Below are 57,671 nucleotides of genomic sequence, written 5' to 3' on the forward strand. Positions count from 1 at the left end.
GATATCTCATAAATTAACCATTGGCACTAGAAATGATCAGTCGCGATTTCCGATTTATCATTTCTAGTGCCCAACCAAACAAAGTGCGGTAGGAGTTTGCTCAACATAGATATCAAAAAAAGTGTACACTTTCTTGACAGAAGTCCATTCTCTCTCTCATCCATGCTCCTCTCTCTCATCCGGGAGCTCTCACGCACATTCAAGTTAATCCACGAAAAGAAAGCCTTTGATCACGAGTACATCAGATACGAGCACGCGAGGAGATTTAATGCTGCTGCCACCTCTTCTCCCTGTTCTTGTTCTGGAAATTTGCGTGCAATTTCTGACGTTAACACCTTCTAGATCAGTGCTACTCCAAAACCCAATTCCTCAAAGTAATGCGTCACAGATTCCCACTCTATGGCTAGCCGCCTCTTCCTCCCCGTCCCCGAAAAACCTAAAAAGAGCTAGCCCTAACTAAGGCTAGCCCCAATGCCATCACTATGAATTAAACCTTCCCAAAAATGACTGCAGTCGCTCTGTTTTTGGATTCTCAATGACTTCTTCTGGCGTCCCGTACTCAGCGATCTTCCCGTTATCCAGGAAAAACACTCGGTCCGCAACGTCACGTGCAAAGTCCATTTCATGCGTGATCAGCATCATCGTTGTTTCCCCTTCAGCCGCAATGTCTTTAATGACTTCAAGTACTTCTCCGACTAGCTCAGGGTCGAGCGCTGCGGTGACTTCATCAAAAAGCATCACCTTCGGCTGCATCACAAGCGATCGCGCAATCGCCACACGCTGTTGCTGTCCCCCTGATAATTGGGACGGGTAGGCATTGGCTTTGTCAGCGAGCCCTACCTTCTCAAGCATTTCTGTCGCGCGTTGCTTCGCTTCTTGCTTGCTAATCCCAAGCACATGAATCGGTGCCTCAATACAGTTTTTCATGATCGTCATATGCGGGAAGAGATTGTACTGCTGAAAGACCATGCCGATATTTCCGCGCACTTTGCGCAAATGCTTCTCATCTGCTAGCACCAATTTTCCATTCACTTCTTTGTGCCAGAGCATTTCACCATCCACTTCAATTGTCCCTTCCGTTGGCTGCTCTAATGTCATAAGCATACGGATAATCGTGGTTTTCCCTGAACCGGAAGGACCGATGAGGGCGATTTTTTCCCCTTTGGCTACATCGATGTTTAAATCGTTAAGCACAGTCGTCTCGCCAAACGTTTTGTTCACGTTGCGGTAGCGAACAATTGGGTTATCGATCTTTGGCTGATTTTCAGAGGAACGTTCTGTCGTTTGTTCACTCATGTCTTCACTCCCCTTTGCTGAACATTGTTGTTTCCGTTTAACGAGCCGACTTTCCACTCAAGGTAGCGAATAAAAAGAGCGGATGGATAGCTAAGAACAAGGAATAAGAAACCAACAATCGTGATTGGTTCTACATACCTGAACGTATTGCCCCCGATCCCTTGCGCCACATTCATCATTTCTACAACGAATATCGCTGAAAGCAATGGCGTTTCCTTGAATAAAACAATCAAATAGTTTCCGAGCATTGGAATGACCGGCGGTATCGCCTGCGGAAGAATCACCTTTCTCCACGTTTGGCCCGTAGAGAAATTTAATGCTCTACTTGCTTCCCATTGACTTCTCGCCACGGATTCAATCCCTGATCGGTAAATTTCTGACATATACGTACTGTAATGCAACCCAAGAACAATCGCCCCTGTCTCAAAACCACCCAGTGGGGTAGCATAGAAAACAAAGAACAGCTGTACAAGCGGAGGCGTAGCTCGGACAAATTCAATGATGCCTGCCGTCAGTAACGACAAAGGCTTAAAGCTCGAACGCCGGAGCAGTGTTAGAATGAGCCCAACGATGAGTGCAATCAAAAAGGCAATCACGGTTACGCTAATGGTTGTACCGATCGCACCGATAATATCAGGAAAAATCTCAAACGCAAATTCCCAGTCCCACGCCGTGTTCATGATGTACTCACCCCTTTAGACGAGCGCTTCTCCAACCATCTCGCAAGCAGAATTAGCGGCAATGCAAGCAGGAAGTATGCAAAGAGTAGGTATGTGTAGATCTCAACCTGACTGCTAAGTGCGGTATTCCCTCCGCGAAGGACGTTGGCTTGAAACGTCATATCTGCCAGTGAAATAAAGTAGACGAGCGATGTGCCTTTTAGAAGTTCAATCGAATTATTCCCAAAACCTGGTAACATCACCCGAACCGCCTGCGGCAATATCACGAGTCGCATTCGCTGCCATTTTGACATATTTAAAGAAATCGCTGCCTCTGTTTGCCCGTAAGAAATCGAATGAATCGCTCCTCTCACCACTTCGGATGCATACGCACCATAATTTAACCCAAGCGCAAGTGCACCTGCCATAAAGGTGGACATCGATAATTCAGGAACAATTAGCGGCAACGCATACGCAAAAAAGAACATTTGCACAAGCAAGGATGTGCCTCGGAACAGTTCAACAAAGATCGTCGCTATGGTTCGGATCCAGGCGTTTTGAGAGGTCCTTCCGATCCCGGCGATAAAAGCAATCGAATAGGCGATGAGTGCTCCTACTACAAATACTTGCACGGTTATGGATAAGCCTTGATATAGATAAGGCACAAACTCAGAGAAATTTGTAAACATTTCATCACTCCTTGGCCTAACATCTCCTTGATTAGGAATAAAAAGAAGCATGGGAAGCCGTACGCAACACCATGCTTCATTCCACCCAAAAGGTGTTTATTTAGCTTTCTTCAACGTTACAACGATCTTCTGTTGTAATATCCTCCGGCGGCAGGTTTTCTTCCGTAAAGCCAAACTCTTCAAGAATTTCTAGAAGTTCTCCAGAATCCTTTAACTCTTGCAAGGCTTCATTGTACTGCTCCTTTAATTCTTCACCTTCTTCATCATAGTTGAAAACAACTGCACCGTAGGCGGTTTGATCTTCGCCATCAATGACTGGTTGCGTAAAATCTTCGACAAACTCAACCGCATCTGAGCCAGAGTTTTGTACAGCACTATTCACGGTTGCATCTGTCGCCACCATGACATCCGCTTCTCCGGATTCAACCGCAGCCAAGTTACTTGGGATGTCATTGGCCGTTACAAACTGCTCTTGCTCTGCACCAAGAGCTTCGAGCATTGGAATTTGATTGGCCCCTGTCATAACGGCTACGCGGATGTCAGGGTTATCAGCAATGTCTTCATAACTATGAAGATCATGCGGGTTGCCAGCCGCTACAGCGATTCCTTCCCCGTACTGCATTTCAATATCGGCAAAATTCCCATTCTCGCAACGCTCAGCCCGAATGTCCATGCCCGCCGTAACAACATCAAAGTTTCCGCTATTTAATCCTGGGATGAGTGCGCCGAAATCAGCCACTTGGCCCTCGATATCATCGTAACCCATCTTTTGGAATACCGCTCTAGCAATCTCAGGACTCGCACCTGTCACGGTATCCCCATCTAAGTACCCATAAGGCTCCTCATTCGCAACCCCCACTTGAATGGTCCCGCCGGACTCGCCGTTCTCTTCGTCTCCAGCAGCTTCTTCTCCCCCACATGCCGCTAAAAGCGCTGTTGACCCTGCAAGCGCAAAGATAAGTCCTAACTTTTTCATAAGTATCGTTCCCCCTATTTTTGTCATCACGAAAACCCGCTATTTATTTTCCCAACATGCCCTTTTCGTGATCCCATTTCTCTAGCTTTCACCTAGCATATCAATAGTAGAAAAATAGATCAAACTGCCTGAATAGCCAAAAATTCCCCCTTTCGGACTGGTTTTGGTGTATAGAATCGTAATCTTCTGTGACATCACCGTATCGCCAAATTGGGCTTTTATACTCCGTTTAGCAGCCGTTTTTGATTATTATGTATCTTTAGCCGATGAGTATTCCCCATTCTTTACCGTTAAGGTATGAACGTAGCACCTCAAGATATTCATGAAATTTCCCCTTTCTTCCCCACCCCGCTCTCTGAATTATATAATTAATTTCAATTTAATCAATTATAGCAGACATCCTCATTTGATGCGCAACTTTTTCTTGCAAAACGTTGGATTTTTTCTTTAACTTTTGTTGAATTATGCCTATACGTTGGCCTTTTCCTTTCCGTGCAATGTTTGTTTCAACGGCTGTGATATAATAGGTACGTTCGCCACGCAAAAAAAGACCAAGAAAGGTCGTTTCGCCTCATGATTCTAGATATTGTCATCATCTTTTTCATTTTATTTATGGGCAGTGCCCTTCAAGGCGTAAGTGGATTTGGCTTCGGTTTATTTTCAATGAGCTTCCTGCCGTTTCTATTTACGTTAAAGCAAAGCTCACTCTTAGTGATCGCCCTTTCTCTTATTGTAGCAGCCATCGTTCTATTAAAATCGTGGCGCTCTCTTGACAAGAATGTCTTGCTTTATATTTTAGCCGCCGCCCTCCTTGGTCGGTTGAGTGCTTTCTTCATCCTAACGAATTACGGAGATGAGTCCTTTCTTAGACAATTTCTGGGCTTTATTTTAATCGGTATGGTCGCTTATCTTCTTCTTAACAAACGACCAACTAACCCTAAGTTAGCGAATTCAAAATGGCTTCCCTTGCTTCTTGGCTATAGTGGAGGCGTTGTTGGCGGTGTCTTTGCGGTTGGTGGTCCTTTTTTCGTTTTTTATCTGCTGCTCGTCTGCAAGGATAAATACGCCTATACCGCCAATTTGCAAGCAACGTTTGTTATCACGGCACTGGTTACCGTGACGCTTCATGCTGTCAATGGAGATCTCGGTGGAAACTTCTGGCTTTACTTTCTTTTCGGAGCGATGGCCGTTAGCCTTGGCACTCGTGTCGGTATGTACTGGTTTGACCGTGTCTCTCAGGAACGAGTGAAGCAGATTGCTGGGTGTATTGTGGCACTTAGCGGGATCAACATGATCTTTTTTTCTTGAAGCAAACACCGAATAGCGGGGGCGGGGCGGTCAGAAGCGAGAATGTTGGAGACCTGACATTAGAACTCTTGTACTTGGATTTCGTTGTCAGGGCAAAAAATCTTGAGCTTTTACCCACTGGAGCTAGACAAAAAAAGCCCTTCAGGCCGCATAGCTTGAAGGGCTTCCCTGCGTATTATTCTTCTTCCTCAGCTTCAGGATTTTCCTCTTCTTCAGATTCAGGTGCTTGGTCTTCCTCGGTCTCAGGGGATTGTTCGTCTTCCCCAGATTCAGGCGCCTGTTCCTCCTGCATTTGTTGCTGCATTTCTTCCATCGTTATAGCGTTATCTAGCGCTTCTTCGGGAACTTCTATTTCCTCAACCTCGTCGAATTGAGAATAGGTGGTCTGGAGGGATTGCGTCGTTGCCATCGTTTGCTCTCCCTGTACAAGGTCGACATCCATGTTCATATCCATCTCTTCTTGCTGGTACGTCTCTTTATCAATATAGAGAACGAGATCCAGCTGATTGAGAGCCAATTCAGGTTGTGGAGGCTGCTGCTGTTGCTCTTCCTCGCCCTCTCCGTTCTCGGCCTCCTCATCCTCTTGTGGTGGTTGCATGCCTGCAAGGATGTACGCAAGAGCTTGAAGGTCTTCACCAGATCCTTCTGCTGTTAGCGCATAACGGTCGCCATCATCCTCCACGGAAAAGCTTTCGATATGATCAAGCAACATATCCGCCTGCCCTTCTGCCGGGCGTGGCAGATCCTCTTCACTTTCCAATCCCACTTCTGCTCCATCCGCTTTGATCCATTCACCGTTTAGTTGCGAATAGACGGTCCCGTCCTTGAAAAATTCTTGGGTTTCACCCTGTTCTCCGGTCATTGGGTCTGGACCTGTTCCGGATTGTGCAAAGGAAAGTGGATCTTGCATAAGGTCCATGGACATGCTCTCTTCCATTTGTTGTTCTTCCCCTTCGACGTCCATGGTTTGTGTGGCATTCGTTTCTACAGAGTAGCTATTGAGCCCCTCCATTGTTTCGATCGACTGCGTTAGAATCTCCTCTGCGGATTCCTCGCCGCCTTCGTTCGCTCCTTCAGATTCCTCATTCGTATCATCGCCGCTGCAAGCTGCCAAGGCTACTGCACTCGCTGATGTTGCAACAAGCCATTTCCATTTTTTCATCTGTAAGAGCCTCCTATAATTGATCCCTCCAGTTCATGAACGGAGGGCGTAATCCTTATTTCTTTCTATAAATTCGAGTGGAATCAGAACCCGCCATTGCTGACGATCCCTTGTACACCCTACCACACTCGCCCGCGCTAAATAAAGGGCTTGTAGCAAAATGCCTTGTTTCTGGAAAAGTTTTTACATTGCTGTCGGATTTCCTCTACCCTTTTTCAAAGTTTGCGGCATTCCTGTACTGAAAAGCGCAGGCGGGTTGGTCAGGAGCGAGAATTTTGGAGCCCTAACAACGAAATCCCGCTCTTGGATTTCGTTGTTAGGGCGAAAAATCTCGAAGCTTCTACCCGCCGGAGCTAGACAAGACCGAAATGCGCAGGCGGGTCGAAAAGAAGCGAGGATTTTGGAAGGCCTGGACTAGAAATCCCGGGTTTGGATTTCGGGCCAGGACTGAAAAATCCCGAGCTTCTACTCGCCGGAGCTAGACAATCCGAAAAGCGCAGGCGGGTTGGTCAGGAGCTCAACAAAAAACGACCCAAGACTGAATCCGTCAAGGTCGCTTTTTGCCAAACGAATGGGATGCTACAATCGCAAGGATCTAAGAACCCTCTCTTGTCACTCAAACAACGTACTCACAGACTCCCTGTTATGCACCCGATGGATCGCTTCTGCGAGTAAAGGTGCTATCGAAAGAATCGTCATGTTTGCTAGCTGTTTCTCCGCAGGGAGTTCGATTGTATTCGTAACCACAATCTCTGTGATCGGCGCCTCTCCCAACAGCTCAAGAGCTTTCGCTGTCAATACAGGGTGCGTACAGCTCGCATAAATGGATCTTGCTCCGTAATCCTTCAGCGTCAAAGCTGCTTGAGTAACTGTAAATCCTGTGTCAATAAGATCATCAATAATGATTGCGTTTTTGCCTTCCACCTCACCGACAATATTGAGAAACTCGGCTTCATCTGGACCCGGGCGCCGCTTATCAATGAAAGCAATAGGTGCATGGACGTATTCCGCCAACTGCCGAGCTCTTGCTAAACCTGAGTGATTGGGAGCAACAACAACGATCTCATCGAGCTGTTTTTCTTCAAAGTAACGAGCGAGAATGGGGATTCCTTCTAGTGGATCAACTGGGATCGTAAAGAACCCTTGAATCTGCGGTGCATGCAGATCGGCCGTGATCACTCTCGTTGCCCCAGCCTCCTCCAAGAGATTGGCGATGAGCTTTGCTGTGATCGGCTCTCTCCCACGTGCTTTTCGATCTTGTCTCGCATACCCGTAGTAAGGAATGACGACATTGATGGTTCCTGTATGCGCTCGTTTCAGAGCATCCACCAATATGAGCAACTCCATTACATGTTCGTTAACCGGTTGAGAGGTGGACTGGACGATGAAAACCTCACAGCCTCGAACACTTTCCTCAATATTAATTTGAATCTCCCCGTCACTGAAACGATTGACCGAACTTCTCCCGACTTCGCAGCCAAGGATTTCAGCGATCTCCTCGGTGACAGCCGGGTTTGAATTAACGGTAAATAATTTAAACTTCTCGTTGAGTTGATACGGCATTCTTTTCCTCCCTGACCTGCGTGTACGCTTCATATCAATCATCTAGTAAAGGATGTTCAAAAAGACCAGCGAAAAATAGCTGCCGACCCTCTTCGTTGGCTCACTTCTGTGCTGGTTGATCGAAGCTTCACCACGTCGACCTCCTTCGCTTTTTGACCACGTTATTAGTAAGATTGTATAACAAATACAGTCCTAAATCACTCGTTCCATTCTCTTTTTCTATGAAATTCGTTCATCAATACTTAAATAGAGCCGATATACGTAGTAGACGATTTGTGAAGGAGCATGATTGATGATTACATGGCCTATAAGAAAAAAACAACCAAAAACGAAGAACACGAGTAGCCTAGACGTGCTATTCCAACCTCCGGAGCGTGCGCGAACTCAACTGCAAATGATTGAGCTCACTGCCCATGACCTCTTGGTCCTCGCGCAGGCAAAGCCTTTCATCACTGAACACCTTGAGGCCATAACGACTCGTTTTTATGACACGATTACCCATCAGCCTCATCTGCTCGCCATTATAGAAGCTCATTCAAGCGTCGAACGATTAAAACAAACATTTAACGTCCATATTCTTGAGCTATTCTCCGGGCAATTGAATGAAGCATTCGTGAACAAACGAGAGAAAATCGCTCTTGCACATGAACGCATTGGTTTGGAAACGACCTGGTATCTGGCTGCGTTTCAAAACCTCCAGCATAGCTTGCTTTGTTTCATACAGCAAGACGACCATTTCTCCTTGGAGGAAAAGTTTGCCCTCGTCCAAGCGACCGCTAAGATCATTAATTTTGAAACACAGCTTGTGCTTGAGGTCTACGATAAGGCCCATCGAGCAAAGCTAGAAGAGCAATTAGCGAGACGTACAAAAGTGTTAACACAGATGAACGACGCATCCGAGAACTTAGCTGCCATTTCCGAGGAAACAACCGCTAGCTTAAATGAGGTAAAGCACCAATTTCGAGCCATCCATGCTGTTGTACAAGAGGGCCTAGATCAGGCGAAGAAGGCGACTAGCCGTTGCGAACGAGGTCAATCCCATGTTAACGAGCAGCAGCATTCTCGCAAACTTCATGAACATATCCTTGGCATTACCAAAAAAGCACGTACCTTACAGGAGCGCACAACAGAAGTCGCAAAAATCGTCGAGATCATTGGCGCTGTAGCCAAGCAGACGAATTTGCTCGCACTTAACGCTTCGATTGAAGCCTCTCGAGCAGGAGAAGCGGGAAGAGGATTTTCTGTTGTCGCCAGGGAAGTTCGTAAGCTCGCTGAAGAAACACAGCAAGCCACCAAACAAATCGAGGCCCTCACCTCAGAGACCACCTCGCAGATGGCGGAAGTCACGGAAGCGATCAAAAGCGTCGGGGTCACAATTCAGGAAGGTGAACAGCTCGCCACCGCTACAAATGAGCAGTTCGACGCCATTCAAAGCTCAATTAACCAAACGAAGGAACTTAACGAAACGGTTACGCTTGAAGTTAAGAACCTCCTGATTGGGGTTGAAGAAATCAATGCCGCTTCTGAACAAGTATCGAGTGCTGCTACTTCCTTAAGAGTAGATATGGAGTGACCTTTCCTTGCGGGAGGGAGGTCACTAAGAGAAAAGAAGAACTGGGGGAGTCTTCTTCTTCGTTTACTAGGGGAAATTAAGGCTCCTATAAAGGAGGACAAACGGTTAGCGAACATAGCGTTGAAACCGACCATGCATTCAACGTTCCCTTTGGGTTTTTGCATGCCTCATGATTTCGACACCATTCCTCTATTTCCCGGGAAAAGTTCTTTATTCCCCCAAAAATCCACACAGCTATAACCGACAAGAAACTTAGAACCGAACTAATCGTCTAGAATCCCTGCTGTAATAGCGGTAGCGACTTGCTCTCTGTATTCATCGCTTTTTAGTAGTGTCGCATCGCTCTCGTTGGAAACGAAGCCCGTTTCCACCAGCACAGCAGGCATGAGGGTGTTACGTAAAACGACAAAGTCCGCTTCAAACACCCCTCGATTGACATTCGCGGTTTCAGAGATTAATTGATTCTGTATTCGGCTGGCCAGACGTTCTCCTTCCCTACTGCCAACGCTGTAAAACGTCTCAATTCCTTTGGCGGATGCATCTGAGAAGCCATTCGCATGGATGCTCACGAACAAATCGCCCTCCCAACGATTCGCACGCTCCGCTCGTTCTTCAAGACTCATGAAAACATCGTCACTTCGCGTCAGCAACACTTCATATCCTTTGTCTGTAAGCATCGTTTCCACTCGTTTAGAGATATCTAAGGCAACATCCTTCTCTTTCAGGGAATGGCCGATTGCGCCAGAATCTTTGCCCCCGTGACCCGGGTCTAAAACAATCTGGTTCACTTTTTCTGAGCGTTCTTCAGACTCCTCTTTTTCCTGTTCAGTTTCTGAATGATCGCTGGTTTCTTCCTTCTGCGGTTTCCGCTCATTCGCCCCCGCACTCAGATATGCGGTGCTAACAAAACCTAACTGCTCACGGTAAGTCACCTGGCCCCAGCCATTTCCGAGATCAATATATTCAATCCTCTCCCCAGGCAAAAGACTTCCAATGATCTCTGCCTCTTCACTCGGTCCTGAGCGGACATTTAAAGAGGTTTGTGTGTCGACCTCTCCCATCTCGGCCGCCTCAGCAGCTGTGGGAAAAAGCAAAAGCCCTCCGACAAATAGGATCACTGTCATCAATACTAACGATCGTAATCGATTCTTCATCCTCATCTAACTCCTTCCGACTATTAACAATCCAAGCCTATGAATCTATGGATTGAAAAGGTATTACGACAAGTATGGCCACTTTCTAGCAATCTCATACGGCCATCAAAACCTAGTTTTAAAAAGAGCCTATCAGCGACTAGCTTTTTTCACTCATTAATTAAACGTTTGATTAACGCCCCTTTTCGTTTTGATCTCTACGTTTGCGGGTATGAGAAAGGCACTTACTTTAACAAAGGAGTGTTTTTTGATGCCGGCCACGCATTCACTTGCCCCTCAGCAAAAACTGTTAGAAGACTATGTCCATACGCGCAAGATGACAATGAAGATGATTGAACCGCTAGAAATTGAAGACTTCGGAGTCCAGGCGATGGAGGATGTCAGCCCACCGAAATGGCATTTGGCTCACACGACGTGGTTTTTTGAGGAGTTCATTCTGACGAAATACCGTTCAGGGTATAACTACTATTTAGAAGAGGCGAAAAAGCTTTTTAATTCTTATTACGAGACCTTAGGGAAGCCCTTCCCTCGTTCAAAACGCGGCTTAATCGGGCGACCGACCGTGAACACCATTCTCGCGTACCGAAAAGCGGTGGATGAAGAAATCACGAGCCTTCTTAGGCGAAATGAGGTGATTAGCGAAGAGATTCTTTCGCTGATTCGCCTTGGTCTTCAGCACGAACAGCAGCACCAAGAACTTCTCATCACAGACATTAAATATAACTTTTCAATCAATCCGCTCTACCCTGCTTTTCAAAAAGAAGTGCATTCACTCAACACCGTCGAAGACGTCTCTGAAATGAAGTGGACCAGTATTGCGGAAGGTTTGGCTACGATTGGAACCAATGAGGAGAATTTCTCCTTTGATAACGAACGTCCCGCTCATAAAGAGTACCTGTATCCATTTTCCATCGCTTTGCGTCCGGTTACGAACAAGGAATTTCAAGAGTTTATAGGCGATGGCGGCTACACAACTCCCGAACACTGGCTTTCAGACGGATGGAGCACCGTGAAGGAAGAAGGCTGGAAGGCGCCTCTCTACTGGGAAGAAATTGACGGTGTCTGGCACTACTTTACACTTAGCGGCTTACAGCCCGTTAGAGACCATGACCCTGTCACGCATGTAAGTTATTATGAAGCGGATGCGTTTGCTAGATGGGCAGGCTGTCGTCTTCCGAGCGAACAAGAATGGGAGTGCGCCTTCAAAAACGATCCTTCCAGCGGCCAGTTTCTAGATTCCTTTGAACTTCAGCCGACCATGAGCGAAGGGACTTCTGCCTTTGGCACGGTGTGGGAGTGGACAAAGAGCCCTTATATGCCTTACCCAGAAAGCGCTCGACCAGCCGGTGCCCTTGGCGAGTACAACGCCAAATTCATGAGCAACCAACTCGTGTTACGTGGAGGGTCTTGCGCGACGCCAGAGAACCATATTCGTCTAACCTACCGTAATTTCTTCCACCCAGATAAACGCTGGCAATTTAGCGGCATTCGCCTGGCGAAGGACAGGAGATAACGCAATACCGAAATGCGCAGGCGGGTCGCCAAGAAGTGCGGATTTTGGAAGGCCTGGACTAGAAATCCGGGTTTGGATTTCGGGTCAGGACTGAAAAATCTCGACGCTTCTACCTGCCGGAGCTAGACAAAAATCGCTTGCTAAGGCGAATCCTTAGCAAGTGATTTTCTTTAGATGTACCACTTCTTAAATTCGTCTAGATCTTTCACCGTGCACCAAACCTGCGGATAATGCTTTTTCATTGTTAACATTCGCTTTTTCCCATCAATCGGCCAAACAATTAACTGAATGCCTTCCTGTTCACACTTTCTGGCAAAACGCCTCGTCAGATATGGATAGTTCATAGCGAGAAAGGTTGCGCCGACTTTCCTCATATATGGAAGAAGCCTTGAACCAGCGTTTTTTTTAATCAATCCTAGCTGAACATCGTTTGAAAGTTCCCTCACTCTGCCAATCGATTCATGGTCAAATGATTGGATATACACATCGTTTGCCATCCCCGTCTCTTCAATGACGTGAAGAACGTTCTTTTCTAGCCCCGGGTAGAGAGCACCTTCCTGCTTAAGTTCAATCGCCAAAGACGCTCGCCCCCGCGCGAGTTCGAGCGTTTCCAGCAAGGTCGGGATGCGCTCCTTCTGCTTTACCCTAAGTGTCTTTAATTCCGCCAGCGTGTAAGCGTTAATCAACCCTTTGCCGTCTGTTGTTCGGTTGATCGTTTTATCATGCATGACCACAGGAACGCTGTCCTTGCTAAGATGCACATCAATTTCAATATGGGAAAAGCCCAGCTCTATCGCAGCCTCAAACGCGGACAGGGTATTTTCCGGATACTTTGCCGAATAGCCTCTATGCGCAATCGCTGTTATGGCCACGAAATCCCTCCCTCCGTCAAAGACAAAGACTCGTCATCCATTTCACCTCAAAGCGAGTGCTTTTCAAGTGAGTCTTCTTTGGGAAAATGCTAGAAAGAGTTTACCATCTATAATCTTCTTCTAAAAAATCAGCTCCGTAGTGAAATCACACTTCTATTCTCTCACAATACCAAAATGAGTCGATTCACGAGCTCTTCTTCTAGGATGCTAATAAAACCTGGATCCAGCTTGCTCTCAATGGCTTCTTCATAAGCTTCCTTCAGCACATCATCCTGCATTAAACTAAGCATGCTCTTCTCTCCTTTAGCAATTTAAAACAAAACCAACTTTTTATTTATACATCAATTCAGACAAGCAGTCAAAAGCTTTGCACTCTTCTTTTGCATTAAACTTAAAAAACCCTCTGCAAACGGAGAGGGTTTACACCCGCTAAAAAAAGCTGAATCGCTTTTTTAGCAAATGTTGCGGCTGTTCTATATGAATGGCGTTTCCTCTTACAACGTTTTCGGTGTTTTGCTCTAATATCTGAAACCTGGCGCTAGCGGCAGGTTTTTCTATCCTTGCGTAGAGCCGAGTTCTATCCTCTACTCTCTCAGAAAAGGTGGACACGCAATGTACGAGATGATTCTCAGCTAACCGCTCGGCAAACTTCCTAACAGCTTTGCCGTTTCCCCCTGCCAGACTACCGGCATCTACGAGAGCGAGCGCTCCTCGTTTGATCAAGCGATAGAGCAAATCGGGATCCTTCAAGAACACCGGATGCTGCTCTGGCCTGAGAATGATCGGAATGTAGCCTTCTATGGAAAAAGCATAAACGGCCTTTTCCGCCTTACGAAACGAAGTCTCATGATCGAACTCCGTTAAAACGTAAGACGATTGATTCAAAGACAAGGCTTGTCCCTTATTTAAATCTTCGAGCAAGTCCTCCCTAAGAGAAAGTGTATGCCCTGCAAGGATTTCCATTTGAATCGCTTGTTGTTGTAAAGTCGCTTGAAATTCCTCCACCTGGTTTAGGAGAGCGTCTCCATATGTGCTTGAATTATCTCGGGCAAAATGAGGCACATAAACCATTGCTTGGACCCCCGCCTCCTGCGCCGACCGGACTTGTTCCAGTGCTTTCGTTGTCGACCTGGACAACCCCTCGCTTGTCGGAAACAGCTCTGTGACCAATTCAATCATTCTATTCCCCCCTCAAAGTTTAACCGTATGTTGAACACATCCAGAAAGAAATAGCCTTGCGTTTTATGCTTATCCTTACCATACCCTAAAAACGTTCAAACCAAAAGTTTCTCCCACCTGCATTTACACAACTTCCCACTAAAAGTTCTACTACTGAAACAAATAAAAACCCCGGATCTTATGAGCCTCATAAGATCCGGGGTTATAAGCTGGTTGAATTTAGTTGACTGCGCCTGCACCTACATAGTGCTGGCTCCAATATACGTTATCAAGATTGGAAACTTCTACGCCATTAGATGCTGCGTGAACAAAGTCTCCGCCGCCAAGGTAGATTCCAGCGTGCGTAATATGCGCACTTGTGCTATACGTACCTTCGAAGAACACGATATCTCCTGGGCTTGGGTTTGAAACGGTAGACGCAGAGTTGTAAATGCCTTGCGCTGTACGTGGAAGGCTTACACCGTCTGCTGCGAACGCGTAGTTGATGAACCCACTGCAGTCAAAGCCAGCTGGAGTTGTCCCACCCCATACATAAGGCGCGCCTACTTGACTTCTAGCTGTAGAAAGTACGTCTCCAGAAGCTCCACTTGATACCTGCGCACCAGCAACTTGAGTGCTAACTTCTTGCGTTTGCTCCACAGAAGCTGTGCTTGCAGAAGAGCTTTCAGATGATGAACCTTCTGATACAGAAGCGGTATCTTCCGAAGCAGAAACAGTATCCTCTGTTGTAGACGTTGCATTATTGGAAGCCGGAGCCGAAGCTTGTCCATCGAATGCGGCATGTGTTAGCTCAGCAGCAACTCCTGTGACAGGAAGCCCATTCTCCGCTTGGAAAGCACGAACTTTGCTTTCAGTTTCTGGACCAAAGACCCCGTCTGGAGCTGCGCCAACGTTCGCTTGTACATTTTGAACGGCCGAACCGCTGTCGCCTCTGCGAACAACTGGTGAAGAAGTATTTTCATTAGAAGAATTGCTAGATTGAGCCGTTTCCGTAGAATCTGATTCTGTAGAAGCGGATTGATTGGAATTGTCATTGACTTTGCTCATATCCACACTTGCATCTGCTTCAGCGTTTGTTGCGAGTGTTGCAGAAGCTGCGAGACCTACGAGTACAGAAGTACGAACAACTAGTTTCTTAACATTTGCCTTAAACATTATATTATTCCCCCATAAATTTAAAATTAAACATAACGTATGTATGCTTTAGCTTTTCCCACGTCCTAATCTAAAGCATGAACATCACAGTTTCTTTTTAATAAGATTACAATTAGATTACAATTTAGTAGAACATCCGACAAATCTCGTAATAAATTGACGGCAAATTGACTCTTCGTTTGACAACGGTCTCGCTCAAAGGTGCTTTTGACGGGCTTTTCACAGCTATCACCTTTCATAAATAAGGATCTGAAATTCTATCAAGCGCGGCCGTCAGCTCTCACAGCTTCCATTATTCTCTTTTTGTACTATTATTCTTCTATTGCAATTTGCATGGTTTCTACTGCAATGCAAATTCAGACAGTCTCTTACTTTGAGTGACATCGCTTCATTTTGGCGCTTCTGTCACTGACAACACCGAGAGAGCCAGCTCAACTCTTCACTCACTCCCTCTTTAAAAGACTGAAGTTGCATCTACCTGTTCCTCGTCCCGTCTTTCACACATTGCTTCTCGCTAAGGCCTGTCTGTTTCAGGAACACAAGCAAGTTTTGCCGTATCCCACTAGGTTGTCATACCGACCTTCTACATCAATGTCTGCCAGCGCAACAACACGAAAGACTTTCTGCTTATAATTTTATAAACCAGCTCCAGGGTTAGGTGAAGCCTTACAGTGCATCTAAAGGGTGAGCATCCGATGCTGACCCTTTATTCATCATGTGCCATCAACACCGCTGGCTAGGGTAGGCTTCTCTTTGGTAGGTCCTTCTTGGTTTTCCCTTCTTGTGTACGCACACTTTCTCCTTTTCCCTTGAACAAGAAACTTTTTAGCCAGCCACCAATGATTGCAGCCAGTCCAGCCTTTAAAATGCCTGTAACAAGGAACGGATAGACCCCGGACTGAAGCGCCGAAATCACCTCCAACTGAAGTACAACCATAAGCTGAACAAAACCGAAACAAAGTGTGATCCCCATGCCAAGGAGATTAGCCACAAACGCCGGGCCAACGCGTGGCGACCATTTTTCAACGATCAGTCCCATCACAAGTGCTGCAGGTAAGAAGCCCCATATATACCCACCAGAGGGCCCCAGCAACACATACATTCCGCTCCCCCCATCTGAAAAAACGGGGACACCCGCTACCCCTAGACCGATGTAGCTCAAGACTGTCAGTACGCCCCTTCGACTCCCAAGCGCAACGGCAACGATTCCAACAGCAAGCGTCTGTCCGGTAATCGGGACGAGAGGCAAAGGGATGGTTAGTTGCGAAAACAGCGCAAGCATACTCACACCCGCCCCAAGCAGGAACGCTTCGAACACATATCGTTTCATCAAACCCCTCCCTTCGTTAACCTTAATATAATTAAAGTTAACAATCATTTTTCCAATTCGTCAACTTGGGGGGCAGACGCGAGATCGTAGAATTCATTAAGCCTCAACCACGTTGAATCCTCATCCAGCACTGGACTTTCTTACTTAACCGGGTAGGGAAATCATGTCATAATAGGGTTTGTCGTTGCCCTAATCCTTTTATTTGTATTGATTATTAAATTCAAATGGGATGCTCTGATCGCCTTACTAGTAGTTGCGCTTGGCATCGGCTTACTATCAGACATCCCTGTCCGAGAAGTACCGACTGTTATTGCGGATGGCTTCGGAAGCACATTGGCCGGCGTTGGAATCCTCATTGGACTCGGCATCATTTTCGGTCAGTTTCTTGCCGCTTCAGGGGCGATTGAAAAAATTGCTTCAGCGATGATCCGGGCGTTTGGCGTGAAGAACTCGCCTTATGCCATGGCGGCAACATCGACCACCGTTGCGATTCCAGTAGCCCAATGGCCGCAGAACTCGGCACATCGCCGATCCTACTTGGACTTGCGATCTGCGCAGGAGGGATTGGTCTCTCCCTCCCAAACGATTCTGGTTTCTGGGTCGTCAACAAGTTTGGGCGCCTGTCCATGGTGGAAACTCTAAAAGTTTGGAGCTTGGGCGGGTTTATCGCCGGGCTAACCGCACTCGGCGCTGTCTATCTGCTCAGCCTAATGCAAGGATTTTTACCAGGATTATAATGTACTAGATAAAGGACGTGGAACAACATGAACAAACGAATTGGGTTTATTGGACTTGGCATTATGGGCATGCCTATGGCACGCAATCTTATCAAAAAAGGAAACGCCGTTACGGTGTTTGACCTGAACCAAGGAGCGGTTGACACGCTTGCCGCGGAAGGCGCGGCCCCCGCTGCTTCCGGAAAAGAGGTAGCGGCCGCCAGTGATGTCGTCATTACGATGCTTCCTAAAGGGGAGCATGTACGCGCAGCCGTCTTTGGCATCAACGGCGTGATGGAAGCGGCTCATGAAGGAATGATCATCATCGACATGAGCTCCGTATCTCCGGTTGACTCGAAGCAAATGGCCACCCATGCCGCAGAAAAAGGCGTCCATTTTCTCGACGCTCCCGTTAGCGGCGGAGAACCAAAAGCCATCGACGGAACGCTTGCGATCATGGTCGGCGGAGAGGCCGCTGTTTTTGAAAAGGTGAAAGGCATCCTTCATGACCTTGGAACCGACATTGTTCTTGTCGGCGAGTCCGGCTGCGGAACAACGGCCAAGCTCGCCAATCAGATTATCGTCAATTTGAATATCGCTGCTGTATCCGAAGCGCTGACGCTCGCTTCTAAAGCCGGCATCAACATTGAGAAAATGTACGAAGCGATTCGTGGCGGGCTTGCGGGCAGCACGGTGATGGACGCAAAAGTCCCAATGATCCTCGACCGCAATTTCAAAGCCGGCGGGCGCGTAGACATTAACAGGAAGGATTTGACCAATGTGATGGACACGGCCCACGAACTAGCGGTTCCACTCCCGCTTTCAAGCCAGCTACTCGAAATTTTCCACGCCCTCAAAGCAGACGGAAAAGATGATCTTGACCACGCAAGCATTGTTCACCACTATGAAAAACTTGCCAATGTCGAAGTGACACGAGGAGAAATAGGAATGAAATCAACACAAGTAGCTGAACGGTTAGCCAACTTAAAGGCATTGAACCGTTCCGATGTCCAAGCCAAGCTCGAAAACGAACGCCAACGCTTTCCCCACAAGATTGTCGTTCTTGATGATGACCCGACCGGCGTCCAGACGGTTCACGGGGTCTCCGTCTATACAGATTGGACCAAGGAAAGCATTGCTCAAGGCTTTCGCGAGGACAACCGCATCTTCTTTTTGCTTACGAACTCGCGCGGCTTCACTGTCAAAGAGACGACTCGTGTTCACCAAGACATCGCCAGCCGCGTCCAGGAAGTCTCCGAGAAACAAGGTATGCCTTACGTGCTAATCAGTCGCGGCGACTCCACCTTACGCGGGCATTATCCACTAGAGACCGAGACGTTGCGAGCCACGATTGAAGAACAGTCCAACACCACGTTTGACGGAGAAATTCTCATGCCCTTCTTTAAAGAAGGAGGCCGTCTCACGATCGATAACGTCCACTTCGTTCAAACCGGAGAAGAACTGGTACCTGCAGGAGAAACAGAGTTTGCCAACGACCGTACCTTTGGATTTGCGTCCTCTCACTTGGGCGAATGGATTGAAGAGAAAACCAACGGGGCGTATTCAAAAGAGGAAACGATCTACATTAGCCTTGAGGATCTCCGTTCAGCGAACACAACCTGGGTTAAAGACGAACTAATGAAAGCGCGCAACTTCCAGAAAGTCGTTGTGAACGCCGTTGACTATGTCGATGTCGAGGTCTTCGTCACCGCTTTCCTGCAAGCATTGAAAGAAGGAAAAACCTTTCTCTGCCGCAGTGCCTCAGCGTTAACGAAAGTGATGGGAGGCATCCAAGATAAGCTACTGCTTTCAAGAGAAGAGCTAATCACCGAAGACAGCGAACACGGCGGACTTGTTGTTGTCGGTTCACATGTGCAAAAGACCACCGACCAGCTGTGTGCGCTGCTTGATAGTGGGCTCGTGACCGGGATTGAATTCGATGTCCACCTCGTGCTCGACCCGGCAAAATTCGAACAAGAGATTGAGCGCGTTCGTACATCCTGCGAAAAGCAGATCCAAGCAGGTCAATCCGTTGTCTTCTATACACGTAGAGAGCGCCTAGACTTAGGCGATCACCGTGAAGAAGAAGAGCTGCAGCTCTCAGTCAAAATCTCGGACGCGGTCACAAGCATTGTGCACGATTTACGCGTGCGTCCGAATTACATTGTAGCCAAGGGCGGCATCACCTCCTCCAGCATTGGAACGACCGGGCTTTCGGTCAAGCGCGCAGAAGTCGCCGGACAAATCAAACCCGGCATTCCCGTTTGGAAAACAGGTGCAGAAAGCAAGTTCCCTGCAGTGGCTTATGTAGTCTTTCCCGGAAACGTGGGAACAAGCGACACGCTGAAAGACGTGGTTGACGTGCTGGAAGGGAAATAAGTTAATGAAAAAGGCGACGGGGCCCCGTGGCCTTTTTCTCTCCCTCCTCTAATTTAGCACCCTCGATTTCATATGGATGAGATGCATGAATACTGTTTTTTCACTCACTCCCTTAAATTCTGCTTTACTTTTCGACAAAAGGACACGATCCTTTGAAAGTTTTTATCTACTTCATAGAAAAAGCAGGAAATATGTTTCATTCCGTCGAAAACGGGGATATAGATTCATAGAGTTGATAGAGGACGACATGTTACAGCAATGATCCTTACATAAACGAACGTACCTCTTTTCATCTCAATTCCATTTTCAAGGAGTGTTTTGATGTTAAAGAAAGCCGCACCTCTTTCGTTTATTACTTTATTCGCCGTTGCCGCACCTGCTCACGTTTCAGCCGAAGAAATGAGCGCTTCGGAAATTTTGCAACAGTCCAATGAAGCGATGCTCGGCCTTCAAAGTTATTCCAGTCAAACGCAGATGGAGATGACAATGCCGGACTTGATGGACGGAGAACCGATGACAATGTCGATGCACTCAGAGGAAGACATCACACTCGATCCTTTTGCCATGCACCAAGTGGTCACAACATCAATGCCTGAAGGGGAAGACATGGCGCTTGAATCCTACTGGACGGAGGAAGGATTTTTCCAGGAGGACCCGGTGGAAGGCTGGATGAAGTTGCCGGGTGAGCTGTCCCAAGGATTAGATGAGCTCATGGGAATGGCTATGGCCGGGGACCAAGTCGCTCAAGCGGAAGCTCTTGGAGAAGAGATGAGTGTTGAAGACACGGGCGATGCCTATCTGTTGACGTATGAAGGGGACGGGGAAACGTTAATGGAGGCTGCCCAAGAAATGCTCAACATGGCGATGTCCGGAGACGAAGCGTCTATGATGATGGAAGAGTTACTGGCAGGCATCACCTTTAATGATGTTCGTTATGAAATGACGATTGAGAAAGACACCTATTACATGACGGAACTAATGATGGATATGGACATGGATATTGAAATGGAAGGCGAGAGCATGAACATGGCTCAATCCCTCCACATGACCGTTTCGAACTTTAATGGCGTGGATGCGATCACGGTTCCAGAGGAAGTCCTTAACAACGCCACCCCAATGGATGATGATATGATGATGGAAGAAGGCGGAGAGCTGCCCGATACAGCATCAAATAACCCGTTGCTCGCGTTCTCCGGGGCGGCTCTAGCTTTGACAGCTGGTGGACTGCTTTGGTTCAGAAGACGCACTGCTCAGCAATCATAAGGAAGCTACCCGAAAAAAGCCGCATGCGTCTGTGCGGTTTTTTCCCTATTTTAAATGAGGTGAACGTATGAATAAAGTATACATCGCTATCATGTGTATGGGTCTGTTGATGTCAGGTTACTATGGGTTTCAGTGGTGGCAAAGCTCCCAAGCCGTAGAAACAGTATCGCTTGCGGAAAGCGAAACATGGAGTGAGCCGGAAGCAACCATGGATGAAGACCCTGTTAGCCAACCTCCATCAGCCGAAGAAAAAGGCGAGGAACCAGCGACCATGAGCAACGAGGTCGACACGTATCAAACGGGCAACGATGTCGGACGCCTCGTGATCCCAGGCATTGAAAAAGGCTACACGACGTACTGGGGAGCCGACGATGCCACGCTTGAGCAGGGCGTTGGCATGTACGTGAGCGAATGGACGACCACCCCCGACCAAAAGCGCCACACCGTATTGAGCGGCCATCGCGACACGGTTTTTACTGAGCTTGGTGAAGTGGAAGCGGGAGATTCTCTATTCATGGAGTTCGAAGGGAACCGTTACGAGTACGTGGTCCAAGATCTGTGGGTCACCGAAGCCGACGATCGAACGGTGATTGTCGATAAAGACGAGGCCACCTTGACGTTAACGACGTGTTATCCTCTTGACTATATTGGGAATGCTCCGGACCGCTATATTATTCAGTCTGAACTCGTGAATGTGAGGGAAATGTGAGGCCTTCTAGCCCGATTCATTTCCCTTGGCGGCGGTGACGGAGCTAATCCCGCGGCTCCTCTCTCCTTCCCCTCCCTACCTTGTTCTCCCAAAATGACATGAGTGTTCTTATATTGACAAACACAGCAATGATCGCAAACCAAAAACGCGAACCAACATTTGACGTGCAGAGGTACACGCGCTGCGAACAGTGCGTCCGCCCACATTTCCGTCCTGCGTAAATTTAAACGTTGCCGTATTTGTTTTAGGGAGTTTGCCTACAAAGGCCAAATTCCAGGCGTTAAAAAAGCAAGCTGGTAAGGCTGCTGGCCTTGCCTGTACATACTCTCCCCACCTTCCTTTCTGACTCTCCTCCACCCTATTTGCTCTTGGCGTTACCATCATTCGCAACTCACTCAAGAATCAGACAGCACGCTTCCTCCTCCCCATGCTATTTTAAAAGCCATAATTCGACACATTCCGCGCAATATGCTACTCTGCTATCATGCCTTTTACAAAATTGGCTGTATAGATCAAAGAGAGAGGCCGAACAAAGGCAAAGGTTCGAGCCGACTAGAAAGGTTTTTTAGTTGTGAGCACAGCGAAGTTATCGACAAAAGACATTGTTTTTATTGGCTTGATGCTTTTTTCCCTCTTTTTCGGGGCGGGAAATCTGATTTTTCCTCCCCTTTTGGGACAGGAGGCTGGGACGAATTTTTGGCCTGCGATTATTGGGTTCTTGATTTCTGGGGTCGGTCTGCCGTTGCTCGGAGTCTTGGCCATTACATATGCGAACAGCGATGACGCTGAGGGGCTAAGCAGGCGCGTTCACCCGCATTTTGCGATAGGCCTCACCAGTCTCACTTATTTAGCGGTTGGCCCGTTGTTTGCCGTTCCGCGTACGGGGACGGTTTCATTTGAAATTGCGATAATGCCTCTAGTTGAAGCGACCTCCCTTTCAACGAATCTGGCCTTGTTTGTGTTTACGATTGCCTTTTTTGCGATGGTGTACTGGCTTGCGTTACATCCAGGCAAGTTTGTCGATCGTATTGGGAAGATCCTTACCCCGGCTTTGCTAACGATTCTTTTGTTTTTATTCATTCGTGTTCTCACTGGCCCTCTGGGGAGCTATCAAGCGCCCCGTCCAGATTATGAAAACTTCGCTTTGTTTCGAGGAGTGACCGAGGGCTATTTGACGATGGACACGATTGTCTCCTTTGTCTTTGCGATCATTATTGTAAAAGTCATCAAAGACCGAGGCGTCACAGAACCGCGGCAAATCCGCAACGTTACGCTTAAAGCAAGCCTAGTGGCAGCCCTTTGTCTTGGCGGGGTTTACCTCGGGCTTGGTTACTTAGGAGCGACAAGTGCAACTCACATTGGAAATCAAGAAAATGGCGGTGCGATTCTTTCCCTCGTGTCGGGTGAATACTTTGGGGTCTATGGCAACATTATCCTTGGGCTTAGCATTTTATTCGCCTGTATCCCCACAGCCGCTGGATTGATTTCATCGTGTGCGACGTACTTTCATAAACGTTTGCCCAAGCTATCGTACAAGGCACTCGTCATCAGTTTCACACTGTTCAGTGCCGCCATCGCCAACATCGGCCTAAATCAGCTAATTGCTTTCTCTTTACCTGTGCTTGTCTTTATTTATCCGATCATTACGGTACTGATCTTTCTTGCCTTTCTCGACCGGATTACTCAAGGTCGTCGGGAAGTGTATCAGCTAAGCGTCCCCCCCACGGGAATTGTCAGTTTCAATGACGGGTTGCAAGAAGCGGGGCTGGGCTTTGACCTTTTTCAGTCACTCCCTTTTGCCTCACTTGGCTTTGGATGGGTAATCCCTGCAATCGTTGGCGGGTTGATTGGATTCGTGGTTTCGCTTATACGGCAAAGATGAGAAAAGCTTGTCTGGTGTTTCTGCACCAACAAGCTTTTTTATGTGAGGTAAAACGAATAATCGACCACAAACTGCGGAATGGTAAAAAAACAGAAAGGAGAATCCACTATGACCAGAGGACAATCAAGGAATAACAAGCACAAAAACAAAGCCAATTTGTCACAAACCCCTAAAAATGAAATAGAAAGTGATGGCCTGGACATCGAGTTTTCCGAGGAGCTAGCGGATGCCGATGATATCGAAGCAGAGCAACGTTCACAGGCGGCAGATGCACGTGCTCATAACCGCACAAACAAGAACTAGGTTTTGGCCAAAGGCTAGGTCCTTAAACTATGGGCCTGGCTTTCTCTTGCTCCCCCCTCCGTTCTTCCACTTACTTGTAACATTTTCTATATGCTCCTGAGAATCGAAACATACACAAGATCTCAACGAAACTCCCCGTCACCCTGACCAGCCGCAAAAACTTTCAGCTGATTAAGATGCGACTCCTTCAAGCAAAACCATGTTTGCCCGGCCCAAGAACCGGTTATAGTACATTATCCGTTATAAGATGATGGTTTTTTTTTGAGGATTTGTTTCGGCCGTGTATAAAAAAGGGGTGATGAGATGAGTTTAAAGAAGGAACCAGAAAACCGAAAACTCCCGCCCAAACACCGGGGAGATGAAAAGCGGCATGAGGAGAACGAACGCTTCGAGAAGCTGCTAGATAAACTGGAAGACATGACAACAAAGGGACGGTTGAAGGACATCGCTTTTCATTTTACGGATAAAAGAGAAGTCATCAGGTCCAACTTAATCGCTGGAATTGCAAGAGGGGTTGGTCTAACCATTGGCGCCGGGATCTTTATTGCTTTGCTCGTCCTGATTTTGAGCCAGTTGGTCTCGCTTCCTTTAGTTGGAGAATGGATTGCTGATTTGCTCGACGTGATTGATGCGAATCGATAAACTGTACTACATAAATACAAGGAGGAAACCGTATGGATTGGTTAGGCATAGGGGTCTTTATTCTTTCGCTTGGCTTTATTGCTGGGGTGATTTTCCTCATTCCTGTGTTTAAAAAATTAACAGAGACGCTAAACAATACAGCGCGCACCGTCTCCCAGGTCGAAAAGAGTTTGGATGACCTTACAGGGGAGACGAAAGTGGTTTTGCATAACGCAAATGAAACGCTTATGGATGTGAATCAAAAAGTTGCTAAACTGGATCCGATCTTTGCCATAATTGAAGATTCAGGGCAAGCCGCTCATAATGCGACGGCAACGGTAGCCAAGTATACAGCTACACGACGCGATCTCGCGAAAAAAGAAGCTGCTGTCGTGACCCCTCAAAATGTTCAAGGAGTTTTTAAAGGCGCGGCCTTTCTTTATTATTTGCGAAAAGCGAAAAAGGCACAGAAAAAGAACAATGTCAAAAAAGAATAAGGAAAAGCACAAAGGCCGCACTTTCAGTGCGGCCTTTGTGCTTTTCTGCTCTTCTCGACGCTCTGTAAACAGAACTGTCGAACTTTATCATATTATGTAGATATATCGCGACATATGTCCTATACTATTGAAAGCGAAATCAATTTCATATCTTAATAATTTCGCAAATTGAAAACGCCACCAACGGTGAGGAGGGATTCACGTTGTATACATTTTTAATCGGTATTGTGCTACTAATTATTGGTTATTTCACCTACGGAAGGTTTGTTGAGCGTATCTTCGGCGTGAGAGACGAGCGGCCCACCCCCGCTCACGTCAACAAGGATAATGTGGATTACTTGCCCATGAGTACGCCCCGAAATTCACTGATTCAACTATTAAACATCGCAGGGACGGGCCCAATTTTCGGTCCGATTATGGGAGCGCTTTACGGGCCGGTCGCCTTTATCTGGATTGTGGTCGGTTGTATTTTTGCCGGAGCCGTCCATGATTATTTAACAGGGATGATTTCCATTCGCAATAAAGGGGCTCATCTTCCTGAGCTTGCGAGCAAATTCTTAGGCAAGGCGATGAGGCATGTGGTCAATGCGTTTGCCATCCTGCTTCTTCTTTTAGTCGGGACCGTATTTGTCGCCACCCCGGCCGATTTGCTGTATGTGTTGATCGACGGCAGGATCGCTGTAGGAGTTATTATTGCGCTAATTTTTATTTACTACACGCTGGCGACGCTTTTGCCCGTCGATAAAATCATCGGTCGCCTTTACCCATATTTTGGCGCCTTGCTAATTGTGAGCACCTTAGGCGTGGGAATTGGTTTAGTCGTTACAGGTTCTCCCATTCCCGAACTATCGCTAACGAATTTCCATCCCGATCACGCGCCGATCCTGCCTTTGATTTTCTTTACCATCACATGTGGGGCGCTGTCTGGGTTCCACGCAACACAAACGCCCATCATCTCACGAACCACTCAGCGCGAGAAGCAAGGGCGAAAGATTTTTTACGGGATGATGATTGCAGAGGGCATTATTGCGATGATCTGGGCAGCGGCGGCAATGAGCCTGTTGGATGGGTATAGTGGATTGAATGAGTTGCTTGCTGCTGGGGGCCCTGGTGCAGTTGTATCAGAAGTATCGATATTGATGCTTGGTGCTATTGGCGGTACAATCGCCGTTCTAGGCGTTGTTGTCTTGCCCATTACGTCTGGAGATACAGCGTTTCGAAGTGCACGAATGATTATTGCTGAGTACTTTCAAATCGCGCAAAAGAAGTTGTCCAGTCGCCTGTGGATCGCTTTGCCTTTATTCGCAGTTTCGGTTGTCTTAACGCAAATTGATTTTAATCTTCTATGGCGCTATTTCAGCTGGGCCAACCAAGCGACGGCCGTCATTGCCTTATTTGTCGGCGCCATGTACTTGTACATCGCTAGGAAGAACTACTGGATTTCGCTTATCCCGGGTACGTTCATGCTCGTCATGGTCCTTACGTATATTTTGAATGCAGAAATTGGCTTTAGAATGCCAATGTCCGCTTCGTGGTGGGGAGGCGTTATCGGTACCATCATTCTCGTGGCCTTGTTCTTCCACGCTGCTAAAAAGGCCCGTGCCAACAACCTTCCCCTTGAAGAAGACGTTTCGAACTGGAAAGAGTCCGCTTAAATGTTTATTGCCGTGTCCAGCCCTCTTGATTGTTAAGAGTGGCTGGCATGGTTTTTAGTTTTAAAAAACTCTCCTCTCTCCTCCTTACCAGACTTTCTTCCTACCAAAACCTTAAGAATGATCCAATTCTGACCGATAAAGAACGTAGGACAGTCTCTTCGACTGAGCACGACATCACCTCGTTTCCGAACGTTACACTACTTAATGAAAAGGAGCCGCCATGAAGCATAACCTTACCGCTTACCAACTGCTTGCTGAAATTCATGCTCTACTAAAAGCTCGTTTCCCTAAATACGCAGGCGATCCTTATCGCTTACTGGTGGAAAATGTGATGGAGCAAAACCCTAAGCCGCTGCCCATTGAAGTCTTAGATCGGCTTTGGCACACGGTCTATATGAAACACGACCTCACCAACTTTGTGCCTCTATCGCCTCAAAACATTGACTTTCTGAAAAAATTGGTCGAAGATTTAAAAACTCACCAAACCGTCGGGGGCAAGTAACCTCCGACGGTTTGGTGAGGTGGGTATCAGCGATCAACAACTTTTGGGAGCCCTCGTTTGCCCTCTTTGCTCATTGATCTCCCGAAATTCCTGACTCCCCTGCTCCACCTTTTTTCATTTCTAGGTTTTCATCACACCATAACCAGGGTATAGTCAGAAACAGACGCACTCGGAGGTGAAAGAAATGAGCAAGGTAAAGGAAGAAGCGAAACAGCTTTCTGATTGGACGCTGGATGGAGAAACGCTATCGAAAACCTTTTCGTTTCAGGAGTTTCTTGAGGGAATTCAATTCGTTCAGAACGTAGCAATTTATGCGGAAGGGGCGCAGCATCACCCCCATGTGACGATTGACCATACGAACATCACCGTACAATGGACAACTGTCGACCAGGGCGCGTTAACAGAGAAAGATATCGACGCTGCCAAAGCGTGTGAGAATTTGCTGAATGGGTAGAAGTCAGCGGGGAAAGTCACGGAAAAAATCCTTTGCCCTTCATAAACGAAATGAGGACGCCTGATCATGATATCAGGCGTCCTCGTTTCTAGCTCTGGCTCAGGACCAAACTTCCAAAAGCAATCTCATTGATTGATTGTTCCGCAATCGTTCCCGATTAAGGGAGATCTAAAAAATGTAGAGGAGACTGAAATGCAAAAGCCCTCATCTAAGCAGAAGCTCGACCTCGTCGGTAAATCACCTTGCCCGTTTTCATGATTTCTTCCAAAAATCCGCCTCTGTAATCGTCTTCTCCCATTAAAACGGGTTCGATCAAGACATGGACATCCTCGCCAATTCGAAAAAGTCGGGTTAGGGACTGAAGATAATTCCCTTCAATATGATTAACCACAACCGCAATATCAATATCACTATGTGTATGAGCTGTACCTTTGGCATAGGAGCCAAATAAAACAACCAATTCTGCTGGATATTCTTGAACAACTAACTCTGCGTATTGTTCAACTAATTTCTCAACTTCATTTGTATCCATTCAGACAACTCCTTGGTCTCTGAATAAATCTGCAAGCATTTTTCGTTATCGAGAGCTTGCATAACCCTATCTTTATCCTTCGGGTAGCAACTTTCAATATTCAACGGACGTAACTCTCTAATGAATGCCCGTTGTTCATCCGAAAGTTCCTCATTCAACCCTGTAAGTTCAGTCAAATATGCCAGATTATGCGTATAAGGTGGGCCCTCATTTTTTTGAGAAACAAATAATCCTTTTAAAATCTTTTCAATCACCTGGTGACACATAAATCTTTTTGTATCAAGCATAGCCTTTGCCGTTTTCAGATCATAATCAGCAATATCTATCCAATAACTGACCTTATCGTACTCCATCTTAATCACCTTAATCCTCCTATATTGTATAATATTTCTGACACAAAAACAAAAATCAAAAGTATCCTGTGGCGTGCCCTAACTCTGAAAAAATAAAAGCAGCGCGCTGTTCCTTCCCACAGCACGCTGCTTCTTCACCCGTTTAAAGAATACCAATCGATGCAAACAAAATCGCGACAGCCACTGAGATTACAGGAATTAATACAGCAACGACGAAGATATCTTTATAACTGTCTTTATGAGACATTCCTGTGATGGTAAGCAATGTTAGCACGGCGCCGTTATGAGGAAGCGCATCTAGCCCACCGGAGGAGAGGGAGGCCACTCGGTGAAAGGCTTCTGGAGAGATGCCCGTGTCCATTGCAATTTCGTAATATTTTGACCCAAGTGCTTCTAGAGCGATTCCCATTCCACCAGACGCTGATCCTGTGGCCCCTGCTAACACATTCACGGCTATCGCTTCTGAAATTAAGGGGTTCCCCTTTACCCCCATTAGCATTTCAGTCAGTCGATCAAAACCCGGGACCACCTTGACAACGGTCCCAAATCCTACCGCGGCACTTGTATTAATAATGGCCGTCACTGAACCAACGGCTCCTTTATTAATTGCCTGGACAAACCCTTTCATCTTGGAAACGTTTAATAGCATGGTTAAGAGAATGCCAGAGATTAAGGCCACAATAATGTCCCAGCCCAATACGTTTAATGTGATGAGTACAGTTAACAACGGAAGCAAAGATAATAGAAAGTTGGGTGTATCTCCTTCTGTATTCATTAGGTTCTTATCGTTCGGCTCTGTGAAAACTTCTCCCTTGCTCGTCAGCTTCTTTTCTCGATAGCGTAGATAGAAGTACCCGCCAACCGCCATGACGAGCGCCGCCACAAGCCCCATAATAGGCGCTGCGGTGGCCGTTGTTTGAAAGTAATCCATGGGAATCAGATTTTGGATTTGTGGCGTTCCAGGGATCGCTGTCATGGTGAACGTAAACGCCCCCAGAGCTACGGTCGCTGGGATCAACCTTCTCGTGATGTTTGCCTCCCGGAATAAGGTTAACGCGAGTGGGTACACGGCAAAAACAACTACAAACAAACTGACGCCGCCGTAGGTCAGCACGGCTGCAGAAACGAGCACTCCAAGGATGGCACGCTTTGTCCCAATCACTTTGGTTAAGGCCACGGCCACAGATCTTGCCATCCCCGTATCTTCCATTAATTTTCCAAATATGGCCCCAAGCATAAAGACTGGAAACCAAGACTGGGCAAAGGAGACAAAACCGCCCATATACGTATTTGTATAGGCATCCAGTAAATCCAGTCCCCCTGTTAGCGCGACCACGCCTGCAGCAATCGGTGCCACCCAAATAATGGACCATCCAAGGTAGGCTAGCCCCATTAAAACAATGAGGCCAAGAAAAATCCCTAACATGACAACCCCTCCTTATCTTTTCGTCACTTACAGTACTTCGACGATCATCGCGATCCCTTGCCCCCCGCCAACACACAAAGAAGCGATTCCGTATGGTTGATTCCTTCGTTTCAACTCTTTAATAAGGGTATATAAAACTCTTGTTCCACTAGCTCCTATCGGATGCCCTAAAGCAATGGCGCCCCCGTTGACGTTGACGTTGTCTCGGTTTAGCCCCAATTCCTTTTCCACCGCTACATACTGGGAAGCAAAGGCCTCATTCACTTCAATAAGATCAATATCCGCTAACGTTAGCGATGAGGTTTCCAGTGCTTTTTTTATGGCTGGGACAGGACCAATGCCCATATAGGATGGGTCGACACCAGCAACTCCCCAGGAAACAATTTTGGCCAGCGGCTGTACGTGATTTTCTTGGACAAAGGTCTCCCCTGCCAAAACAACGGCACCGGCCCCGTCATTAATCCCGCTCGCATTCCCGCCTGTCACCGTGCCGTCTTTTTGGAAGGCTGGTTTTAACGTCGCTAGTTTCTCGACTGTGGTCTCTTCGTTTATATGTTCATCTGTATCTATAAGGGTGGTTCCTTTTCTGGATGGCACTGCAACGGGAGCGATTTCTTCCGCAAATTTTCCCTCTCGTCGGGCTTCTGCGGCCCGGCGATGGCTCTCGTAAGCGTATTCATCTTGCTCCTCACGAGAGATTGAATATTTTGTTGCCAGATTTTCCGCTGTGATCCCCATGCCGGAGCCGATGTATTCATCCGTTAACGCCGCCCACAGCATGTCATCCACTTGAGGTGTTCCTAATTTTGTTCCAAACCGGCTCCCTCGCAGGGCGTAGGGGGACAAGCTCATACTGTCTACGCCGCCTGCTAAAGCGACACTCCCTTCGCCAAGCATGATCGACTGGGCGGCAGAGACGACCGATTGCAACCCAGATCCGCATAATCGATTCACCGCAAGTGCTGGGCTTTCCATCGGCACCCCAGCTTTTAGGGCAATGTGCCGGGCCAAGTAGGGAGCATTTTTCGATGAATGAATCACATTTCCGAGTACCATGAAATCAATTGCCCCGGGGTCGATGCCACTTCGTTGAATCGCTTCCCTACTTGCGGTTACGCCAAGTTCAGTGGGGTCCACATCTTTTAAACGGCCACCAAATGTGCCAAACGGCGTTCGTGCACCTTCGACAATATACACATTTTCCATCGTTCATTCCTCCTATTGCGCTGTATAGCCTCCATCGATAACAACGGCCTGCCCGGTGACTCCCTTCGCCTGGTCACTGGCAAGGAACATCGTATAATCAGCAATTTCTTTCACAGCCAACAAACGTTTTTGTGGCACTAATGGATAAATCACTTCCTCAAGCGCTTTCTCTAAGGATACATTTCGATTACGTGCCAAATCCTCAAGCTGATTGCGAACAAGCGGTGTATCCACATATCCCGGACACATGGCGTTGACGGTAATGCCATGGTCTGCCCCTTCCAAAGCGGTCACTTTTGTTAAGCCGATGACCCCGTGCTTTGAGCTATTATAGGCCGCTTTCCCGGCAAACCCGATGAGTCCATTAATGGACGCCATATTGATGATTCGCCCCGTGCCTTGCTTTTTCATGATTGGGAAGACGTGCTTCGTGGCCATGAAAGGGGCGACCAGCATGACTTTGGTAATCAGTTCAAATCTCTCTGTCGAAAAATCCTCCACGGAGGCCACATGTTGCAATCCCGCATTGTTAATGAGCACATCAATCCTGCCGAAGTGTTCCACCGTCTGATCAATGGCTTGCTGCAGCTCCTTTTCCTTCGTTACATCACATTTGATCGCGATGCAGTCACGACCTTCCTGTTTCCAAGGGGCCACCGCTTCGTTCACTTTCGCCTCATCCATATCCGAAAAAGCGACCTTCGCTCCATGTTTCGCAAATTCAGTCCCTATTTCATACCCAATCCCACTTGCTGCCCCTGTAATAAAAACCACTTTGTTGTTTACCATTGCTTCTCCCCCTAAAAAGAATCGACTTGAAGATGTTCGCTTACCCTTAGATCCGCCTCCGTTGATTGGATCACTTCCTCTACGCTCCAGCCTTCTGCCACTTCCGCAAGCACAAGGCCATCTTCCTCGACATCAATCACAGCACGGTCCGTAATCATCCGGTGGACCACCTTTTTTCCTGTTAACGGCAATTCACACGTCTTTAAAATTTTCGACTCCCCATGTTTATTGACATGATCCATAATAATGACGATTTTCTTCGCTCCATGGACAATATCCATCGCCCCGCCCATTCCTTTGATCATTTTTCCTGGGATCATCCAATTGGCGAGGTCCCCCGTTTCCGATACTTCCATGCCGCCAAGAATCGCCAGGTCGAGATGCTCGCCGCGAATCATCGCAAACGATTCAGCACTGCTAAAATAGGAAGCACCTGTGGAAGCGGTCACCGTTTCTTTTCCCGCGTTAATCAAGTCAGGGTCCACTTCTTCTTTAAAAGGAGAACGGCCAATCCCGAGCAATCCATTTTCTGATTGAAGAACCACTTGTTTCCCCTCTTGTATATAATTCGCGACCATGGTCGGCATGCCAATGCCCAAATTCACATAGGAACCGCTTTCAATTTCTCGTTCCGCTCGTCTGGCGATTCTTTCTCTCACGACTGCCTTATCCATTTGTTTGATCATCGATCGTTCCCTCCTAAGCCTCTTGTCTTAGCGTTAAGCGCTCCACTTTTTTCTGTTGCTGGCCCTCCATCAACCCTTGGACATAAATGCCCGGTGTGTGAATATGCGCGGGATCAAGGGTCCCTGCCTCTACCAACTCTTCGACCTCAGCGATGGTGACTTTCCCGGCTGCGGCCATCATCGGGTTAAAATTTTGCGCGGTTTTGTTATAGATAAGATTTCCATTCGTATCTCCGACTGCGGCTCTGACCAAACTGTAATCGGCCTTCAGTGCGGTTTGCAGCAAGTATTCCTTCTGATCAAACACACGGACTTCCCCGCCTTCCGCTATAGGTGTACCGACCCCAGCCGGTGTGTAAAAGGCCGGTATTCCTGCTCCCCCTGCGCGAATCCTTTCCGCCAACGTTCCTTGAGGCACAAGTTCCACTTCCAGTTCACCAGATAACACCTGCCGTTCAAATTCCTTGTTCTCGCCCACATAAGAGCCAATCATTTTATCAATCTGTTTATTTTTTAACAGCAGCCCCAATCCCCAGTCGTCGACGCCACAGTTGTTTGAAATCACCGTTAACTGTTTGACGTCGGCTTCCACTAAAGCCAAAATCAGATTCTCTGGAATCCCTACAAGGCCAAACCCACCAACCATAACGGTCGACCCGTCCTGGATCTCCTTGACGGCTTCAGCAAATGATGAATACATCGTTTTCATTTGGTTCACTCCCTTCTCCATAATAGTAAGCAAGAAGCGTGCCAAGAATTGTTCATCTTTTTCTTCTAGCAGTAATCCTGCGTTTTTCAGATCTCTTCCCCCTCAGGAAGCTATACGCAAAAAATCCCTTTTTCCAGTTTTGCGGAAAAAGGGATTCAGAAAAATTATAAACCCTTACTTAAAAGGCTGTTCCAGATTAACGGAAAGATTTCCGGAAAACCGGAATGCTTCACAGCCCATATTTCTTTATTTTTTCATACAAGCTAGACTTCCCGATCCCGAGCATTTCCGTCACCTTTGCTTTATCGCCATTCGCTTTTTTCAATGCACGTTCGATCGCTTGTTTTTCTGTGGTTTCGAGAAGCTCTTTCAAGCTGCCTTTCTGATCCATTACATACGCTTTTGATTGCAAACGCTCAGGCAAATCTTCCATTTGAATCATTTCTGTATTGGTTAAGTGCACGGCTGATTCAATCACATTCTCCAATTCCCTGGCGTTGCCGGGCCAGTTATAACGCGAAAAACAAGCGGACACCTCTGGATCAACATCAATGACCCTTTTGCCCGTCCGTGTGGTCACTTTATGGAGAATGAATTTCGCTAACACACGGATATCTTCGGGCCTCTCTCGAAGGGCAGGAATTTTTAGTTGGACAACATTGATCCGATAAAACAAGTCCTCTCTAAACCGATGTTCCTCAATTAGCTTTTCTAATGGCTGGTTGGTAGCCGCGATCACTCTTACATCGACCTTCTGCGGCCGCTCAGCCCCAACGGCTTCCACTTCTCCCTCTTGCAACACCCTGAGAATCTTGACTTGGGCACTCAATGGCATATCCCCAATTTCATCTAGAAAAAGGGTGCCCCCATCTGCAAGCTGGAACTTCCCCGGTTTCCCTCCCTTTTTGGCCCCGGTGAACGCTCCCTCTTTATAGCCAAACAATTCCGATTCAAACAAATGGTCCGGGATCGCGGCACAGTTTACTTTAATAAAGGGCTTGGCATTTCGCTCACTCAAGTGGTGAATGCTATGAGCAAACAACTCTTTCCCTGTACCACTTTCTCCCCTTAATAACACGGAAACATTCCCTGGGGACACTTTTTTAATGGATTCTTTTACTTTATTCAACTGCGGAGAGCTGCCTGCAATATCATGAAGAGAGTAAGTCGCTCCATGCTGACCTTTCAACTGGTTCCGATAATGCTCAATCTCCAGCAAAAGATCTTTGATATGACTATTCATCTTCATCCATTCTTTTGTATCGCGAAACAGCACCGTCCCCACCGCCCCTACCACTTTTCCCCTTGAGCGGACAGGGATCCGATTCGCGATCATATGATTCCCGCGAATGTATTGGAGGTCAGCGATTTCTTCGATTCCCGTGCGAGCGACAATATGCATGCGCGAGTTTTCAATGACCTCTGTCACATGCTTTCCGATTGCTTCTTCTTTGTCCACCTCGAGAAACTGGCAATAGCTATTGTTCAAGTCAGTGATCCTTCCTTGTTCATCGACCACAACCAAGCAATGGTACGCATTCTCAAAAACGGTTTCAAAAATTTCATCTTTATAGTCCTCGGTAAAAGGCAACACCTACATCCCTCCCTATTTACAAAAAGCTGGCTTTCTTCATTATATACAACGTTCAGGCTTTAACAACGAACAAAAAAGTACATACTCCGACTTTCTCGGTTACATACTAAGCGTCACATCAAAGGAGGAATCAATCAAATGAACGCACTGCGAGCACAGGAAATTTCAGAGTCCGCCGTGATGGCTGATGTCACCTATGACGGAACGCCCGTTTACATTCAACACGTGGATGAACAAAGCAACACCGCAAGAATCTACGCCCTCGATGCACCCGATGAAGAGCTGGACGTAGCTTTAGACAGTTTGGTAGAGAATCGCTAACGGTGCTAGAAGCTCCAACCCATGAGCTAAAACACTCCCTAAACACCAAAGGCTCGGAGACCTAACGTCTCCTGAGCCTTTTCGAATTTAAGACTTGGCCCTAGCTCCTGCACCCTCCCTCCATATTGATTGATAAGTAAGACCACAAGTGTTGCCAATGATTTTTTCTGGAACGTACTGACCTTCTATCCCTCCTTCGACGCCCAAAGCTCGAAGATGTGACGAAACCTTAGGAACGGCCATCTACCACACCGCAAGACCAAAACATCCCTGAGTGAGTTCTTACTCCTCAAATGAAAAAGACTTCATGAGTCTACACTTAGACTCACAAAGTCGTTCAATCACTGCAACTACCGTGCAATTCCTATGTTATTACCCTTTCTCTCTCTCTAATCTGAACGTCCTCTGGTCGATAAACAGTTGTGACCTCCCCTTTTGTATTGGTAGCGAACAACACAGAACGTTCACAGGCTAACACAAAAGCATAGCTCACTCCTGTGTCTGGATCAGTGACATCAATTTCGGCATCCATGCTGTATTCTGAGACAAAGATAAAGAGATTCCCTGACCTAAATGCAAGCTTCCGCCCGTAAATTCCTGGTAACGCCCCGCCCTTGCTCCACACCAATTCTTCCTTTACTCGGGAGGATTGTAAGCATTTTTCATAAACAGCCCGCAGTACTTCAAGACGGTCGTTTAGTTCCAGCGGTAGCGGCGACCAGATCAACGTCCCTTTGCCCAACGACCACTCTTGAAGGTTGTTGGTATGCGCAGTCCCCTCACCGAGGATAACTTCTTTGGACACTTGCGCCATTTTTCTCGATCCGAAGCTAGCAGAGTAGAAAGCCCCATCAATGATGAGCCCCTCTTCGCGACGCACATTGCTAAGTGTTGTCTCTGCCAAAAGATCAGGAAGGCGTTTGCTTGGCGCCCACGATTCATTCAGTCGTATCGGCCCGGAGTAAAGAACAGTCCCTCCTTGCTCTGCATACGCGATAAGCTGATCGAAAGCGGCATCGCTGAAATTGTGTGCACTCGGGACGATGATCAATTTTGGCGGTTCTAAAGAAAGATCCTCGAGATGATACTCACTCAGTCCGCGGACATGCGTGTTCATCTCGTGTGCCAAAGTGCGTACAGCTCGTGTCGTGGCTTCATAGGCCAGTTTCCGGGATGAAAAGTCATTGGAATATGGAAAGACAATCGCCACTTCCTCTAGCTTGCGATGTGAAAACAGGTCGCGTGTTTCTTCAATGAAACGTCCGAAGTCATAGGAAACATTCGCTTCTGGCTTCTCTGTGCCATCCGCTCGAAGCGCGCCAATATTGGACTCGTTCACATTATCCATGTAGAAATTCGTGTTCCAGAGCCACTGAGCCGCACCCGCGCCGCCTGTGGAAAAAGCATAAGCATATTTCCGCTCAAGGATGTTGCGCAGCTCTTCCTCGCTTCGTTTGGCTGAGCCATCAGCTTGTTCTAAGTACATGATGCCCGTTTCTTGAATTAAATTCGGTTTCGCCAACGTTTTTGTAAAGACCCCGTCCCAAACAAGATGATCCATCTGCCACCACGTATGGTTCGTCGTGTAGTCAACCTTCTCTCCGTAGAAAAATGGGGTTGGGCGCTGGGAAGCCAATGCTTCATCCTGCCCTACCGTGACTAATTGCTCGCCATTAAAGGAACGAATCGTCGCAGACAGCTCTTCGACCCACTGATTGTGTATCTCCATTGTGAACAGCGTGTAGTCCATCCACGGCAGGCTCTTTTTTGGGCTGCGCATGTCCTGAATATCGAAGCCAATCTCTTCTGGTTCAGGCGGGACGATCGAAGCAAAGTCAGGCAGCTCGTCAGGTGTATAATTCCACGCTTCCTGCACATCACGGATGGATGAATATTTCTTCTTCACCCATTCTTGAAAAGCCGCGCGTTCAAACGGGTCCTGGGCGGAACGCGGACCTTTGAAGATTCGCTCTGGATCAAACATCGATGGCTCGTTAATCAGATCCCAGTGAATATGGGTCGCACCCTTATACCGAGAGACAATCGCAGCAATAAAACGTTTCTGAGCCTCCAAGCTACGTGGATCAAGATACGGATTGTTTCCTTCCCAAGTTTCAGGCGTAAACCCGAAGAAGTTGAAGCAAAGGTCAATGTCATACTGCTTAGCTGTCAGCAAAAAAGCATCAATGGAGCGAAGCACTTCCTCATAGGGATGCCCGTCAATAAACATCATCTGTCGCCAGGCTGTCCAGATGCCCGTGCGAATATGGTTGATTCCGGCGCTACTCATCTGACCCATGTCTCGGTTCCATACCGCTACATTGGGCATAAAGAGAAATTTGCGAGCGACATCGGAGGTCATATAAGTCATGCCGACAATCGGGTACGGCCGACCCTCCTTCTCAAAATAATCACGGCCAGCCACAAGCGGAGCGCCCTCTTCAAGCAGCTCCTGCGAAAACCCCCAAAAGCCTTGGCGATAGGTCAACGTCTCGCCATCGCTGGAAGTGATCGAACACTCGATGTCGTAAAGACCCGGTTCCACGTGTACTGGCAGAGTTCGCCTCTCATAGTGAATCTCTCGAGATTCATCCACTTTAAACGCATCCTCAAACACCTTCTCCCCTTCTTTTCGTACCACAAGCGAGAACATCCATGTCTGATGCCTAGAGGGAATCTGTTTGTTCGCCAAATAAAGACTTTGCAATTGAATCGATAGCGTTAGCGCCTCTCCTGGATAGTAGCTGGCATAGCCTGGTTTGATCCAAATCTCTGTTACGCCTTTAGCCACATAAGAAGCCATAGCATCTAACACACTCGCTCCATTGGTCCAAAACGCAGAATCAAGAGCTTGATTGATGAGAACCCAGCGGCCGCCGGAAAAGCGTCCCTTTGTGTTCTCAATCGCTACTACAGGTGCAGCCACTTCTCGATTGTCTCTAGAAACTCCCTTTAATAAAGGATAGATATAAGCGTCCATCGGCCCGCTGGAACCATTTTCATGGGGGAGGTCATCGTGCTTGGTTCCATGAAGAATCAACCCATACGTATCCATAACAGAAAATAGCGACTCAAATTCCTTTAGAACAGGCAGGTCTTCATTAGGCTGAAGTGTCTCAATCGGCTCCTTTTTCACCGGCAGCGCCTCGTGGATATTCAACTGCTGATGGTATGCCGTTTGCTCTTTTTCTATCATCCATTCTTCGCCTTTTTGATATACCGGACGCTTGAACGGCGGCCCTCCTGCATGAACCAATCCACCGCCTTTTTGCAGATAAGCAAGAATCTCGTTCCAGGCCTGCTTCGGAAAATAAGGGCCATGAAGGTGAACAAAGGAAGTCACTCCTTCCGCTTGAAGTGCTGCCACTAGCTCCTCCACGCCGACGATCGAAAAGTCATCACAGCGGCGCAGAGCTTCCTTCGAAGGTCTAGTTCCGTTAAACGGAAAGGTTTCATCGTAAAATAGAATTGTTTTTGTCATAAGCGCTCTCTCATTTCTGTGTTAGTTTTTCACAGCCCCCTCAGTAAGGCCTGCGATGAACTGTCGGCTGAAAAAGATGAAAACGATGAGAATCGGAAGAGTGGCCATGAATGTCCCCGCCAAAATCATTGAGTAATCGGTGTGGTACACTTCATTCAGCGTCCGCAAAGCTATTTGAATCGTATGAACACTTCGGTCCTTTAACACGACAAGCGGCCAGAGGAAGTCATTCCAAGCATTCATGAACGTGACAATTCCAAGCGTCGCAAGACCAGGCTTTATTGTGGGCAAAACAATGTTCCAATAGATTCTGAACGTGCCACAGCCGTCAATGCGAGCCGCTTCCATCAGTTCATCCGGGATGGTTGAAGAAATAAACTGCCTCATCCAGAAAACGCCGAAGGCACTGACCATTGCAGGGACAATGACTGCCTGCAACGTGTCGATCCAGCCAAGTTGACTGATAATCATAAAGGACGGAATCAGCCCGAGCTGAGGCGGAATCATCATAGTCGCAAGCAGGAAGATGAAGAGAATGTTCTTTCCTTCAAACTGGAGCTTCGCAAAGGCAAACCCGGCCAAAGAACAAAAGAAGAGCACCGAGACCGTAATTGCGCTAGAAATAACCAATGAATTCATCAGCGCACCAAAGAAATCAATACGTTCGAAGACCTTCTGAGCGTTTTCCAAGAAATTCCCTCCCGGCAGAAGCGCTGGCGGAAATTGGTTGACTGCAGACGTCGTATTCGAACCAATCACAAACATCCAATAAAATGGAAATAGGGATACCAGTGAACTGACAATTAGAAAAAGATACAGGACAATTTTGGGCCCTTTCTTCTCTCCCACTTGTTTCATGGAACGATCTCCTTTCTACGCAGATTTAATTCGCTTTGTGACAATCATATTAATGATTGAAACGACGATGATAATCAGAAACAGTAGCCACGCGATCGCTGCGGCATAGCCGAAAGAGAAGCGCTCAAATGCTTCCTGGTAAAGATACAGCGTCATTGTCAGGCCCTGTGAATTCGATCCCACTCCAAACATTAATGGTTCAGCGAAGATCTGCATGCCTCCAATGGATGAAAGTAGCACCGTAAAAATGATAATTGGGCGCAGCATCGGGATTGTAATATAAAAGAATTGTTGGACTTTGTTTGCTCCATCTATGGTCGCGGCCTCGTAAAGATCTTTAGGAATGCTTTGTAGACCTGCAAGATAAATGATCGTGTTATAACCCACCCAACGCCACATTACCATCGCTGAGATGGCAACGTGCGTACCAAAGTATGAGCCCCTCCAATTTACAGGATCAACCCCGATCAAGCTAAGCACATAGTTAATGACACCATACTGGGTACCGAAAGCAGCAGAAAACACAATGGCCACTGCCACAACAGATGTTACGTTTGGCATGAAAATGCTTAAGCGGAAGAGCCCTTTCCCTCTTAAGAAGGCTTGATTTAACAGAAAAGCGAGAACGAGAGCGACAAAAAGCTGCGGAATCGTCGAAAGCGCCCAGATACTAAACGTATTTCCTACGGACTTCCAAAAAAGCGGGTCGTTCGTAATTAACGAGATGTAATTTTGAAAACCAATGAACTCCCTCTCCCCAAGTATATTCCACTGATGAAAGGATAAAAACGCAGTGAAAATCAATGGAAAAAGGCCAAACACGCCAAATAAAATAAAGAATGGAGAGATGTACAAATACCCCGACAGACGGTCTCGGTTTCGTTGATTATAGGCGCGCTTCTTTCGTTGCTTAACAGGCGCCTCTTGTTCATACGACGTACGCATGGGCGATCCCCCTCTAGTTAAGGTGAAGACAATGAACGAACAACATAAAAGGCAAACACTCGCCTTTTATGTTGTAGGGACTACCTGGAAATCTGCCGGTCTACTTCATTCATGGCTTCATCCCACGCTTGGTCTGGTTCAGCCACTCCATCGGCAATCGTTCCGAGGGCATCCTGCATCACCGTATTGATCGGAGCTGTCATCGGAGCTCGATAAACATACTCTACAAGTTGGGCTGCTTCCGCATAGATAGCTCCTAAATCGTCACGATTAAAGAACTCATCGGATAGCTCTTGAACTGCTGGATCATCATAGACTTCAGGCGTGGATGGGAAGTTTGAATTTGATTCAAAGATCCGGAGCTGATTTTCCGGTGACATCATCCACGTAATAAAATCATACGCTTCTTCAGGATGATCGCTTTGTGAAGGAATGGTTAGAAACGAGCCTCCCCAGTTCCCTGCTCCTTCAGGCATTAAGGCAATATTCCAAAGACCCTCTGTATCCGGTGCATCATTTTTTATATTTTGCAACATCCATGGTGGAACGAAGACCGTCGCGAAATCGCCATTGGCCAGTGCTGCGCCCCATTCGGCTGCTGTCCGCTCGATATTTGCGTGGATGTCAATGGCCTCGACAGACAAATCCCATGCTTTTTGGATTTGTTCACTTTCTTCAATAATAAGGGTGCCATCCTCGCGGAAGTATTGTTCGCCGCCTTGCTCCCGAATTGCCGAATACATCTCCGTCACATCCGCAAGCATGGATACACCTGTTTCATCGTATAGCTGATGTCCAGCTTCAAGAAACGCTTCCCATGTATCAATTTGGGCAGAGACCTCATCTGGATCAGACGGCAACCCTGCCTCTTCGAACAAATCCACACGATACGCCATGGCCATTGGCCCTACATCAGTTGGAATGCCGATCACCATCTCCCCATCCTCCGCAGAAGCCTGTTGCCATTTCCAATCGAGATAGTCCCCTTCCAGCTCTGCTGCCCCGAAATCAGCCAAATTATAGAAGTGTTCACTATTTTCTTTGATCCGCTCTAAGTATGCTTCATCGACGCCAGAGATGTCCGGAGCGCCTGAGCCTGCTGCCAACGCCGTAATTAAATTCTGATGCGTATCATCGTACTCAGCTTCCTGAATGTTAATTGTAATTCCAGGATTGTCTTCCTCATACTCCCGTGCCAGCTCTTCAAAGCCCATTCCTGGCCAAAGCCACATCGTTAGTGTGACATCATCCCCGCCATCGCTGCCTCCTGTTTCTTCACTTGATGCACATGCTGCCAAGCCACTAACAAGTCCAAGGCACCCCACCGTCAATCCCCATCTGCGCCAATTCTTTTTCATAAAATAAAGCCTCCTTTTTGTTATATCTGTTATTAATTATTTATATTTGAAACTAACATATCATTTGCGGACTTAAATGTAAACGCTTTTATTTCATTAACTCAAAAAAAGACCAGCTAATGCCAGCCTCAGGGTAAAGGTGCCTTTTCTGGGTTGGTTGCTTGCTTAGGGGAGGCCACAGAATCTCTTATGATCATTTCCCCAGAAATCAGCACTTTCTCGGGTGGGAAATCCTCATGTTCCAACCGCCACATGAGTTTATCTACGGCACGCTTCCCAAACACCTCTTTCAATACTTGCACTGACGACAAACTCGGTTCCAAATCATGCCCCAAGTTATCAAAACCAGTAACCGAACAATCTTCCGGGACCAAAATTCCACGCTTTTGAAGAAAATCCATTAGACTACTTGCAATCTGATCATTCGCACAGACAAAGCCTGTCGGCAACTCCTCTTGAAGCCTCAACCATTCTTCTACCTCCTCCTTAAAAGTAGTCTTGAATCGATTATCATACGTTATCTGTACCAGACTTTTTTTAGAGTCAAACGTAGGATCAGACTTTTCCATCGCCTGGCGGAACCCCTGCCAACGCTCATAGAAGCTAGGAGAATGGTGTATATCGCCGACAAAGACGAGCCTGCGATGCCCAAGGCCAATTAAGTAATTAGTCATTTTTAAAATTCCATCTTGATTATCCATAAAGATCGAATCGGCTTGAATCAATGTATCTTCATGATCAACCATAATGATTGGAACAGGATATTCCGTTAACTCAAGCAACGTTTCGTTCTTTATATGACCTACTGTTATAATCCCAAGAAGCCCCTCCGTGTTAATTTGGGAAGAAAACCGGTTTTGACTGGATACCACGACAATTCCTGTTTCTTTTTCATAGAGCTCGTCAGAAATCCCCTGGAAAATAACGCCCCAGTAGTCAAAGTTCTTGTTCTGGTATTTCGGACTGGGAAGAACAACCAGCACATAGCCTTCTCTAAGATCTTTCTCTGTTTGTTCTTCCTCCATACTTTCGCGAGACTTCGTATACCCTAATTGTTTTGCAGTAAATAAAATCTTTTTACGAGTCGCTTCACTTACTCCCGGCTTTCCATTTAACGTCTTTGATACTACAAATTTCGAAACCCCGGCAGCCTCTGCAATAAGCTGCATGGTCACCTTTTTGGCCATAAGCCCCACACCTCATCTCTTCCTGCTAGCTCAATGTTAGTTTTGTTAGCAACAAGTATACCACTGGTTATCGAAAATTGCAGAGTGGTTTGCTTTTTTGAATGTTGGTTTAAAAGACCTTCTTTAGATTCTCTCACTTCGATGAGATCCATCACTTTTAAAAAACCTCGAGAAGTTAATCACTACAGGCATCTTTTCTTTTAGTGGTAAAACTGATTAAAAGACCGGGAATTAGAACCAAGACGTTCCACAGTCACTGCGCCCGTTTATATGTGAAACACCAAATAAGCCAGTAAATCACTGGCTTATTTGAGTAGCCCTTCCCCTTGGATTGCTTGTATGTTTCTTAAACCTTGTTCAACCCTTCTCTATCCCCCATACACCTCACCAAGAAAACTCTTCCCAAACTCTGGCTTTTCCACACCAGCAAACTCACTAAGCATTGCAGCAAGATCCGCCATTGTCGCTCGCGTTCCAATTGAAACAGGCCGCACGGATGGTCCGTAGACAAGTATTGGTGTCTGCTCTCGCGTATGCTGCGAGTGGCCGATGGTGGGGTCGTTGCCGTGGTCAGCTGTAATGATGATAACGTCGCCTTCTCCAAGTTGTGGCAAAAAGTCTTCGAGAAAGGCGTCGACAGCCTCGAGCGTTTCCCTGTACCAGTTTCCGTCTTCCTTGTGTCCCGCAAGGTCGGTCTCTTGAACATTAACAAGAAAGATCGCGTTATCCTCGGCTTCTAAATACAATTTTTTGTATTTTGGTAATAGCTCTTTTGTTTCTACCTCGGGATCTGCGTAACCTGTTGCTTGGATGACGTCCGCGGTTTTCCCGATTCTGTAGACCGGAACGCCTGCTTGTTCGGCGATATGTGCGAATTGTTTTTGGTGATCGACACCATATCCCAAGTGCAATACTTGGTAGCCTTCGCCGTACACTTCCGCTTTCGGTGCGTTGACACCCCATTGCCCAGGATGACCTTCTTCTATGGCAGCTACGATTTGCTCAATGGACGTACGTTGCTCGTTGCCGAAGACAATGACTCGGCTAGTGTCCACCGCACTGCGGACAACGCGGGCGATGGTACAAGCCTCTGCAAACGAAATGAGAACAAGGTCGGCGGTAACATTAATGATATTGCCGAGCTGGGATTCCAAGTTGTCCCCCACAACGACCACACCGTCTACGAGCAAGAGAGGAGCTTCTTTTTTCGGATGGGTCACGTGGTAACCAGCGGTTTCAAGCGCTGCTTTGATTTTAGGTCCTACCTCTTTCATCTGACGTTTCATCGGTCGACCTGGTTTGCTCCCCATTAACTCCTGGTGACCCATAAAGGTGTCTGCCCCGTAGTGAGCTAAGTTGCTGCGACCATAGGCAGCTTCAGCGTTCCCGTCATCAAACGCAATTTTGCGCAATCCCAATCGTTCAAGTGTAGGTAACTGGAGGTTCGTCGTCTCCAGTAAATGCTGATACGTGTTGGCAGAAAGATCTTCGGGCTTTACATCTTTGCAATCGGCCATTGCCCCGACACCGAATCCATCAAGTACGAGTAATGTTGCTTTTGCCATTTGCGTCAACTCCCTCTTTTTTGTGAAAAGACGACTTCTGGCTTCCCTTCTTTGATTCCACGTACAAAAGCGACGTGCGAGCGTGTGACAAAAACTTGGGTGCGGTAAGCATAGACGACCGTGTCGCCAACAGCCATGTCTGAATTCCGTTTTAAGGCACCATAGTAATCAATGTTGCCGATAGATTCAAGGTCAACATGGGCCTTTTTCATTAAGATCTCATCTCTCGTATTTCCGTAAAACGCCTGCTTCATATTGGAACGAGGGTAAAAACCTCCAGCAATCGTATAGGCATGTGTGCGGTCTTGATGAGAAATCTCTGAAACGTAGACAATTGCTGGGACTTCTTTCAAATCTTCACGATACGCATGCAGCGGTGTGGTTCCAGTAAGGGCATGCCCGGGCTCCCCGTGTGTGGCACCGAGTTCCTTTAACATCGGAATCGTATGCACACTTGTGGCACTCGGCGTATTGACATGTGTAACGTCTACGTCTGCGTTTTTCAAAATCGCACGAGCCTGTTTGACCGTTTCCGCATTACTGGAGAACGTGAAATCCTGATCTCCTTTTGTGTATTGAAGGACTGGAAAGCTTGTTACACCAACTAATTGGATACCGGGCAATCCTTTTATTTTCAGCACGGCTTTTGGAAGCTCATCAAGCAGGAAACCGCCGTACTGTCCAGGGTAAAGAAAGTCGCCCCTTTGAATGACGCGCAGAATCACATCCTGCGTATAACCGAGTTTTGTTGCCTCTTCGCTTAGCTGCTCTGCGCGCTCGAGTGAGAAGAGCGTGACAACCTCTGGGTTTAGCTGTGTTAACACATGGTTCCACTGCATCTTGCCCGGCTGCACAAGGTGACCGAGGTTCCCAATTTCACACCCTTCTGTACGTAAGAGGTCTGCTTCATCAATATCCACCGCTACAGCTTTTGGGACGCCCTGCTTCTCAATTTGACGTCCAATGAACCCACTACGTCCGATCTGTTTGGTCATATAGTAGAGATTCATTCCGTTTTCCTTCGCAGCCTCAGCTAAATGTCTTGCATTGGCTTCGAGTGCATCTAAATCGATGAGGTGAGTGTTAGGCGCAATCGTTCCAGCCTGATGGAGCTCTACAGCTGCTTGAACAAGCGCTGGATTTCGCTTGGCCATCATATCGATAAACACCAATCATCACCCCTTCTCCCATTGATCCATCGCTGCTTGCAAAATACGAATCACGGTTCCCGCTCCTGCTTTCATGGGGTTCATACGCAAACCTCGATCAACCAGCCTCGGGTTCGCTTCCATGAAGCTCCCAGACACACGGTAAATCATCGGCACGAGTTCATAGCGTGATTCTGCACCAACAGGATAGGTGGCTGCCCCGTAGTGAGCTGCTGCCTCAATGACCTGTTTAGCGATCGGCTTCTTCAGCTCAACCATGACGTTCTTTGATTGAGCATTGGTCATGTAGACCTCATCGATTCCAGCAATTTCACCTTCCGAAAGTCTTTGATAAAGGGCCTCAACTTGCTGGTTTTGTGTCGCAATCATAACGGGTGCGAATACTAAACTTCTGAGCAGCTCATGCGCTTCATGGCCTTGTACCTGTCCCCCACCTGAGTAGTTGTGAGCATGATAGGACTCAATTTCCTTTTTGCGACCGACAATCACACCGATTCCTTCAGGTCCAAGAAGTTTAAAGCCCGAAAATGTGGAGAAATCCGCCCCATGCTGCACGCCGACCTTTGGCATTTTCATGGCACAGTAATTATCATCAACAACAACAGGCAGATCCGGCCGTGCTTTTTTTGCGACTTGAATGACGTCCCCTAAATCATACGTATCCCCTGGCTGCTGTCTGGCATGTTGCACGTAAAATACGTTCGCCGTCGTTTCTTTTACCGCTGCTTCTAACACGTTCAAGTCATTAAGATCTGTTGACTCTGTTTTCAAGCCTAGCTGACGGAAGGTTTCCTTTGTCGTGGTGTACATAGGCGCCTCATGAACCAGACACGTCTCCCCTGCAGCCAGTAGCTCACTTAAAATCAAGCGAATGGCGCCGGTACCACTTCCACGAACAAGTGCACAGGCCTCGGCTTCAAACACTTTGGCCAGCACACGCTCGACTTTGGCGGTTGTGAGTGGGCGTTTGTAGTCAGGATGAAGCCCGACGTCCCCGACTTGAAAAAATTGATTGTCAGTAAATTCCTTAGTAATCGCATCGGTGAGTGTAAACTGTAGTTGTTGTGCTTCTTCAAGTGATAAGTTGGTCAACAGCGAGTCTGCATATTTCACGACTTACGCCCCTCTCTTGGCAAATGCTTTTGCCGGGTTGCTAACAAGAAGCTTCTGAATTGTCGCCTCGTCCACTCCTGCTTCTTTCATCATTGGCACAAACACGCGCAGCGTGTAATCAAACCCTTGTCCCCCTGCCGCATACAGATGTGAATTGCGTGTAAGGTCGGTAGAGAGCATTAGCTTGTCGGCATACCCAGCCTCCACGAACGTCAACAGCGACGTTAAACGATCTTGATCAGAGCGGTAGTTTTCCTTGCCAATCGTATCGAGCGCCACATAGCAGCCTGAAGATAAAACATCGAGCACTACCTGATCGTCTTCATTTAAATCTTGATGCCCAATCACCACTTGGCTGAGCGGCAAGCCCTCACGCGAGAAAAGTTCGACCTGCTCGGCCGCAAGCGTTCCAAGGGATGTATGGGTGCACAGGGGCAGCTTGCTTTCTTTTGCTGCTTCAATCGCTCCGTGGAACAGCTCTACTTCTACGGGCTTAAATTCATTTAAGCTGCTGCCGATTTCCCCGATAACGCCCGGTTTGATCGTCGTGCCTTCCAACCCTTCGCGAATCTCTTTTAGCATATGGGTAGCAAACTGTTCGCGACTCCACCCTTGCGCTTCTTCTGGAATAAACGGATCTTTGTAACAGCCCGTACTTGCAACGATATGCAGGTCGAGCTCTTCAGCGATTTGCTTAAGGAATAGGACATTGCGCCCCATTCCGTAATTGGTCATTTCTATAAGCGACTTGCCGCCTGCTTCCACAAAGCGAGAAACATCGATTTTTATGGTCTTGTCGTTTGTTAAAGCCGTATCGCGCGACTTCTTTATTCGGCTTAAATCAATATGCAAATGTTCATGACAGGCACAGACGCCAAATTCATCTGTTGAAATCGGGCCTCGAACAGTTTCAATCATGGTGGTTAAACCTCCCTTTCATTAAGGTGAATATAAACCGAGGAGCACGAGAATATTTCCAATGATGCCGACCGCAATCGCTCCAACTGGACCAACCGCCATACGGACAATCGGACGACCGGCAGCTTCATTTAGTAAATAAAAGCCAGCAATCGCGTAGAACCCAAACCCAGGCACAATCGCATTAGCCGCGTTAGCCCCACCGATCAAGAGAGCCACTTCCAGTACCCGTGTCATTGCTGTACGAATATTTTCCCCGGAGGCGCGCACACCTGGATAGCGGTCCAGAAACTTCGCCATTTTCGTTAAAAGGAGAACCTCAAGCATGATCACAACAGCACCAATAATCGCCGCCACAACCACATTTGGTGAAAAGATCCCAACGGCAAAAACGAGGGTGAAACCCGCTGGACCATATACTCCCGTAGCAATCGCCGTACTTGCAATTAAGGGCACAAAGCCTAGCGCTTTTGCGAGGGCAGCAATTCCGCCTTCGTTCAGTCGCCCGTCTGAAAGCAAGTTCAGGGTAATCGGATCCCCTGAAACAATGAGCAAATTCGCAGCTGCAGCAAGCAGCGCGCCACTGATCATAATCACCCACGTGTATTTTTTAATACGCTGCACACGATCAACGAACAGTGTTGCCATTTGCTCCATACTCGTATCCTCTGACTTCTCTTGCATCGCGAAAACAATTAAGAAAGCCATTCCAACCACGAGGGCAATCCCTTCTGGACTAAGGGTTACCGGGTTCCCATCAATCGAGAGAATTTCTTCAGTGTTTGACCAAACGACAAGTTGACGAGCAAGTGCCGCAAATAAAAAGGTGATGATCCCCTTTTTTACTGTAAATTGCAGAGCAACAGCCACCGCCGGGAAGACCATAAATGCAACCACAACGGGTTCTCCGACAAGGTTAAAGCCTTCAACGAAATCCAGCGGCAACATCCCAAATAAATCAACGACCACTTGAAGACCATAATAGATTCCCGCTCCGTACAAGCCACCAAGCACACCGGCTACTATCGTTGAAAATTTGCCCCTCGCAATGGACAATCCAATGATATCGGTACCAAGCAAAATACTGTGAATCAAAATGATGCTCCCGGCAATCGAAATCGGAATTCCAAACCCAATCACGAGACCAAAGCTCATAGCAAAGGCCGTCACCCCAAGCTCTTTCCGTGTCATCCGCCCTTCTAGATTCTCAGGTACGATCGGACGCAAGCCGTCATTGAATACAGCGATGCCCATATTCGCCATGACCGCACTTAAAACACCGATGGCGACAAGTAAGACGACATCCAACATGTTCTCTTCCCCCTTTAAGCTAGGTTAGGCTTTTAGCGTGCCAAGTAGATATTCAACCGCTTTTTCTTTATGATCCCCAGTAAAACCGAACGCCTTGCCGCCGTCTTGAACCGCTTTCTCTACCTTCTCCCTTACTGGTGGTTTGCCTGGCATAGAAATCGTATGACAATTGGCTTTGCCAAGGAGCGAGATCGCCATAGCAAGAGCACCGCCTCCTCCTGTGTGACACGCGCCAAAGTAATAATCCGCTTGCCCTTGCTTCATCATCATCGCTGCTTCAAGATCAGACTTTACCACCGTTTCAATCGAGGCATCATAGGCCTTGATCAACTTCTCAATTTCCTTCTTCTCCACTTGTCCGCCGATTACAATTTTCATTCCTCATCATCTCCTTCATTTATCATTGAAGCTAGGACTGTTACGTAGTGCATATACATGAATGCTTTCTCTTCCTGTGGAAACGATTGTCCCCATTGTTCTTCTACCCATTCGACCTTCTCTTTCGCGCTTGCCAGTTGATCCGAGGAATAGACTTCTTTCATCATCTCTTCTGGGGGCGCACTCAATTCTTCCTCGCGCTCTACACGAGTGATCGCCATCGCCACATGCGTGACGAGCATGGCATAAGCCTCTTCTTTCCCCTTTGGTACCTGTGTGACAATTACTTTTCTTACAACATCCTCCGCTGTTTTGGTAATGGTCTCGGTCTCAGCAAGCATGTTCACTCGCTCCATTAGCGGCATCCTTGTCGCCACCTTCCAATGTACATTTTTTTGTATATTAATGTTGTAGGCGACTCAACCCTAGTACCTGGGGATGATTTCGCCTCTTTCCACTTGATGCTGAATCGCCATTAGCTGCTCGTTTTCAATTAAGCTTAAAAGATATTGAATAACCTTGTTCTCTTCCTGAACAACAACGACGGTCTCACTAATATCCTTGGCACGCTGTCTAGCCGTTTCCGACGTTAGTGGCCTTGAATGAATCGACGAGTTCGCAACTTCATCTGAATTCCAAACCGTCGCATCAATGACCCCTGCCTCCAGATTTTTCAATAGATGCATATAGTTTAACTCGACGTACTCCACTTCCTTGTCGCCAACCTCGGCTTCGACAAGCAAAAGCTGATCCGCAGACTTACGGTCAATCCCAACTCTCATTCCTGAGTGAATCACTTCGTTTTCCGGATTCGCAAAGAAGACGCGATGGCCACTGACATATGAATGGAGGCCAAGCTGCTTGTCAATAGATAGCGTACTTTTTTGCTCGTGTTGGAACTCTTGCGCTGCCGCCTTCGAGACAATCGCAAAATCATAGCGCTCATCGAGCACACCTTCGAGCCTCGGCTTACTTCCACGCATAAAGGCAATGTTTAAACGCATGCCAAGTCCTTCAAACTCGGTTGTAAACCCCGTTGCCAATCCTTCGTACTTCTTTGAGTAAGGCAACGGCATCACAGCCGTGATATCTGCCACTCCGGAAAACTTGTGTAACTTCGCCACGTCTTTATGCACAAGAAACGTACCAAGATGCCCTCTTGAATGAAGGCCAATTGCCCCCTCCTTCTCAAGCAACTTAATGGAGCTTTGAATCGTCCCCCTCCCAACATGAAGTTCCGTAGAAAACGACTCTACCTTTGGAATCCTCTCGCCTTCTTCGATCATCAACAAACGGGTTGCCACTTGTACCAGTGTTTTCCCTTTTTTTGAAAACAGCGCCTCGTTCATTGCCACCTCCACACAAAATACGATTTTTTGTATATTTGGAGTGTAGCATGGAAGGCGGTTTTTTGCAAGCGGATTCATTATAAAGGATTTCGCTACAATGAAAGAAGAGTAGTGCTCCGGCTTTTGACTAACAAATTAGTTTAGACTACTTTTTCGAGTGTGAATGTCTGTATTTTTAAATGCTCACCAGTATGGAATGGTATCATGGGAGGAAATGTTTGCTCGTGTAGACAAAGAATATCCCGATGTCAAAACCGAATAATGATTGGTTGATGCGATGGACACCGGAAGGATTGAAAGAATGCTCACTGAACTAAAAGAAAAAAGACAACCCCCCACTGCCTAATACAATGGGGGGCGTTACTTTCACTCTATCGTTTTACCGACGACTCCCACAAGACTGCCTTTTCACAAGCGTATGACCAACAACAGCGCTCGTGGCTGGCGATTGTGGGTCCACGATCCGTTCCTTCAGCAATTCCGTTGCTTTGTATCCAAGTTGGTAAATATGGATGTCCAGTGTGGTTAAAGGAGGCGAGGCGAGCTCCGATACCATCACATTATTAAAGCTAATCACGGAAACTTCACCCGGCACGGAGATCCCCATTTCGGCAAGCATGCGCAAGACGCCGAGCGCCATTAAGTCATCAGCCACCACAAGCGACGTCGGTGGTTTTTCTAGTGCCATGAGCTCGATCACTGCCTGCTGACCGCCTTCAATCAATTCCTCGTAATACACAAGATAATCCTCGGTTAGAGGGACGCCGGCTTGCTCCAGCGCTTTGGCGTAGCCGGTTTTATGGTCAAGAGTGACGAACGCCTCTTTTTGTCCTCCTATAAAGCCAATATCCTGATGCCCTAACAGCAGCAAGTATTCCGTGACGAGCTTTGCGGCTTTGACGTTGTCGTTGTTTACATAGGATACTTCCGTAAGAAGGGGTTCAGGAGGGCGACCGACCACGACAAATGGAAACGACTCCTGTATTAAAAATGGAACGAGCGGATCATCCGTTTTCGAATAAAGCAAAACCACCCCGTCCACTCTTTTGCTTTGGACCATTTCCTTGACTTCGGCGAAAATCTCCCTGTCCGTTTGTCCCGTAGACACATACAGTCCGTACTTTTCTTCATGGGCTTTCGCTGTGATCCCCCGAAGCACTTCCGGAAAAAAGGGATTGTGGAAGGCCGTCTGTGAGGCACTCGGGATGACAACGCCAAGCATATTGGTGCTTTGATTGACCAAATTTCGTGCGTTAAAATTCGGGTGATACCCTAATTCACTCATGGCCGCTCGCACGTTTTCTTTTGTTTTTGAGCTAATCCTTGTACTGTTGGCAATCACGCGGGAAACCGTCGATGGCGCCACATTCGCTTTTTTTGCCACGTCCTTGATCGTGATCGGCATTCCCCACAACCGCCCTCTCGCATAGTATTCCTTTCAAACAGTACCCTTGCCTGTTAAAACTGTCAAGCGCCTTTACCGAGCGACGGAGCGATAGATGCGGGCCTCATAAGGTCGAAGGTTGAAAGAGTTTCCTTCAGTGCTGTAATTGCAGAGCACCATTTCTCCTAGTTCTCCTTTTACCTCAAACGTCGCTTCCTTGGCAAAGAGATTCACGATAATGGCAAACGTTTCGTTCTCACCCGTTCGTGTATAGGCATAGACCGACGGATGGTCGGCTAGTTTCAGTTCATATGGTCCATACACAAGTGTTGCATGTCTCTTACGTAAGCCGATTAGCTCTCTAAAGTAAGAAAGAATCGAGTCCGGGTCTTCCGCCTGCTTCTTCACATTGATCGCGTTGTAATTGTCGTTCACCCGTAGCCAAGTAGCTTCAGACGTACTAAACCCGCCTTGTTTCTCATCGGCCCACTGCATCGGCGTCCGCGAGTTATCCCGTCCCTGTGTCCAAATCACCGGCATAATCTCTTCATGAGGACAACCCTTCTCACGCTCAATTCGATAAAAATTTCGCATCGACACATCATCATAGTCGTCAATCGAATCAAACTGGACATTCGTCATTCCGATTTCTTGTCCCTGGTAGATAAAAGGCGTGCCTTGCATCAAAAAGTAGAGCGTGGCTAGTGCCTTTGCACTTTCTTTCCAGTAACGCTCGTCATCGCCCCACGAAGATACACTACGCGGTTGATCGTGATTCTCAAGAAACAACGCATTCCAGCCAATTCCATCTAACCCCATCTGCCACTTGGAAAGCGTCTCCTTTAACGCAAGCAAATCGAGTGTTTCCTCGGCTTCTTTTCCCCACAGGCCTAGATGTTCAAATTGAAACACCATATTGAAGACGCCCTCTTCTTCCCCTGCCCAGGCTTTGGAGTCTTCTGAATCATCAATGCTGACCCCATTCGCTTCTCCGACAGTCATCACATCGTACTGATCTAGCGTCTCTTTTTTCATCTCCTGCAAAAAACGATGAATCCCTGGACGGTTCATATGACCGGCATACGAGTCAACATACGCCTCTTGCTGCGGATTCGGCAAATCGGGAAGGCCCTCGACTTTTTTGATATGGCTAATCGCATCAACACGAAAGCCATCAATGCCTTTGTCCAGCCACCAATTCATCGTTTCAAAAAGGGCCGCACGTACATCCTCGTTCTCCCAGTTTAAGTCAGGTTGTTTTTCCGAAAAAACATGCAAGTAGAATTGCTGCGTCTCCTCATCCCATTTCCAAGCAGAGCCATTAAAGATCGAGGCCCAGTTATTGGGCTCCGTGCCGTCCTCTTTCGCGTCTCTCCAAATATACCAATCTCTTTTTTCACTCGTTTTCGAAGCTCTCGATTCGACAAACCACGCATGCTCATCCGATGTATGGTTAATGACCAGATCAATGATCATTTTCATCCCACGCTGGTGGACAGCATCGATCAATTGATCAAAATCATCCATGCTGCCAAATTCGCTCATAATGCTTTTGTAATCGCGAATGTCATAGCCATTATCATCATTCGGGGAATCATACATAGGACTTAACCAAATCACGTTAATCCCAAGCCACTCTAAATAATCAAGCTTCGCGATCACTCCCTGCAAATCGCCAATGCCGTCCCCATTGGAATCATAGAAACTCCGCGGATACACTTGATAACAGACCGCTTCTTTCCACCATGTCTTATTCATCCATCTGTCTCCTTATTTTTCGGTTTGCGCAAACGTTTGCATTCATGGTTATTATACATGGTTTTCGAGGGAATCACAATAAGGGTTAGGACTTAGGGGGTTTCTGAAAACCTTTAAGGCCAGCAGCCTCTATCCCCAAAAACGCCCGCCTATCTACTCTTTCTTCTCCAGTTTTTTAAGGTGGCTAGAGGAGGTGTCGATGTGACACCTCCAGCCACCAATCATCTTTATCCTTTTGTTGCGCCTGATGTTAAGCCTGAAATGAGGTAGCGCTGCAAGTATAAGAACACAGCAGCAATCGGTACTGCGATTAAGATCGCTCCCGCGGCAAAACGGGTGAAATTATTAGCGAACTGATCATTGACAAAGTTAAACAACCCAAGGGCAAGCGTAAAGTTCTCCGGACTACGGAGAATGATTCTTGGCAAAATGAAATCCATGAATGGGCTCATAAAATTAAAGAGAGCCACAACCGCCAAGATCGGTTTCGCAAGTGGCAGCATGATCGTGATGAAAATGCGGAAATGCCCGGCGCCATCCAATTTCGCTGATTCATCTAGTTCTTTAGGAATTGTGTCGAAATAACCTTTTACAAGAAAGGCATTCATAGGAATCGACGTTCCCACGTAAATAATAATCAACCCTAACAAGGAATCAAGCAGGCCGACAGTGTTCAGTAAGATATACAGTGCAACCATTGCCATAATGACTGGAAATAGCTGAAGAATCAAGAATGTATAGAGTCCATATCTCCGGCCAACAAATCGATAGCGCGAAAACGCATAAGCCGTTAGAGCAACCATGAGTGTTGAGAAGAACGATGTTGAGAACGCAACGACAAGCGTATTCTGGTACCAGAGCAAATAATCGCTACGTGGGTCTGTAAAGAGCCAAATATAGTGGGTAAGCGACCAATTGTCCGGGATCATGTTTGCGCCGTACAGACTCGTTCCTGGATTTAACGATAGACCGATGGTCCAGAGAAGAGGGTAAGCAATGATAACAAACATGAAAGCAAGGAATAGGTAAATCCCGGTTACTTCCAGTCTCGATTTTGTTTTCCGATTCATTAGATACTCCCCTCCTCTTTAAAGGATCGACTGCGACGAAATTGGAAAATCGCGAACGTAGCGACAAACAGACCAATAATAATCGAAACGGCCGCTGCCATGCTGTACTGTGAGTTGCTAAAGGCCATGTCATAAACCCAAGAGATCAAGATGTCGGATCCCCCGGCATTCTGCCCCTGTACTGGCGGGCCTCCTTGGTTAAACAAGTAAATGATATTAAAATTATTGAAGTTGCCTGCATACTGCATTATTAATAGCGGTGCAGTTGCAAATAGAACATGCGGAAGTGTGATAAACCGAAACTTTTGCATTCGGCTTGCTCCGTCAATGTCCGACGCCTCGTACCAGTCAGAGGATATGCTTTGTAAAATCCCTGTAAATAAGGCAAACACAAATGGAAAGCCGAGCCACGTCTGCATAAGAATTAAGGCCACCCGTGTCCACAGAACATCACTTAACCAGGGAATGGTGACACCAAAGAGCGGACCGACAATTTCTCTGTTCATAGCGCCAAAGTTATCGTTAAACATCGCTGCAAAAATAAGAATGGTGACAAAGGCTGGAACCGCCCAAGGCAAAATCAAAAACGTACGGATCGTCTTCTTAAACTTAATCCGTTTGTCATTGACTATAAGCGCTAGAAAGAGAGCAAGCGCAATTTGTAGCGTCGTTGCCACAAGCGTCCAAATGAGCGTCCAAGAAAAAACAGACAAAAACGTGTTCCGCCAGATTGGCACGGTGACGAGTCTTGTAAAGTTATCAAACCCCACCCAGGAAAGAAGGTTCCGTGGCGGCGCATTATATAAATCGTAGTTTGTAAATGCTAGTCCTACCATGAACAAAAGCGGAAAAATTACTGTGAAAATAAGCAGGAACAGCCCCGGACCTACGAGGAGATACGGAAAACCTTTGTTCCATGACTGCCAAAATCCGTCTCGCAAACTGAGAGGTTGTCGCCCTTCACGAACGGCGACTGCTCCCTTATAGGCGTCTCGCAAATTTAAACTATAAAACAACACAGCAAATACCGTTAAAATCAGCGCCATAATCCCCTGACCAAGCAACACCCGCGAGTCGTCAATACGCTCCAGCGTTCCAAGGGTAAACAACCCCCAGTAGCCGACATTTAATAAATCATAAAACACAGTAATAAAGGCAGAGAAGAAAAGAAAAAAGATTCCGCCTTTGATGAAGTGCTTATTGTAAAGTTGGCCAACCCCAGGAATAATCGATGGCGCTAGCGCCAGGCGTGGGTTCTTGCTAATTCTCTTTTTATTTTCAAGGGTTACTTTCGCCACTTTTTTCACACCTTTCTTATGGAAACGGGCACAAGATTACGCAGCTTGTGCCCACTCAGCCATCCGGTTATTTACGTTACTGCCCTGAGCCCATCATTTCCATGTCATCGCGAATTTGGTCTACCGCTCCGTCCAGTGCTTCCTGCGGATCGGTTCCCTCAGAAATAAAAATAAAGGCATCTTCCATCGGCTCCCAAACCGTCGACATTTCTGGGATGTTCGGCATCGCTACAGCATGCTCGGCTTGCTCTGTGAAGCCTTCCTGCATTTCGTCGGTGATTTCGATATCCGTTCTGGCAGGAACTTCTTCAGTCAGCTCATAGAATGTCTCAGAGTTTTCCTGATTGGTTACGAACAGTGCAAGCTCTTTGGCCCACTCTTGGTTCTCGCTATACTCATTCACAAGCCAACCTTTAACCGTGGAGAACGATTCAAGATTTTCTCCATTGAACGTTGGAAGCGGCGCAACTCCGAGATTATCGCCTAAGGCTTCTTGAAACGGTCCAAGATTCCATGGCCCCGAAATGACAGCACCCACATTTCCTTCCGAAAACAAGCCTTCCATAATATCCCCAGTAATTCCGGTCGGCAGATAGCCTTCTTCAAACCAGCCTTGTACCAATTCCGCAGCCTCAACAGCACCCTCATTGTTCAGGCCGATATCCTCTGTATCATAGACACCCTCTTCATCTTGATTAAAGACATACCCACCATTTCCAGCGAGAAACGCGTACAAGTAGTAGAAGTTCGTTCCTTCCATCAGGAAGCCATACTCATCACTTGAGGCATCCGTTAAGTCAGCGGCGATTTCCTCAATGTCTTCAAACGTCTCTGGAGCCTCAGGTACTAGCTCCGTATTGTAATAAAGCGCATATGTCTCAACAGCAACTGGAACGCCGAGCTGAACACCTTCGTAATTCAAAGCCTCAACCGCATTTTCATTGTAGCCTTCTAGTTCTTCGTCTGTTAAATCCAACTCCGCTGCTAGACCTTGCAGATAGATGTCACCCATCGGATCATTCGGTTGAAAGAACAAATCCGGACCTCCGCCTGATGCAGCGTCAAGTGAAAGCGACTCCAACTGATCAAGCATGGAAAAAGGAGTAATCTCAACGTCAATATCGTGCTCTTCTGTAAACCTCTCTCCCAATTCCTCATACGCAGCAAGGTGGCCCTCTTCATCATTGACCCACATTGTCAGTGTCTCCGGTTTATCGCTCTCAGCTTCTCCGTTCCCATCGCTCGTCCCTGCCGCTTCTTCCTCTCGATCCGGACCACACGCAGCAAGCACCAGTGAAAGCGTTAGCACAGAAGTCCATAAAAAAAACCGATTCTTTCTCATCTTTATCCCCCCTAAAATTTTAAAGACAAACGTTTGCACAAAATCACAAAACTTATGTGATTTTTTGATGTAAAGTAAGTATATTATGGTTTTTGTGATTTGACAACCATTTTTTATTGAAGGAAAATCGTTTGCACAATTGAATGATAGAGCGCTTCTAC

Annotated in this window: 53 protein-coding genes and 3 pseudogenes; 18 read left to right on the forward strand and 38 right to left on the reverse strand. The window is 47.1% G+C overall.

Going from position 1 to position 57,671, the window contains the following annotated elements:
* Window positions 1–480: 480 nt before the first annotated feature.
* From ehuA to ehuB, 4 genes are all read right to left on the reverse strand, one after another.
* Window positions 481–1,296 (reverse strand): ectoine/hydroxyectoine ABC transporter ATP-binding protein EhuA, encoded by an 816-nt coding sequence (ehuA, locus tag AVZ68_RS15780; RefSeq protein ID WP_059105540.1) that lies wholly within the window; start codon window positions 1,294–1,296, stop codon window positions 481–483.
* Entirely contained in the window at window positions 1,293–1,976 is a 684-nt protein-coding gene (gene ehuD / locus AVZ68_RS15785) for an ectoine/hydroxyectoine ABC transporter permease subunit EhuD (protein WP_059105541.1), read from the reverse strand. The genes ehuA and ehuD overlap by 4 nt, the downstream gene beginning before the upstream one ends.
* The gene (gene ehuC / locus AVZ68_RS15790; RefSeq protein WP_059105542.1) at window positions 1,973–2,644 is read right to left on the reverse strand and encodes an ectoine/hydroxyectoine ABC transporter permease subunit EhuC; all 672 of its coding nucleotides are present in this window, start codon (window positions 2,642–2,644) and stop codon (window positions 1,973–1,975) included. The genes ehuD and ehuC overlap by 4 nt, the downstream gene beginning before the upstream one ends.
* A gap of 100 nt (window positions 2,645–2,744) precedes the next feature.
* Complete coding sequence (ehuB, locus tag AVZ68_RS15795; RefSeq protein WP_059105543.1) at window positions 2,745–3,620, reverse strand: ectoine/hydroxyectoine ABC transporter substrate-binding protein EhuB; 876 nt, start codon at window positions 3,618–3,620, stop codon at window positions 2,745–2,747.
* A gap of 573 nt (window positions 3,621–4,193) precedes the next feature.
* Between ehuB and AVZ68_RS15800 the strand changes: the two genes are divergently transcribed.
* Window positions 4,194–4,928, forward strand: a complete 735-nt coding sequence (locus AVZ68_RS15800; RefSeq protein WP_059105544.1) for a sulfite exporter TauE/SafE family protein — start codon at window positions 4,194–4,196, stop codon at window positions 4,926–4,928.
* Window positions 4,929–5,103: 175 nt separating this feature from the next.
* Here AVZ68_RS15800 and AVZ68_RS15805 read toward each other — a convergent pair whose 3' ends face one another.
* Window positions 5,104–6,090, reverse strand: a complete 987-nt coding sequence (locus tag AVZ68_RS15805; RefSeq protein ID WP_059105545.1) for a DUF6612 family protein — start codon at window positions 6,088–6,090, stop codon at window positions 5,104–5,106.
* A gap of 612 nt (window positions 6,091–6,702) precedes the next feature.
* Window positions 6,703–7,653 (reverse strand): ribose-phosphate diphosphokinase, encoded by a 951-nt coding sequence (locus AVZ68_RS15815; RefSeq protein WP_059105547.1) that lies wholly within the window; start codon window positions 7,651–7,653, stop codon window positions 6,703–6,705.
* 292 nt (window positions 7,654–7,945) lie between these two features.
* On the opposite strand from AVZ68_RS15815, the gene AVZ68_RS15820 reads away from it, so the two are divergent.
* The gene (locus AVZ68_RS15820; RefSeq protein WP_059105548.1) at window positions 7,946–9,226 is read left to right on the forward strand and encodes a globin-coupled sensor protein; all 1,281 of its coding nucleotides are present in this window, start codon (window positions 7,946–7,948) and stop codon (window positions 9,224–9,226) included.
* Between the two features lie 263 nt (window positions 9,227–9,489).
* Here the strand turns inward: AVZ68_RS15820 and AVZ68_RS15825 are convergent, their stop codons facing one another.
* Complete coding sequence (locus AVZ68_RS15825) at window positions 9,490–10,380, reverse strand: N-acetylmuramoyl-L-alanine amidase (RefSeq protein ID WP_059105549.1); 891 nt, start codon at window positions 10,378–10,380, stop codon at window positions 9,490–9,492.
* 250 nt (window positions 10,381–10,630) lie between these two features.
* On the opposite strand from AVZ68_RS15825, the gene egtB reads away from it, so the two are divergent.
* On the forward strand, window positions 10,631–11,893 hold the full coding sequence (gene egtB, locus AVZ68_RS15830; RefSeq protein WP_059105550.1) for an ergothioneine biosynthesis protein EgtB: 1,263 nt from the start codon (window positions 10,631–10,633) through the stop codon (window positions 11,891–11,893).
* Window positions 11,894–12,063: 170 nt separating this feature from the next.
* Here the strand turns inward: egtB and AVZ68_RS15835 are convergent, their stop codons facing one another.
* The 5 genes from AVZ68_RS15835 to AVZ68_RS15850 all read right to left on the reverse strand — a co-directional run bounded on the left by AVZ68_RS15835 (window position 12,064) and on the right by AVZ68_RS15850 (window position 16,429).
* Window positions 12,064–12,765, reverse strand: a complete 702-nt coding sequence (locus AVZ68_RS15835) for a glycerophosphodiester phosphodiesterase (RefSeq protein ID WP_059105551.1) — start codon at window positions 12,763–12,765, stop codon at window positions 12,064–12,066.
* A 161-nt stretch (window positions 12,766–12,926) separates the two neighbouring features.
* Window positions 12,927–13,055 (reverse strand): sporulation histidine kinase inhibitor Sda, encoded by a 129-nt coding sequence (gene sda, locus AVZ68_RS19945; RefSeq protein WP_082676702.1) that lies wholly within the window; start codon window positions 13,053–13,055, stop codon window positions 12,927–12,929.
* 139 nt (window positions 13,056–13,194) lie between these two features.
* Complete coding sequence (locus tag AVZ68_RS15840; protein ID WP_059105552.1) at window positions 13,195–13,944, reverse strand: CpsB/CapC family capsule biosynthesis tyrosine phosphatase; 750 nt, start codon at window positions 13,942–13,944, stop codon at window positions 13,195–13,197.
* Window positions 13,945–14,163: 219 nt separating this feature from the next.
* Window positions 14,164–15,099, reverse strand: a complete 936-nt coding sequence (locus AVZ68_RS15845; protein ID WP_059105553.1) for a C40 family peptidase — start codon at window positions 15,097–15,099, stop codon at window positions 14,164–14,166.
* Window positions 15,100–15,835: 736 nt separating this feature from the next.
* Complete coding sequence (locus tag AVZ68_RS15850) at window positions 15,836–16,429, reverse strand: biotin transporter BioY (protein ID WP_157404685.1); 594 nt, start codon at window positions 16,427–16,429, stop codon at window positions 15,836–15,838.
* Between the two features lie 207 nt (window positions 16,430–16,636).
* Between AVZ68_RS15850 and AVZ68_RS20755 the strand changes: the two are divergent.
* The 14 genes and pseudogenes from AVZ68_RS20755 to AVZ68_RS15910 all read left to right on the forward strand — a co-directional run.
* Window positions 16,637–16,866, forward strand: a pseudogene (locus tag AVZ68_RS20755) (GntT/GntP/DsdX family permease); the annotation flags it as partial.
* 66 nt (window positions 16,867–16,932) lie between these two features.
* Entirely contained in the window at window positions 16,933–17,166 is a 234-nt protein-coding gene (locus AVZ68_RS20760) for a GntT/GntP/DsdX family permease (RefSeq protein WP_245628156.1), read from the forward strand.
* Window positions 17,167–17,193: 27 nt separating this feature from the next.
* Window positions 17,194–18,084, forward strand: a pseudogene (gene garR / locus AVZ68_RS19950) (2-hydroxy-3-oxopropionate reductase); the annotation flags it as partial.
* A gap of 9 nt (window positions 18,085–18,093) precedes the next feature.
* The gene (locus tag AVZ68_RS15860; RefSeq protein ID WP_059105586.1) at window positions 18,094–19,524 is read left to right on the forward strand and encodes a four-carbon acid sugar kinase family protein; all 1,431 of its coding nucleotides are present in this window, start codon (window positions 18,094–18,096) and stop codon (window positions 19,522–19,524) included.
* A gap of 321 nt (window positions 19,525–19,845) precedes the next feature.
* A complete protein-coding gene (locus AVZ68_RS20765) occupies window positions 19,846–20,787 on the forward strand; it encodes an LPXTG cell wall anchor domain-containing protein (RefSeq protein WP_059105555.1) in 942 nt (313 codons plus the stop codon).
* A gap of 67 nt (window positions 20,788–20,854) precedes the next feature.
* Window positions 20,855–21,496: a class D sortase, LPxTATN-specific gene (srtD, locus tag AVZ68_RS15870; protein ID WP_059105556.1), complete on the forward strand. Its 642-nt coding sequence runs from the start codon at window positions 20,855–20,857 to the stop codon at window positions 21,494–21,496.
* A 128-nt stretch (window positions 21,497–21,624) separates the two neighbouring features.
* Window positions 21,625–21,796, forward strand: a pseudogene (locus AVZ68_RS19955) (type Z 30S ribosomal protein S14).
* A 271-nt stretch (window positions 21,797–22,067) separates the two neighbouring features.
* A complete protein-coding gene (gene brnQ / locus AVZ68_RS15880; protein WP_082676706.1) occupies window positions 22,068–23,378 on the forward strand; it encodes a branched-chain amino acid transport system II carrier protein in 1,311 nt (436 codons plus the stop codon).
* A gap of 108 nt (window positions 23,379–23,486) precedes the next feature.
* Window positions 23,487–23,681, forward strand: a complete 195-nt coding sequence (locus AVZ68_RS15885) for a YfhD family protein (RefSeq protein WP_059105558.1) — start codon at window positions 23,487–23,489, stop codon at window positions 23,679–23,681.
* A 303-nt stretch (window positions 23,682–23,984) separates the two neighbouring features.
* Complete coding sequence (locus AVZ68_RS15890) at window positions 23,985–24,323, forward strand: DUF5665 domain-containing protein (RefSeq protein ID WP_059105559.1); 339 nt, start codon at window positions 23,985–23,987, stop codon at window positions 24,321–24,323.
* A gap of 32 nt (window positions 24,324–24,355) precedes the next feature.
* Window positions 24,356–24,799, forward strand: coding sequence for a DUF948 domain-containing protein (locus tag AVZ68_RS15895; RefSeq protein ID WP_059105560.1), 444 nt, complete (start codon window positions 24,356–24,358; stop codon window positions 24,797–24,799).
* Between the two features lie 203 nt (window positions 24,800–25,002).
* Window positions 25,003–26,454, forward strand: a complete 1,452-nt coding sequence (locus tag AVZ68_RS15900) for a carbon starvation CstA family protein (RefSeq protein WP_059105561.1) — start codon at window positions 25,003–25,005, stop codon at window positions 26,452–26,454.
* Window positions 26,455–26,674: 220 nt separating this feature from the next.
* The gene (locus tag AVZ68_RS15905) at window positions 26,675–26,956 is read left to right on the forward strand and encodes a hypothetical protein (protein ID WP_059105562.1); all 282 of its coding nucleotides are present in this window, start codon (window positions 26,675–26,677) and stop codon (window positions 26,954–26,956) included.
* 184 nt (window positions 26,957–27,140) lie between these two features.
* Window positions 27,141–27,410, forward strand: a complete 270-nt coding sequence (locus AVZ68_RS15910; protein ID WP_059105563.1) for a 4a-hydroxytetrahydrobiopterin dehydratase — start codon at window positions 27,141–27,143, stop codon at window positions 27,408–27,410.
* A gap of 208 nt (window positions 27,411–27,618) precedes the next feature.
* Here the strand turns inward: AVZ68_RS15910 and AVZ68_RS15915 are convergent, their stop codons facing one another.
* The 8 genes from AVZ68_RS15915 to AVZ68_RS15950 form a co-directional block, all read right to left on the reverse strand.
* A complete protein-coding gene (locus tag AVZ68_RS15915; protein ID WP_059105564.1) occupies window positions 27,619–27,942 on the reverse strand; it encodes a nucleotidyltransferase domain-containing protein in 324 nt (107 codons plus the stop codon).
* Entirely contained in the window at window positions 27,915–28,295 is a 381-nt protein-coding gene (locus tag AVZ68_RS15920) for a HEPN domain-containing protein (protein ID WP_059105588.1), read from the reverse strand. Before AVZ68_RS15920 ends, AVZ68_RS15915 begins: the two co-directional genes overlap by 28 nt.
* A 142-nt stretch (window positions 28,296–28,437) precedes the next feature.
* Window positions 28,438–29,721, reverse strand: coding sequence for a GntP family permease (locus tag AVZ68_RS15925; RefSeq protein WP_059105565.1), 1,284 nt, complete (start codon window positions 29,719–29,721; stop codon window positions 28,438–28,440).
* Between the two features lie 27 nt (window positions 29,722–29,748).
* Entirely contained in the window at window positions 29,749–30,927 is a 1,179-nt protein-coding gene (locus tag AVZ68_RS15930; RefSeq protein WP_059105566.1) for a thiolase family protein, read from the reverse strand.
* Between the two features lie 12 nt (window positions 30,928–30,939).
* Entirely contained in the window at window positions 30,940–31,716 is a 777-nt protein-coding gene (locus tag AVZ68_RS15935; protein ID WP_059105567.1) for a 3-hydroxybutyrate dehydrogenase, read from the reverse strand.
* An 11-nt stretch (window positions 31,717–31,727) separates the two neighbouring features.
* Entirely contained in the window at window positions 31,728–32,402 is a 675-nt protein-coding gene (locus AVZ68_RS15940; RefSeq protein WP_059105568.1) for a 3-oxoacid CoA-transferase subunit B, read from the reverse strand.
* Window positions 32,403–32,415: 13 nt separating this feature from the next.
* Complete coding sequence (locus AVZ68_RS15945; RefSeq protein ID WP_059105569.1) at window positions 32,416–33,111, reverse strand: CoA transferase subunit A; 696 nt, start codon at window positions 33,109–33,111, stop codon at window positions 32,416–32,418.
* Window positions 33,112–33,340: 229 nt separating this feature from the next.
* Window positions 33,341–34,705, reverse strand: a complete 1,365-nt coding sequence (locus AVZ68_RS15950; RefSeq protein WP_059105570.1) for a sigma-54 interaction domain-containing protein — start codon at window positions 34,703–34,705, stop codon at window positions 33,341–33,343.
* Between the two features lie 138 nt (window positions 34,706–34,843).
* Here AVZ68_RS15950 and AVZ68_RS15955 point away from each other — a divergent pair, with 138 nt between their 5' ends.
* Window positions 34,844–35,026 carry an H-type small acid-soluble spore protein gene (locus AVZ68_RS15955; RefSeq protein ID WP_059105571.1) on the forward strand — a complete coding sequence of 61 codons (183 nt, stop codon included), beginning with the start codon at window positions 34,844–34,846 and terminating at the stop codon, window positions 35,024–35,026.
* Between the two features lie 364 nt (window positions 35,027–35,390).
* On the opposite strand, the gene AVZ68_RS15960 is transcribed toward AVZ68_RS15955, so the two are convergent.
* From AVZ68_RS15960 to AVZ68_RS16045, 18 genes are all read right to left on the reverse strand, one after another.
* Entirely contained in the window at window positions 35,391–38,507 is a 3,117-nt protein-coding gene (locus AVZ68_RS15960; RefSeq protein WP_059105572.1) for an alpha-amylase family protein, read from the reverse strand.
* Window positions 38,508–38,528: 21 nt separating this feature from the next.
* Window positions 38,529–39,365 carry a carbohydrate ABC transporter permease gene (locus tag AVZ68_RS15965; RefSeq protein WP_059105573.1) on the reverse strand — a complete coding sequence of 279 codons (837 nt, stop codon included), beginning with the start codon at window positions 39,363–39,365 and terminating at the stop codon, window positions 38,529–38,531.
* A gap of 15 nt (window positions 39,366–39,380) precedes the next feature.
* Window positions 39,381–40,310: a carbohydrate ABC transporter permease gene (locus AVZ68_RS15970; RefSeq protein ID WP_082676708.1), complete on the reverse strand. Its 930-nt coding sequence runs from the start codon at window positions 40,308–40,310 to the stop codon at window positions 39,381–39,383.
* Window positions 40,311–40,390: 80 nt separating this feature from the next.
* Window positions 40,391–41,668 carry an extracellular solute-binding protein gene (locus tag AVZ68_RS15975; RefSeq protein ID WP_059105574.1) on the reverse strand — a complete coding sequence of 426 codons (1,278 nt, stop codon included), beginning with the start codon at window positions 41,666–41,668 and terminating at the stop codon, window positions 40,391–40,393.
* Between the two features lie 128 nt (window positions 41,669–41,796).
* A complete protein-coding gene (locus tag AVZ68_RS15980; protein ID WP_059105590.1) occupies window positions 41,797–42,855 on the reverse strand; it encodes a LacI family DNA-binding transcriptional regulator in 1,059 nt (352 codons plus the stop codon).
* A gap of 368 nt (window positions 42,856–43,223) precedes the next feature.
* A complete protein-coding gene (locus tag AVZ68_RS15985) occupies window positions 43,224–44,420 on the reverse strand; it encodes a phosphopentomutase (protein ID WP_059105575.1) in 1,197 nt (398 codons plus the stop codon).
* Between the two features lie 5 nt (window positions 44,421–44,425).
* Entirely contained in the window at window positions 44,426–45,589 is a 1,164-nt protein-coding gene (locus AVZ68_RS15990) for a YhfX family PLP-dependent enzyme (RefSeq protein WP_059105591.1), read from the reverse strand.
* A gap of 6 nt (window positions 45,590–45,595) precedes the next feature.
* Window positions 45,596–46,702 carry an aminotransferase class V-fold PLP-dependent enzyme gene (locus AVZ68_RS15995; RefSeq protein WP_059105576.1) on the reverse strand — a complete coding sequence of 369 codons (1,107 nt, stop codon included), beginning with the start codon at window positions 46,700–46,702 and terminating at the stop codon, window positions 45,596–45,598.
* A 3-nt stretch (window positions 46,703–46,705) separates the two neighbouring features.
* Window positions 46,706–47,620, reverse strand: coding sequence for a phosphotriesterase family protein (locus AVZ68_RS16000; RefSeq protein ID WP_059105577.1), 915 nt, complete (start codon window positions 47,618–47,620; stop codon window positions 46,706–46,708).
* Window positions 47,621–47,641: 21 nt separating this feature from the next.
* The gene (locus tag AVZ68_RS16005; RefSeq protein WP_180316721.1) at window positions 47,642–48,931 is read right to left on the reverse strand and encodes a YhfT family protein; all 1,290 of its coding nucleotides are present in this window, start codon (window positions 48,929–48,931) and stop codon (window positions 47,642–47,644) included.
* A gap of 24 nt (window positions 48,932–48,955) precedes the next feature.
* A complete protein-coding gene (locus AVZ68_RS16010) occupies window positions 48,956–49,309 on the reverse strand; it encodes a DUF2620 domain-containing protein (RefSeq protein WP_059105578.1) in 354 nt (117 codons plus the stop codon).
* On the reverse strand, window positions 49,306–49,674 hold the full coding sequence (locus tag AVZ68_RS16015) for a PRD domain-containing protein (protein ID WP_059105579.1): 369 nt from the start codon (window positions 49,672–49,674) through the stop codon (window positions 49,306–49,308). Before AVZ68_RS16015 ends, AVZ68_RS16010 begins: the two co-directional genes overlap by 4 nt.
* 60 nt (window positions 49,675–49,734) lie before the next feature.
* Window positions 49,735–50,658, reverse strand: coding sequence for a GntR family transcriptional regulator YhfZ (yhfZ, locus tag AVZ68_RS16020; RefSeq protein WP_059105580.1), 924 nt, complete (start codon window positions 50,656–50,658; stop codon window positions 49,735–49,737).
* Window positions 50,659–51,037: 379 nt separating this feature from the next.
* Entirely contained in the window at window positions 51,038–52,063 is a 1,026-nt protein-coding gene (locus AVZ68_RS16025; protein WP_059105581.1) for a LacI family DNA-binding transcriptional regulator, read from the reverse strand.
* Between the two features lie 72 nt (window positions 52,064–52,135).
* A complete protein-coding gene (locus AVZ68_RS16030; RefSeq protein WP_059105582.1) occupies window positions 52,136–53,800 on the reverse strand; it encodes a glycoside hydrolase family 13 protein in 1,665 nt (554 codons plus the stop codon).
* A 227-nt stretch (window positions 53,801–54,027) separates the two neighbouring features.
* Window positions 54,028–54,870, reverse strand: coding sequence for a sugar ABC transporter permease (locus AVZ68_RS16035; protein WP_059105583.1), 843 nt, complete (start codon window positions 54,868–54,870; stop codon window positions 54,028–54,030).
* The gene (locus tag AVZ68_RS16040; protein WP_059105584.1) at window positions 54,870–56,168 is read right to left on the reverse strand and encodes a carbohydrate ABC transporter permease; all 1,299 of its coding nucleotides are present in this window, start codon (window positions 56,166–56,168) and stop codon (window positions 54,870–54,872) included. The genes AVZ68_RS16035 and AVZ68_RS16040 overlap by 1 nt, the downstream gene beginning before the upstream one ends.
* Window positions 56,169–56,244: 76 nt before the next feature.
* Entirely contained in the window at window positions 56,245–57,510 is a 1,266-nt protein-coding gene (locus AVZ68_RS16045; protein ID WP_059105585.1) for a sugar ABC transporter substrate-binding protein, read from the reverse strand.
* Window positions 57,511–57,671: the final 161 nt, after the last annotated feature.

The organism is Shouchella shacheensis, from assembly GCF_001484965.1.
Lineage (GTDB): Bacteria > Bacillota > Bacilli > Bacillales > Bacillaceae_D > Shouchella > Shouchella shacheensis.

Coding starts and splice junctions, on each gene's coding strand:
- AVZ68_RS15930 (WP_059105566.1), bottom strand. CDS start 30,927: ATGGAAAATGTGTATATTGTCGAAGGTGCACGAACGCCGTTTGGCACA.
- sda (WP_082676702.1), bottom strand. CDS start 13,055: ATGCTTAGTTTAATGCAGGATGATGTGCTGAAGGAAGCTTATGAAGAA.
- AVZ68_RS16000 (WP_059105577.1), bottom strand. CDS start 47,620: ATGATTGAAACTGTTCGAGGCCCGATTTCAACAGATGAATTTGGCGTC.
- AVZ68_RS15905 (WP_059105562.1), top strand. CDS start 26,675: ATGAAGCATAACCTTACCGCTTACCAACTGCTTGCTGAAATTCATGCT.
- AVZ68_RS16005 (WP_180316721.1), bottom strand. CDS start 48,931: ATGTTGGATGTCGTCTTACTTGTCGCCATCGGTGTTTTAAGTGCGGTC.
- AVZ68_RS16045 (WP_059105585.1), bottom strand. CDS start 57,510: ATGAGAAAGAATCGGTTTTTTTTATGGACTTCTGTGCTAACGCTTTCA.
- AVZ68_RS16030 (WP_059105582.1), bottom strand. CDS start 53,800: ATGAATAAGACATGGTGGAAAGAAGCGGTCTGTTATCAAGTGTATCCG.
- AVZ68_RS16015 (WP_059105579.1), bottom strand. CDS start 49,674: ATGCCGCTAATGGAGCGAGTGAACATGCTTGCTGAGACCGAGACCATT.
- AVZ68_RS15815 (WP_059105547.1), bottom strand. CDS start 7,653: ATGCCGTATCAACTCAACGAGAAGTTTAAATTATTTACCGTTAATTCA.
- AVZ68_RS15825 (WP_059105549.1), bottom strand. CDS start 10,380: ATGAAGAATCGATTACGATCGTTAGTATTGATGACAGTGATCCTATTT.
- AVZ68_RS20765 (WP_059105555.1), top strand. CDS start 19,846: ATGTTAAAGAAAGCCGCACCTCTTTCGTTTATTACTTTATTCGCCGTT.
- AVZ68_RS15915 (WP_059105564.1), bottom strand. CDS start 27,942: ATGGATACAAATGAAGTTGAGAAATTAGTTGAACAATACGCAGAGTTA.
- AVZ68_RS15970 (WP_082676708.1), bottom strand. CDS start 40,310: ATGCGTACGTCGTATGAACAAGAGGCGCCTGTTAAGCAACGAAAGAAG.
- AVZ68_RS15955 (WP_059105571.1), top strand. CDS start 34,844: ATGAACGCACTGCGAGCACAGGAAATTTCAGAGTCCGCCGTGATGGCT.
- AVZ68_RS15980 (WP_059105590.1), bottom strand. CDS start 42,855: ATGGCCAAAAAGGTGACCATGCAGCTTATTGCAGAGGCTGCCGGGGTT.
- yhfZ (WP_059105580.1), bottom strand. CDS start 50,658: ATGAACGAGGCGCTGTTTTCAAAAAAAGGGAAAACACTGGTACAAGTG.
- AVZ68_RS15820 (WP_059105548.1), top strand. CDS start 7,946: ATGATTACATGGCCTATAAGAAAAAAACAACCAAAAACGAAGAACACG.
- AVZ68_RS15960 (WP_059105572.1), bottom strand. CDS start 38,507: ATGACAAAAACAATTCTATTTTACGATGAAACCTTTCCGTTTAACGGA.
- egtB (WP_059105550.1), top strand. CDS start 10,631: ATGCCGGCCACGCATTCACTTGCCCCTCAGCAAAAACTGTTAGAAGAC.
- AVZ68_RS15805 (WP_059105545.1), bottom strand. CDS start 6,090: ATGAAAAAATGGAAATGGCTTGTTGCAACATCAGCGAGTGCAGTAGCC.
- AVZ68_RS15935 (WP_059105567.1), bottom strand. CDS start 31,716: ATGGTAAACAACAAAGTGGTTTTTATTACAGGGGCAGCAAGTGGGATT.
- AVZ68_RS16025 (WP_059105581.1), bottom strand. CDS start 52,063: ATGCCGATCACGATCAAGGACGTGGCAAAAAAAGCGAATGTGGCGCCA.
- AVZ68_RS16035 (WP_059105583.1), bottom strand. CDS start 54,870: ATGAATCGGAAAACAAAATCGAGACTGGAAGTAACCGGGATTTACCTA.
- AVZ68_RS15920 (WP_059105588.1), bottom strand. CDS start 28,295: ATGGAGTACGATAAGGTCAGTTATTGGATAGATATTGCTGATTATGAT.
- AVZ68_RS15800 (WP_059105544.1), top strand. CDS start 4,194: ATGATTCTAGATATTGTCATCATCTTTTTCATTTTATTTATGGGCAGT.
- srtD (WP_059105556.1), top strand. CDS start 20,855: ATGAATAAAGTATACATCGCTATCATGTGTATGGGTCTGTTGATGTCA.
- AVZ68_RS15890 (WP_059105559.1), top strand. CDS start 23,985: ATGAGTTTAAAGAAGGAACCAGAAAACCGAAAACTCCCGCCCAAACAC.
- ehuB (WP_059105543.1), bottom strand. CDS start 3,620: ATGAAAAAGTTAGGACTTATCTTTGCGCTTGCAGGGTCAACAGCGCTT.
- AVZ68_RS16010 (WP_059105578.1), bottom strand. CDS start 49,309: ATGAAAATTGTAATCGGCGGACAAGTGGAGAAGAAGGAAATTGAGAAG.
- AVZ68_RS20760 (WP_245628156.1), top strand. CDS start 16,933: ATGGCCGCAGAACTCGGCACATCGCCGATCCTACTTGGACTTGCGATC.
- AVZ68_RS15940 (WP_059105568.1), bottom strand. CDS start 32,402: ATGATCAAACAAATGGATAAGGCAGTCGTGAGAGAAAGAATCGCCAGA.
- ehuA (WP_059105540.1), bottom strand. CDS start 1,296: ATGAGTGAACAAACGACAGAACGTTCCTCTGAAAATCAGCCAAAGATC.
- ehuC (WP_059105542.1), bottom strand. CDS start 2,644: ATGTTTACAAATTTCTCTGAGTTTGTGCCTTATCTATATCAAGGCTTA.
- AVZ68_RS15850 (WP_157404685.1), bottom strand. CDS start 16,429: ATGAAACGATATGTGTTCGAAGCGTTCCTGCTTGGGGCGGGTGTGAGT.
- AVZ68_RS15840 (WP_059105552.1), bottom strand. CDS start 13,944: ATGATTGAATTGGTCACAGAGCTGTTTCCGACAAGCGAGGGGTTGTCC.
- AVZ68_RS15845 (WP_059105553.1), bottom strand. CDS start 15,099: ATGTTTAAGGCAAATGTTAAGAAACTAGTTGTTCGTACTTCTGTACTC.
- AVZ68_RS15885 (WP_059105558.1), top strand. CDS start 23,487: ATGACCAGAGGACAATCAAGGAATAACAAGCACAAAAACAAAGCCAAT.
- AVZ68_RS15925 (WP_059105565.1), bottom strand. CDS start 29,721: ATGTTAGGGATTTTTCTTGGCCTCATTGTTTTAATGGGGCTAGCCTAC.
- AVZ68_RS15895 (WP_059105560.1), top strand. CDS start 24,356: ATGGATTGGTTAGGCATAGGGGTCTTTATTCTTTCGCTTGGCTTTATT.
- AVZ68_RS15945 (WP_059105569.1), bottom strand. CDS start 33,111: ATGAAAACGATGTATTCATCATTTGCTGAAGCCGTCAAGGAGATCCAG.
- AVZ68_RS15910 (WP_059105563.1), top strand. CDS start 27,141: ATGAGCAAGGTAAAGGAAGAAGCGAAACAGCTTTCTGATTGGACGCTG.
- ehuD (WP_059105541.1), bottom strand. CDS start 1,976: ATGAACACGGCGTGGGACTGGGAATTTGCGTTTGAGATTTTTCCTGAT.
- AVZ68_RS15985 (WP_059105575.1), bottom strand. CDS start 44,420: ATGGCAAAAGCAACATTACTCGTACTTGATGGATTCGGTGTCGGGGCA.
- AVZ68_RS15860 (WP_059105586.1), top strand. CDS start 18,094: ATGAAATCAACACAAGTAGCTGAACGGTTAGCCAACTTAAAGGCATTG.
- AVZ68_RS15975 (WP_059105574.1), bottom strand. CDS start 41,668: ATGAAAAAGAATTGGCGCAGATGGGGATTGACGGTGGGGTGCCTTGGA.
- AVZ68_RS15965 (WP_059105573.1), bottom strand. CDS start 39,365: ATGAAACAAGTGGGAGAGAAGAAAGGGCCCAAAATTGTCCTGTATCTT.